Below are 52,031 nucleotides of genomic sequence, written 5' to 3' on the forward strand. Positions count from 1 at the left end.
TGCCACCCGCGCCCGCACCGCCGCTGCCACCCGCGCCCGCGCCGCCGCTGCCAGGGCCAGGTCCCGCGCCGCCCGGGCCGGTGCTGCCGGGGCCCGTGCTGCCGATGCCGAGGCTGCCCGCGGAGCCGCCCGCGCCGAGCTCGTTGCCGTCGCTGCACGCGACGAACGCGAAAGGAAGGGTCAGGAGAGAGAGAAGAAGGGGAGTGCTGCGCGACATGGGCCCAGAGTAGAGCCCGGCCGCCTCGGCGTCACCCGCCGTTCGTCGCGTGCGCCTCGGGCGCGTCGTTCGTGGCCCACGGCGCCTTCGCGAGGCTATCGAGCGTCCAGGGCTCTTCAAACCCCTTCCGGAGCACCTTCGCGAGCTGGCCGAGCTGCGCGCCGTCGATGAAGCGGTGATCCACGGTCGCGGTGATGGTGACGAGCGGCCGCGGGACGACCTTGCCCGCGACGACCGCAGGCTGCTCGCGCACCGCGCCGACGAGGATGAGCACCGGCACGCGCGCGAACGGGGTCGGCGGGGCATACCCCTCGTCGACGCCGAACGCGCCGACGTTCGTGATGACGCACGAGCCGAACGGGAACGGTTCGAGGCCGAACGCCGCGACCCCGAGCGAGCCGGTCAAGAACCCCGTCGTCCAGAGCATGGGCTTGAGCAGCCACGAGGGCAGGGCCCGCACGATGCCCTTGCTCTTCTCGAAATCGGCGTCCTTTCCGCCGCGGAGCTTGCCCGCGCCCTCGGCGAGCGCCTTGGCGATGTCGGCGACCGATTTCTCGTCCGCGCGCGGGATCTTCGTCTTCGCGAGGTCGCGCCCGTCCTCCAGCGCGACGAGGAACGTGACGTCCACGGTCTCGTGGGGGACGTACTTGCCGAGGACGATGCGGCCGTTCAGCCCCGGCGCGCTCTTCAGGGCCATCGCCGCGGCCTTGCCGACGATGTGGCCGACCGTGACCTTCTCCCCGGTGGTCTTTCGCAGGTGCTCGATGTAGGCGAGCGCCTCGCCCGCGTCCATGACCAGCTTGCCGTAGATGTTGCCCTCGCGCGGCGAGGACCATGTGGCAATGGCGAGCTTGCGCCTCGTCGAATTCATGTCTTTCCCCCGGGGGAGTGGGTTCGCTTCCGGAACGATTACACCACGAAATCGAGCATCTGCACACGCGTCAAATGCTCGCCGAGCTTCTTCGCGTACTCCTCGATGAGCAGATCGAGCTCCACGAGCACCGAGCCCTCGCCCGCCTGCCGCACCTTGCCGCTCACGGGGATCTCGCCGTTCGGGATCACCAGCACGAAGCTCACCTCGTCGCCGGGCTTCGCGTCGGGCAACGAGACGAGCTCGAGGTACCGGTCCGACATGGCGCTCACGGGGATGAGCACGCCCGTGTCGAGGCGGACCGAGGTCGAGAGCGCGTAGGCCGGCGTGACCATGTAGTGGGCGCGGCGGTTGTGCTCGATGAGCGCGTCGAGCGTCTCGCAGACCGCGCGGCTGATCGGCGTCTCCTCGGCCTCGAGCACGCGGTCGCGCAGCTCCTTCATGGCCTTCTGCGTGCGGATGATGTTCGCCCGCATCTCGCCCTGTCGCATCGCATCGCGGTGGACCTTCTGCGCCACGATCTTGAGGAGGTTGTGATAGAACGGGAACGCGACGTCGCCGTGGCTCTCGAAGAACTGCATGAGCGCGACGACGCCGATGCGGTAGAGCTCGGACGCCTCGGTCGCGACCGCGCGGGTGTTGCGGTAGAGCCCGGTCAACGCCCCGAGCTCGCCGATGGGCGCGATGGGCGCGAGCCGGAAGCGGACCTCGCCGGCCTGCTCGAGGGCGATCTCGCCCGAGGCGAGCAGCCACAGGTGTTTCGGCTCGGTGCCGGCCTCGAAGAGCACGTCGCCGGGCGCGAGCGTGACGCGCTCGAGGCCCTCGATGAGCTCGGCGAGGTGGGCCTCGGTGATGCCCTCGAAGAGGGGAATCGCGTGGAGATCGGCGGGTCGAATCGTCATGGCAGGTCCTTGTCGCCGCGGGCCCAAACGGGGCGGTTTTCCGCGGCGCGGGGGGCGGATCCTCGCATGAATGTGCCGTCCGCGCGAGAGGCGTCAGCGCTTGTCGCGCGGACCGAGCCCTGCACAGAAGCGCAGCGCGTCCTTGAAGCTCTGGAGCGTGCGGATTTGCGCGAGGTTCACGTCGATCCCGATCAGCGTCTTGGCGACCGAGGGACGGATCCCGGTGATGATCCCCTCACAGCCGAGGAGGCGCACGGCAGAGGCCACGCGCACGAGGTGCTGCGCCGTCGCCGTGTCCACCGTCTCCACGCCCGTGAGGTCGAGCAGCGCGAAGCGCGCCTGCTTGTCGACGACGGCTTCGAGCAACGCCCCGAGCATCTGCTCGGCCCGCGCCGCGTCGAGCGTGCCCACGACGGGCACCGCGAGCACGTCCTGCCAGACCTCGAGGATCGGCGTGCCGAGCTCGACGATCGCCCGCTTTTGTGACGCGATGAGCTCGAGCTGCGCCCGGAGCTGCGCCTCGAACCGGAGCTGCTCGGTCGCGTCCTCGGTCGACGCGCACGCGCCGATCACCTCGCCGAACGGATCCCGCATCGGCGCGTACCGCATGCGGAGCTGGGTGTCGCGGAGGGAGCGCTCGACGACGTACTCCTCTCCGGCCAGCGCGCGCCGCATGTCGCCGACGAGGTCCGGGCGGTCGCGGTAGAACTCGAACAGGTTCTTGCCCACGAGGTCCGCCGCCGTGCGGCCCATCTGCCTCCCGAGCGCCCCTTCGAAGAGGGTACATGTTCCCGTCTTGTCGAAGGCCCATACGCAGATCGGGAGGCGGTCGACGCACTCCGCGATGGCCTTGGATTTCTTGGAGAGCTGAAGATCCTCGCCGTCGTTCACTGCGAGCGACTGGAGCCCCTTCACGGTGCCGTTCGCGTCGACGAGCGGCGTGTAGACGTTCCGCCAGTGCGCCTTCTCGGTGACGTCCTCTTGCAGCAACGTCTCGCCGGCGAGCGTGCGCTCGACGATCGTGTGCACCTTCGAGTCCGGCGGGTAGAGCTGAAACACGCTCTTCCCCACGGCCGCCCCAGGGACGAGGCCGAGCAGCGCGAGCCCCTTGCCGTCCGACACGAGGACCTTGCCCTCCGTGTCGCACGACCAGACGATCGCGTCCATCGCGCGGAAACAGTCGAGCAGGATGCGCGCCTTGCGCTCCTCCTGCTCGTCGCGGGTCACCTCCGCCGAGGCCCACAACGTCCGCTCGTCGGCGCGCCAGAACGAGAGCCGCGCGCGCTCGCCTTCCCGCGCGAGGCGCACGTCGAGCGAGCGCGTCGCCTCCGAACCGAACGCCGCGCGTCGCGCCTCCACGAGCGCGGCGCGATCCTGCTCGTGCACGCGAGCGTCGAGCACGCCGATGCCCACGCGAGCGTCCCAGGCGGCGTTCGTCGCGAGCGTCTCGCCGGAGAGCGACACGAGCGCGAGAGGTGTCGGGCAGCCGCGAAGGAGCGTCTCTGCACTGGGGAAATCCATGCGCATCAAGCGTCCACCCTCCGGGACGCATGACGCGGCACCTCGAGCCGGTGCGATGCGCATGGCCCCCTCCATAGGCCATGGTGCCTGCCCTGCTCGTCCGCTCGCAATGAAGAATCGAGCGGTTTTCGTGCCCTCCTTACTTCCCCGCGAAGCGCGGCGGTCGCTTCTCCATGAACGACGCCATGGCCTCGCCGAGATCCTCGGACGCGAGGAACGCCGCGTTCCACGCCGCGACGTAGGCGAGCCCGTCGGCGACCGACTTGCCCTCGCCGTGATCGAGCACCGCTTTGACGCCGCGCACCGTGAGCGGCGGATTCGACGCGATCTCCAGCGCGAGCTTGCGCGCCCCCGCGTGGAGCGCCGCCGCGTCGTCGAAGAGCTCGTTCACGAGGCCGATCGAGAGCGCGCGCTCGGCCGAGAGATCCTTGCCCGTGAATGCGAGCTCCCGCACGAGCCCCTGGCCGAGCAGCCGCGGCAGCCGCTGCAAGCTCCCGAGATCCGCAACGATCGCGATCTTCGTCTCGCGCACGGAGAAGTACGCGTCGCGCGTCGAGAGGCGGATGTCGCACGCCGCCGCGAGGTCGAGCCCGCCGCCGATGCAAGGCCCCTGGATGGCCGCGATCACGGGCACGGGGCAGGCCGCGACGGCGTCGAAGCCGCGCTGGTAGCGCCGGATGAGCCCGAGGAGCTCCAGCCGCTCGGCGGCGCCTCCGCCCGCGAGGTGCGGGCCGAGATCGGCCATCGCCGCGCGCAGATCGAGCCCGAACGAGAACGCCTTCGCCGTCGACTGCAAGACGACGGCGCGCAGGCCCTTCTCGGCCGCGAGGCGCTCGAACAGCGCCTCGAGCTCGACGAAGAGCGCGGGCGGCATCGTGGGCCGGAGGAGCGTGACGGTCGCGATCGTTTCGGAAATCTCAAGAGAGACGAACTCACTCATGCGGGCGAGGCTAGCAGAGACCGCTCGGGCGTCGGTCGAGAGCCGGCCGCGACCCGGTGTGCGCCTCCCACTTCACCGCGCTGCCCCGGACGTCGTATGCTCGGCGCGATGGCCCACGACGTCTTCGGGATCGCCGGCACGACGCAGGGCCCCTTCACCATCGAAGAGGCGGTGGCCGAAGGGGGGTTCGGCGTCGTCTACCGCGCGCTCCACGGAGCGTTCCGCGCCCCCGTCGCGCTGAAGTGCCTGAAGATACCCACGATCCCGGAGGACTTGCGCGCCGGGTTCCTCGAACGATTCCGCGAGGAAGCGGAGATGCTCTTCCGGCTCTCGGCCACGATCCCGGAGGTCGTGAGGCCCCTGCATTACGACGTCATCACGCTCGACAGCGGCCTCATCGTCCCGTTCATCGCGCTCGAGTGGCTCGAAGGGCGCACGCTCTGGTCGCTCATCGAGCAGCGCGCCGCGGACGGCCTGCCGCCGCTCGGCTGCGTGGACGTCGCGCGGCTGCTCACGCCCGTCGCCCGCGCCCTCGACATCGCCCACAACTTCCCCGGGCCGCAGGGGCCGATCTGCGTCGTCCACCGCGACATCAAGCCCGCGAACATCTTCCTCGCCGAGGTCCACGGCTCCGAGTACGTGAAGATCCTCGACTTCGGCATCGCCCGCGCCCGCGACGCGGCCTCCGTGATGGCCGGGGAAATGACGCGGGCGGACGAAGCCACGCCGCTCGCCTTCACGCCGCGGTACGGCGCGCCGGAGCAGTGGGCGCCGAAGCGGTTCGGCACGACCGGCCCGTGGACCGACGTCTGGGGCCTCGCGCTCGCGTTCCTCGAGACCATGGCCGGCCGCGTGGTGATCGACGGCGATGCGGTGGCGATCATGGGGACCGTGCTCGACGAGAAGCGCAGGCCCACGCCGCGGAACGAGGGCATCGTGGTGCCCGACGCGCTCGAAGCCGTCTTCCGCCGCGCGCTCGCCGTGGATCCGCGCGAGCGCCCCGGGAGCGCCGGCGCGTTCTGGGACGAGGTGGAGCAAGCGCTCGGCATCGGGCCGCGCCTCTCCGCGCCCACGGGGCATCGATCCGGGAGCATGCGCGCGCCGCTCCTCGAGGGGCAAGAGACGCGCCGCAGCTCGGGCTCGATGCGCGCCGTCTCCGTGCCGCCCGCGAGCATCGACGTCGCCTCCACGGTGCTCGCCGACGAGGGCGCAGGACGCATCTCGCGGTTGTCGGACCCGCCCGCGGTGCTGTCCGCCGGCGCCCGGGATGCCGCCGCGATCGACGTCGACTGGGGTGCGAGCGGCCCGAACGCGCCTCAGCGCCGATCGAGCACGTCGATGCCGGCCGTGCGCGTCGATGCGCCGGTGTCGCAGCCGAGCCCGCGGGTCCCCTCGGTCCCCAGGCCGCGCGTGTCGTCGGTCCCGCGCGAGCCGCTTCCGAGCGTGCCCCACGAGCCCGCGCCCGACGTCCGCAGCATGCTCGGGGGCCCGGTCGTGCTGGCCGGCGCGGGCGTGCTCATCCGCGTGCTCGACCAGATCGCCGGATGGCTCTGGCTCGGGGGCGAGCGCGTCGGGTTCGGGCCGCTCCGTCTGTCCTACCTCGCCGCCATCCTCATCGGCGCCGGCGCGCTCCTCGCCCTCGCGCGCCTGCTGCGACATTTGACCCGGTAGGTGTCCTGGAGGCGGAGGTCGCTGTCCTGGAGGCGGAGGTCGCTGTCCTGGAGGTGGACGTCGTCGTCCTAAACGCTCCGGGCGATCGGCGCGAGCGTCCCTTTCACCATCCGCACGTAATCGGCCGGCGCGAGCAGGATCTGCAGCCCCCGCACGCCTGCCGAAACGGACACCACGTCGTGAAGCTCGATCGTCTCGTCGACGACCACGAAAAACTCTTTTTTGCCGCCGATCGCGGTCACGCCGCCGCGCACGTACCCCGTGAGCGGCTGCACCTCCTTCAGCGGCACCGTATCCACCTTCCGATCGCCCGTGGCCCGCGCGAGCGCCTTCAGATCGAGCTCCTCGTTGCCCGCGAGCACGGCCATGAGCACGCCCGTCCGATCCCCCCGGCAAACCAGGGTTTTCCAGACCTGCTCGACGGGCAAACCGATCTTCTCGGCCACCGTCCCGGCCCGCAGATCGTCGGGATCGACCTCGTAGTCCCGGAGCTCGTAGGAAATGCCGTGCGTATCGAGCAACCTCACCGCATTGGTCTTCATCGTGCGCTTTCAACGCTCGGGGGCTAACCGCCCGCGGCCTCGTCCCCCGACAGGTCCCGGAACATATCGGTCGAGAAATACCGCTCCATCCGGTCGCAGAGCACGGTCGCGATGTCGTGCCCCGGCCCGAGCCTCCGCGCCAGCATCCGCGCGCCGGCCAGATTGAGCCCGCTCGACGGGCCCACCGGGAACCCCTGCGCCACGAGATCCCGCGCCGCCCGAATGGCCTCCGCGTCCGGCACGGGCAGCGAGACCACGCCCCCCACGGCCTCCTCGTCGAGGATGTGCGACAGCCCGTCCACGACCCCCGGAATCCCGCCGCAGATCTCCGGCTGCCCCTCGAAACACACGCCCCGCTCCGGCCGAGGCCTCCCGATCACCGCCTTTTGCCCCGCCTCGACGAGCGCCCGCGCGATCCCCATGAGCGTCCCGCCCGTCCCGACGCCGGCGACGAACCCGTGGATCGTGGTGCCGACCTGGGCGATGAGCTCGGGCCCGGTGGTCCGCTGGTGGGCGAGGGCATTCTGGGGATTCTCGAATTGTCGCGGCCAGAAGATCCGCGGGTCCCCTTCGGCCATGCGCCGGGTCTCGTCGATCGAGCCGGGCACGCCGAGGTGCCGGGGCGTGAGCACCACCTCGCCGCCATAACGACGGATGATGAGCAAGCGCTCGCCGCTCACGCCCTCGGGCATGACGGCGCGGAATCGCACGCCGATCATGGCGCAGGCCATGGCGAAGGCGATCGAGGTCGAGCCGCTCGACGCCTCGACGACGACGCTGTCGCTCCCGAGCGCGCCCCGCTCGACGGCGTGGCCGAGGATGAAGCTCGCGATGCGGTCCTTCGTGGATCCGCTCGGGAGCATGTACTCGAGCTTGATCCAGAGGGTACACCCCGTCTCCTCGTCCCGGAGCGGGACCGTGGGCGTGCCCGCCGCGAGCCGCGCGAGCCAGCATTTCATCGAACGTCGGACCATGGGGGGGAAGGCTAGCCGAGGTCGCCGCGGTTGTCCTTTCCGAACCGGAACTCGGCAGCGGCGCCGCTGCCGTTCAACGCGGCTCCGTCAGCTTGCTGTGCACGAGCACGTTCCGCCCCGACGCCTCGAACAGGATCGCGAGCCGCGTCGTCTTCGCGCCGAGCGCTTCCGTGAGCTTCGCCCGCTCCTTTTCGTCCTTGCTGGCGGCGAGCCGCTCGCGCAGCGCCGCGATGTCCCGCAAGAGCTCCACCTCCTCCGGCGCGCTCCCTGCGATGCGCTGGATCCGCGCGGCCATGCGGTCTTCCTCGGGCAGGCCGGCGAGGTCGTCCGCGGGCATCGGCTTGCCCTTGCCCGGCAGGTCCTCGAACGCCCCTCGCGCCTCCGCCTCCCGGATCCGCGCCTCCACGAGCACATGAAAATCCCTCGAACGCACGCCTCGCCTCCTTGCTCGGCTTGCCCGTCGATCACGACGTGGGGAGCGTCCGCGGGCCGGTCAAGGCACGACGTTACGGCTCATGGGGTGGGCGTGCACATTCCCGCGGCCGTTCCGGACGCGCCTGCCGGACGAACCCAAGCGGTCCGCTCCAAAGCGGCTGGTCAGCGTCTCCGATCCATGTATGCTCCGCCGCGATGCGCTACCGCGCTGGGGACGCTCCTCGTCCATTCTCGGGCAGGCGACTCGGGCCACCGGGCCTGGTCCGGCTCGTTTGCTCGTTCGCGGCCTTCGCCGCGGGCCTCACCGCGACGGCGGCGGCCTCGGCCGAGGAGCCCCCTGCGTTTGCGCTTACGCCCGAGCCCTCGTCCCCGAGCCGCGGCAACCTGCGCCAGGCGAAGAATTTCGTCGGCTTCGGGCCGCTCTTCGGCATCACGGGCCACACCGACGACTCCATCTCCGGCGCCCTCGGCTTCGAGCTCTCGTACGTGCGATACCCCGTCGAGGCGTTCCGCTTCGGCCTCGGCGCCTTCGCGCAGGCGCAGTCCGTCGGGTTCACGCATGGCCGCTGGGCGTTTGGCCCGCAGATCAACTTCATGATGTTCGGCGCCGAGATCGGCGCATACATCGAGGAAGGCTACGGCAATCGCGCCACCACCATCGGCCTCCACGCCTCGCCTTTCGTCTCCATTGGCTTCTTCTCCGCGGCCCTCCGGATCGGCGTCCCCGTCAGCGCCTTCGCCGAGGGGACCCCGTACGGCCTGGATATCGGGCTCATCTGCGCCATCAAGGCGCCCATCCCCCTCGACGGCCAGCTCTTCGGGCTCGCATTCCATTGATGATCGACGAACGCACGGACGAACAGGACGAACAGGACGACCACGAGCCCAACGCCCCCGAGCAGGCTCCATTTTCCGAGGCCGATCTCCGCGTCGCCCTCGACGTGCTCGAAGCCGTGGTCCGGGACCGGGCCGTCCTCGCGCACGTGCCGCGCGAGGCGCGCGTGCGGCTGCTCGAAGCGGCCGGCCGGGTCTCGCGGCCCGATCGCGCCGAGCAACGCCGCCTCGCGAAGGCGCTCCGCAGAAAGGATCGCCTCGCCGTGAGGGCCGAGGACGCGGCGCTGCTCGACGCGACCGGCATTCGCGCCGCCCGCCGCGCCCCCGTCTTCCAGACCCCGCCGCCGAGCTTCGGTGTTTTGCCTGGCCCCGCGGAGACCCCGCCGCCCGCCGAGCTCACGGGCGCGCGCAAGTGTTACGTCTGCAAAGCCGAGTTCCGCAAGGTCCATTTCTTCTACGATCAGCTCTGCCCGCCCTGCGCCGAGCTCAATCATCAGAAGCGCACGCAGACGGCCGACCTCCGGGGCCGCGTCGCGCTCGTGACGGGCGCGCGCGTCAAGATCGGATACCAGGCCGCGATCCTCCTCCTCCGCGCCGGCGCGCGTGTCGTCGTGACCACGCGGTTCCCCCACGACGCCGCCCTCCGCTACGCCCGCGAGAGCGATTACGAGGCCTGGGCCGATCGGCTCGAAATTCACGGCCTCGATCTGCGGCTCACCCCGAGCGTCGAGCGGTTCGCGCGGTTCCTCGAAGGCCACCTCCCGCGCCTCGATTTCATCATCCACAACGCCTGCCAGACCGTGCGCAGGCCGCCGGGCTTCTACGAGCACCTCCTCGACGTCGAGCTCTCGTCGCCCGATCGATTGCCCCCCGAGGCGGCCCGCCTCGTCGCGAGCCACGAGGCCGAGCGCGCCGCGCAACGAGCGTTTGCCCAGGCAAACGAGGTCAGCCTCGCCCCGCGCACGGGCTCGCTCGCTCTGTTCGAGGATCCCGCCGCGCTCTCCCAGGTCCCGCTCACGGCCGAGGACCACGCCTTGCGGGGCCGCGTGGATCTCTTCCCCCGCGGCGCGCTCGACGCGGACCTCCAGCAGAAAGACCTCCGCGACAAGAACAGCTGGCGCTTCGCGCTCGCCGAGGTGCCCACGATCGAGCTCATCGAGGTGCACCTCGTCAATGCCATCGCCCCGTTCGTGCTGAGCAGCAAGCTCAAGGGCCTCATGACGCGGCATCCCACGCGCGACAAGCACATCGTCAACGTCTCGGCGATGGAGGGGCAATTCTACCGCGAGCACAAGACGGACAAACACCCCCACACGAACATGGCCAAGGCGGCGCTCAACATGCTCACGCGCACCTCGGCGCAGGATTACGTGAAGGACGGCATCCACATCAACAGCGTGGACACGGGCTGGGTGACGGACGAGGATCCCGCGGAGATCGCGGCCCGCAAGCAATCCATTCACGGCTTCCACCCGCCGCTCGACATCGTCGACGGCGCGGCCCGCATCGTGGACCCGATCTTCGAGGGGTTCGCCACCGGCGTCCACGCCTACGGGCAGTTTTTCAAGGATTACAAGCCGACGCCCTGGTGACGAGCGCGCTCGACACGGGGGCTACGGCGGGACGAGCGACGACCTCACGCAGGCATCGGTTCGTCGAGACGAGGGCGCGGCGAAGAGGGCACGTCCCATGCTAGTCCCATGCTAGAGGAATGGGCGTTCGAGGGGGCTGTCGACGGAACGTCGCGGCTGGGCTTCTTCCCGCGTGCCCCTTCCCGGGCGCCCGCTCCGGGCGGCGAGCTCTTCCCATGCCGACGAAGGACGTACCCCCGTTCGCCATCCTCGAGACGCTTCACGAGGGGAGAGGGACCCTGTTGCTCCGCGGGGTCCGGACGGCGGATCGCCTCCCGGTCATCCTGAAGGTGCTGGACCCGAGGCGCAGCCACCCGCGCGGTCTCGAGCGTTTGAAGCGCGAATACGAGCTCCTCAGGCAACTCGACGCGCAGGCCATCGTCAAGCCGATCGCCCTCGACACGCACGAGGGATGGCCGGCGCTCGTGATGGAGGATTTCGGCGGCGCGTCGCTCGACCACTTCCTCGGCGCGCCCATGCCCACCGAGCGATTCCTCGACCTCGCGGTTCGTATCGCGGCGGCCGTGGCGGAGCTCCACGAGCGTGACGTCATCCACAAAGACCTGAAACCGCAGAATATCCTCGTCGATGCTGCCACCGGCCAGGTGAAGCTCTGCGATTTCGGGCTCGCGGCGATCCTTTCCCGCGGACACCGGGCCGTGGAGAGCCCGAGCCTCATCGAGGGCTCCTTGCCTTATCTCTCGCCGGAGCAGACGGGGCGGATGAACCGTGCGATCGACAGCCGCGCCGACCTCTACGCTCTCGGCGTGACCTTTTACGAGATGCTCACCGGGCGGCTGCCCTTCGAGGCGCATGATCCGCTCGAATGGGTGCATTGCCACGTCGCCCGTGCCCCGCCGTCGCCCTCCGCGTTCGTCTCGGAGCTCCCCGAGATCCTCTCCGCGATCGTCCTCAAGCTGCTGGCCAAGATGGCCGAGGATCGCTACCAGACCGCCCGCGGCCTGCTGAACGACCTCGCGCAGTGCCGGGGCCAGTGGCGGGCCGAGGGCCGGCTGGAACCGTTCCTCCTGGCCGAGCACGACATCCCGGATCGCTTCCAGATCCCCCAGAAGCTCTATGGTCGCGAGGGCGAGATCGCGGCGCTGCTCTCCGCGCCCGAGCGCGTGCTCGATACGGGATCCCCCGAGCTCGTCCTGGTCTCGGGCTATTCCGGCATCGGCAAGTCGGCGCTCGTGAACGAGCTGCAGAAGCCGGTCGCGCGCGAGCGAGGCTTCTTCATCGCAGGGAAGTTCGATCAATACAAGCGCGGTATCCCCTACTCCACGATCGTCCAGGCCTTCCGGGACCTCGTGCTCGAAATCCTCACGGAGAGCGAGGAGCGGATCGCCGCCTTTAGGCAGCGGCTGCTCTGCGCGCTCGGGATCAACGGACAGCTCATCGTGGACGTGATCCCGCAGGTCGAGCTCGCCATCGGCCCGCAACCGCCGGTCGCCGAGCTGCCCCCGGCCGAGGCGCAGAACCGGTTCCGCATCGTGTTCCGGCATTTCATCGGGGTGTTCGCCACGAAGGAGCACCCCCTCGCGCTCTTTCTCGACGATCTCCAGTGGGCCGATTCGGCGAGCCTCGGACTCCTTCAGGATCTGCTGACGCACGGAAAGACGCACCACCTCCTCGTGATCGGTGCATGTCGAGACAACGAGGTGAGCCCCTCGCACCCGCTCATGCTGATGCTCGACAAGGTGCGGAAGGAGGGCGTGCGCGTCTCGGATATCGTGCTCGGCCCGCTTTCCCGCGAGCACCTCGCCATGTTCGTCAGCGATGCGCTGCACTGCCCTCGCGAGGGCGCCCGGCCGCTCGCGGACCTCGTTCACGAGAAGACGGCTGGCAATCCCTTCTTCGCGATCCAGTTCCTCACGGAGCTTCACGAAGAGCGCCTGATCGAGTTCGATGGGCGCGCGGGGATCTGGCAGTGGGACGTGGCCAAGATCCGCGAAAAGAACTTCACCGACAACGTGATCGACCTGATGATCGGGAAGCTCGTGCGGCTCCCTGCAGGCACCCAGGAAGCGCTGAAACACCTCGCTTGTCTGGGAAATACAGCGGAGACCGCCATCCTGACGATGGTTCGCTGCGGATCGCTGGAGGATACGCACGCGAGCCTCTGGGAGGCCGTTCGCGCCGGGCTCGTCCTCCGCCTGGACGACGGATACAAGTTTCTCCACGACCGTGTCCAGGAGGCGGCCTATTCGCTCATTCCCGAGGAGCAGCGGGCCGAGGTGCACCTGCGGATCGGCCGGCTCCTATTGGCGAAGTTGCCAGAAGAGGTGATCGCGGAGCGGGTCTTCGACGTCGCGAACCAGCTCAACCATGGCGTCGCGCTCATCACCGATCCACGCGAAAAGGAGACGCTCTGCCGGCTCGACTTCCAGGCGGGAAGAAGGGCGAAGGCCTCGATTGCGTACGCGTCGGCGCAGAGCTATCTGGCCCAAGCGACGGCGCTCTTGGCCGCGGACGCCTGGCGCACGCAGTACGAAGAAACGTTCGCCCTCTACATGGAGCGGTCCGAATGCGAATACCTCGTCGGCAACTTCCAGCAGGCCGACGAGCTATTCGACGTCATATTCCAGAACGCCCGCTCCAATCCCGACCGAGCCAGGGTCTACCGGCTGCGCATCAGGCTGTACCAGGTCTCGGGGCGATATGCCGACGGGGTGACGGTCGCACGGGAAGCCCTGCGGCTCTACTGCGTGACATTGCCCGAGTCGGACGAGGAGATCCAGGCCGCCGTCGAAGCCGAGAACCGGAGCATTTCGGCCAGCCTGCGCGGCCTCCGGATCGCCGACCTCCTCGACGCGCCGGTGGTGAGCGACCCCGATGGGAGGGCGATCATCGGCCTGCTCGTCGATTCGATCCCCTGCGCGTACAACGCGCGACCGGAGATGTTCGCGCTGGACGTCGTCAAAGCGCTGAGCTTCTCCCTGCGGTACGGGAACGCCGAGGAAACCTGCTTCGCCTACTGCGCCTACGGCATCATGTTGGCGTCGGTCTTCGGCGACATTCCGTCCGCCTACGAGTTCTCCGAGATGTCGCTGCGGCTGAACGAGAAGTTCAACGACGCCAAGCTCAAGGGCACGCTGCTATTCATGCATGGCGGCCACATCCACTCCTGGCGGAGGCCCATCGCGACCAGCGTTCCGATCATGGAGCAGGCATTCCTCGCCTGCTTGGAGGTCGGCGATCTCGTTTTTGCCGGCCTCGTGACCGTTCTGACGGTATGGCAGGTTCTGGAGACCGGCAGCCCGCTCGACGAAGTCCTCGGCGTGGCGCAGAAATACCTCGCGTTCGCCCGAGAGAGCCACAACGATGCGGTATTTCATACGATCCAGCTCGAACGGCAGTTCGTGACGAGCCTGCAAGGATCGACGCTGGAGCCGGCAAACCTCGACGAGCGAGCTTGCGACGAAGCTGAAAGTCTGGCCGTGATCACGGGGGCGACGTTCGGCTGCGGGATTGCCTTCTACCATGTCATGAAGCACGTCGCCGCTTTTACCGACGGACGGTATCGCGAGGCGCTCGATTCTGCGGCCCGAGCGGCGACGATGCTGGGGGCGGTCATGGCGCAGCCCATCGAGGCCACGCATCACTTCTACCATGCGCTCACTTTGACCGCGCTCTACCCGCAGGCGCCTGCCGCGCAGCAGCGGGAGTTCGCGCGCACCCTCGAACGGGGGCTGCAGAAGCTCAAGCTCTGGGCGGACAACTGCCCCGAGAACTATCTGAACCGCTACGCTCTCGTGTCGGCGGAGGTTGCTCGTATCGAGGGCCGAGACCTCGACGCCGAGCGCCTCTATGAAGAGGCCACCCGCTCGGCGCGCGAGAACGGCTTCGTTCACATCGAAGCGCTCGCCTACGAGCTCGCGTCTCGGTTCTACCGGGCGCGTGGGTTCGCCCTGTTCGCCGATACGTGCCTCCGCGAGGCGCGCGCCTGCTACGCCCGCTGGGGCGCTGATGGCAAGGTGAGACAGATTGATCAGCAGCATCCCCGCCTCCTCGAGCCGAGGTCGCTCGCGCATACCGCCACCTTCGCGGTCCGGTCCGAGCAGTTCGACCTGCTCTCGGTGACCAAGGCCTCGCAGACCATTTCGGGCGAGATCATCTTCGACAAGCTCTTGCGCACGCTGCTCACGGTCGTGCTCGAGCAGGGCGGAGCGCAACGAGGCTGCCTGATCCTCTGCCGGGATGGTTGCTCCTCGATCGAGGCGGAGGCGTCCCTCGAGGGAAGAGGCGTGGCGACGAAGCTCCTGGAATCGCAGCCGCTCTCGTCGTCGCTCGTGCCCGTCTCGATCGTCAACTACGCCATGCGGACGAAGGAGCGCGTGATCCTCGAGGACGCGGCCGAGGCGGCGAAATACGCCTCGGATCCCTACGTCGCCCGCGTGAAGCCGAGGTCACTCTTGTGCTTGCCCATCCTCCGGCAAACCGAGGTGGTCGGTCTCCTCTATTTGGAGAACAACCTCCTCGCCGGCGCGTTCACGCCCGATCGGCTCGTGGCGCTTTCGCTCCTCGCCACGCAGGCGGCGATATCCCTGGAGAAGGCGCAGCTCCTCGGCAAGGAGCAGGCAGCACGCGCGGCGGCCGAGGCGGCGCGGGCAGCGGCCGAGGTGGCGCGCGCGGCAGCCGAGGCAGCGGAGCGCCGGGCCACGTTCATCGCCGAGGCGGGGGCGCTCCTTTCGGAGTCGCTCGATTACAAGGAGACGCTGGCGCGCCTCGCGCGGCTATCCGTGCGATCCATTTCCGACTGGTGCGTGGTCGACATCGTGGAGAGTGGCGAGATCCGGCGCATCTGCGGCGCCCACAAGGACCCCGCGAAGGAGCCGTTGCTCGAGGAGCTCCAGCGGCGGTATCCTCCTCGCACGAATTCACCCCACCCGGCCTCCAAGGTCTTGCAGACGGGCCAGCCGCTCCTGATTCCCGATCTCGCCGAGGAGGTCATTGGGAGGTTCGTCGTCGACGATGAGCACAGGAAGCTCAGCCGCGCACTCGGCGCCCATAGCTCCATCATCGTGCCGCTCGCGGCGCACGGACAAACCCTCGGCGTCCTGAGCGTCGTCTCCTCCGCGCCGGAACGCCGCTACGGGCGCGCCGACCTCGCGCTGGTCGAAGATGTCGCGCGCCGCGCCGCGGTCGCGATCGACAATGCGCGCCTCTACCGCAAGACGCAGGAGGCGGTGCGCGTGCGGGACGAATTCCTCACGGTGGCCTCGCACGAGCTCAATACGCCGTTGACGTCGCTCCGGCTCACGCTGCAATCGATGGACCGGGCCATTCGGTCCGGTCGATCGGGCGATACGCAGGTGATGAGCAAGCTGGTCGAGCGGGCCCTGCGTCAGGGGACGCGCCTCGGTCGGCTGAACAAGGCCCTCGTGGACGTCTCGCAGCTCCACGGGGGCCGGCTCCCGCTCGAGCGCGAGGACGTCGACCTCGCGACCCTCATACGCAATGCGATCGACCAGCTCAAGCCGGAGCTCGCGCAAGCGCGGTGCTCGGTCCACATCCAATACGACCACCACGTCGTCGGTCGCTGGGATCCCGACCGCGTCGAGCAGATCCTGACGAACCTCCTCTCGAATGCGATCAAATTCGGAGCCGGCAAGCCCATCGAGATCTACTACGGCGAGGAGCAAGGAATCGCGCGGATCGTGGTCAAAGACCATGGAATCGGCATCGACCCGGCGCGGCAGGAGCGCATCTTCGAGCGCTTCGAGCGCGCCGCCTCCGAGAATTACGGCGGCCTCGGGCTCGGGCTGTACATCAGCCGCCGGATCGCGGAAGCGCACGGAGGCACGCTCCGTGTCCAGAGCGAGCCGGGGGTCGGCTCATCGTTCACCCTCGAGCTTCCTTGTGCCGGCCACCTCTCGACAGCCTGCTAAAACCCGCCCGACCTCGCTGACAGAAAGGCGTTCGAGCTGGTGAGCGAGCTCATACGCCGTGGCCCGCCCTCTCGTTGGGGTGCGACACCAGCGGCCGCGCAAGGGTCTGTCCCTCGCAAAGAGGCGCTCCGGAGGGGCGCGTTGCATGCTATGGGGGTTTCAGGGGGCTGTCGATGGCCCTCATGGCTGGGCATCGTCTCCGTGCGCCCCTTGCCTGGCGCCCGCTCCGGTCGGCGAACTTCCCCATGAAGGACGCGTCCCCGTTTGCGATCACCGGCACACTTCACGAGGGCAGAGGCACGGTTTTGCTCCGCGGGGTCCGGACGGCCGATGACCTCCCCGTGATCCTGAAGGTGCTCGACCCGAGGCGCAGCCGCCCGCGCGATCTCGAGCGCTTGAAGCGTGAATACGAGATTGGCAGGCAACTCGACCTACCGGCCATCGTCAGGCCGCTCGCCCTCGAGACGCACGAGGGAATGCCGGCGCTCGTGCTGGAGGATTTCGGCGGTCAGTCGCTCGACCACTTCCTCGGCGCGCCCTTGCCCATCGAGCGGTTCCTCGACCTCGCGGTTCGTATCGCGGCGGCCGTCGGGGCGCTCCACCGGCGTGGCATCATCCATAAAGATCTGAAACCCCAGAACATCCTCGTCAACGTGTCCACCGGCCAGGTCAAGCTCGCCGATTTCGGGCTCGCGGTATGCCCATCCCGCGAGCGCCAGGCGTCCCTTCGCCCGAGCCTCATCGAGGGCTCCCTGCCGTACCTCGCGCCGGAGCAAACGGGGCGGATGAACCGTGCGATCGACAGCCGCGCCGACCTCTATGCCCTGGGCGTGACATTCTACGAAATGCTCACCGGGCGCCTGCCCTTCGAGGCCCTGGATCCGCTCGAATGGGTGCATTGCCATGTCGCCCGTATCCCGCAGCCTCCCGGAACGTGGGTCCCGGAGCTGCCCGAGGCCCTCTCCGCGCTCGTCATGAAGCTCCTGGCCAAGATGGCGGACGATCGCTACCAGACTGCCCGGGGCCTCGCGCACGACCTCGAGCGGTGCCTTTTCGAATGGCGTGCCAAAGGCAGGCTCGAGCCGTTTGCCCTGGCCGAACACGACGTCTCCGGTCGCTTCGAGATCCCCCAGAAACTCTATGGCCGCGGGGAGGAGATCGCTGCGCTGTTGCGGGGGTTCGAGCGCGTGGTCGGCACGGGATCCCCCGAGCTCGTCCTGGTTTCGGGTTACTCCGGCATCGGAAAGTCGGCGCTGGTCCAGGAGCTCTACAAGCCCATCGTCCGCGAGCGGGGCTTCTTCGTTTCGGGGAAGTTCGACCAGTACAAGCGCGACATCCCCTATTCCACGATCGTCCAGGTCGTCCGGGAGCTCGTGCTCGACATCCTCGCCGAAAGCGAGGAACGGATCGCTCCTTTCCGTGAGCGCCTCATGGGCGCCCTCGGGATCAACGCACAGCTCATCGTGGACGTGATCCCGCAGGTCGAGCTCGTCATCGGCAGGCAACCGCCGGTCGCCGAGCTGCCGCCGATCGAGGCGCAGAACCGGTTCCGTATCGTGTTCCGGCATTTCATCGGGGTGTTTGCCCGGAAGGAGCACCCCCTCGTGCTCTTCCTCGACGATCTCCAGTGGGCCGATCCGGCGAGCCTCCTGCTCCTCGAGGATTTGATGACCCACCCCGAGATAGGCCATCTCCTCGTGATCGGCGCATACCGTGACAACGAGGTGACCCCCTTGCACCCGCTCGTGCAGACGCTCGGCAACGTGCGGAATGCGGGAGCGCGCGTCTCGGACATCGTGCTCGGCCCGCTCTCCTGGGAGCACCTCGCTGCGCTCGTCAGCGATATGCTTCACTGCCGCCCCGAGGAAGCCGCGCCGCTTTCGGACCTCGTCCACGAGAAGACCGCGGGCAACCCCTTTTTCACGATCCAGTTCCTCACTGCGCTGCATGAAGAGCGCCTGATCGAATTCGACGAACGCGCGAGCGCGTGGCGATGGGACGTCGCGAAGATCCGAGCCAAGGGCTTCACCGACAACGTGGTCGACCTGATGGTCGGCAAGCTCGCGCGGCTCCCTGCGCGCACGCAGGAAGCGCTGAAAACGCTCGCGTGTCTCGGCAATACAGCCGAGGTCGCCGTCCTCGCGGCGGTGAGCGGCCGCTCGGAGCAGGCATCACACGAGGATCTCTGGGAGGCCGTCCGTGTCGGGCTCGTCCTCTGGATGGACGGGGCATACAGCTTTCTCCACGACCGCGTCCAGGAGGCCGCTTATTCGCTCATTCCGGAAGCAGAGCGGGCGGTCGTGCACCTCGAAATTGGCCGGCTGCTCTTGTCGTCCACGCCCCCCGAGGAGCTCGAGGAGAGAATCTTCGACATCGTGAACCACCTCGATCGCGGCGCCGCGCTGATCACGTCGCGGGAGGAACGCGAGCGCGTGGCCGAGCTCAATCTCCTCGCCGGCAAGCGCGCCAAGGCAAAGGCGGCCTACGCATCGGCGAAGAATTGTCTCGCCGTCGGATCGGAGCTCCTGCCGGAGCATAGCTGGGAGCGGCGTTACGAGCTCACCTTCGCGCTCGAGCTCGACCGGGCCGAGTGCGAGTTCCTGCTCGGCGAGCTTTCGGCCGCGGAAGAGCGCCTCTCTTTGCTCTCGCTCCGCGCGAAAAACCTCGTCGATGCAGCCGCGGTCGCGTGCGTGCGCATGGATCTCTACACGACCCTGGATCGAAGCGACAGCAGCGTCGACGTGGGCCTCGAATACCTCCGGCGTGTCGGTGTCGAGTGGTCGCCGCACCCGACGAAGAACGACGTGCGGCAGGAATACGAGCGGCTCTGGCAGCAGCTCGGGGGCCGCGCGATCGAGGACCTCGTCGACCTGCCCTCGATGCACGATCCGGCCTTTCGCGCGACCCTCGACGTTCTCACGAGGGCCATTCCGCCGGCTTTGTTCACCGACGAGAATCTGCTCTGCCTCGTCATCTGCCGGATGGTGAATCTCAGCCTGGAGCATGGCAACAGCGACGTATCGAGCCTTGCCTATGCCCACCTCGGCATGGTCCTCGGGCCGCACTTCGGCGATTATCAAGCCGGGTTCCGCTTCGGAAAGCTCGGCTCGGACCTGGTGGAGAAACAAGAGCTGAACCGTTTCAAGGCCCGCGTCTACGTGTGCGTAGGCTCCGTGGTCATTCCCTGGACGAGGCACCTGCGGAGCGGACGCGCGCTCCTGCGCCGCGTCTTCCACGCGGCGCTCGAGACCGGTGACCTCACTTATGCGGCGTATAGCTTCTTCGACCTGATCACGCACCTCCTCGCGTCCGGAGATCCGCTCGGCGACGTGCAGCGAGAAGCCGAGAACGGGCTCGAATTCGCGCGGAAGATGCGGTTCGGCCTCATCGCCGACATCCTCACCGGACAGCTCAGGCTCATCCGCACGCTCATGGGCCTCACCCCCCATTTCTCTTCCTTCAACGACGACGAGTTCGACGAGGGCCGGTTCGAGCAGCACCTGGAGGCGGATCCGCGCCTCTCGACCGCCACGTGCTGGTACTGGATCCGCAAGCTCCAAGCGCGCTACTACGCGAACGATTTCGTCTCCGCCGTCGGCGCCGCGTCGAAGGCCGAGCCGCTTCTCTGGACGTCGCCGTCACACTTCGAGATGGCCGAGTATCATTTTTATGGCGCGCTCGCGCGGGCAGCGCATTATGGCACGGCGTCTGCCGACGAGCGGCCCGAGCACATGAGGGCCCTCGTCGCCCACCACGAGAAACTCGCGGGCTGGGCGGAGAACTGCCCCGAGAACTTCGAAAACCGGGCGGCGCTGGTGGCCGCCGAGATCGCCCGCATCGAAGGCCGAGACCTCGACGCCGAGCGCCTCTACGAAGAGGCCATCCGCTCGGCCCACGACAACGGCTTCGTCCACAATGAAGGGCTCGCCCACGAACTCACGTCGCGGTTTTACAGGGCACGACGATTCGACAAGATCGCCGACATGTACCTCCGCGACGCCCGCGCCTGTTATGCCTGCTGGGGCGTCGACGGCAAGGTCGAGCAGCTCGACCAGCAGCATCCTCGCCTGCTCCCGTCGAGATCTCTTCCGCCCGCTGCCACCTTCGCGCTTCGGCCAGAGCAGCTCGACCTGCTCTCGGTGACCAAGGCCTCGCAAACCATTTCGGGCGAGATCGTCCTCGACAAACTTTTGCGCACGCTGCTCACGGTGGTGCTCGAGCAGGGCGGAGCGCAACGAGGCTGTCTGATCGTCTGCCGGGAGGGTGGCTCTTCGATCGAGGCGGAGGCGTCGCTCGAGGGAAGAGGCGTGGCGACGAAGCTCCTGGAATCGCAGCCGCTCTCGTCGTCGCTCGTGCCCGTCTCGATCGTCAATTACGCCCTGCGGACGAAGGAGCGCGTGATCCTGGAGGACGCGTCCGAGGCGGCGAAATACGCGTCCGAGCCCTACATCGCCCGCGTGAGGCCGAGGTCGCTCCTGTGTTTGCCCATCGTCCAGCAGACCGAGGTGGTCGGCCTGCTCTATCTGGAGAACAACCTCCTTGCCGGCGCGTTCACGCCCGATCGGCTCGTGGCGCTTTCGCTCCTTGCCACGCAGGCCGCGATTTCCCTGGAGAAAGCGAAGCTCCTCGGGATGGAGCAGGCGGCGCGGGCGGCGGCCGAGGCAGCGGAGCGTCGGGCCACGTTCATCGCCGAGGCCGGGGCGGTCCTGTCGGAGTCGCTCGATTATCAGGAGACGCTCGCGCGCCTCGCGTGGCTGTGCGTGCAATCCATTTCCGACTGGTGCGTGATCGACATCGTGGAAGGCGGAGAGATCCGACGCATTGCCGGCGCCCACAAGGACCCCGCGAAGGCGCCGCTGGTCGAGGAGCTCCAGCGGCGGTATCCTCCTCGCTGGAATTCACCCCACGCGGCCTCCAGGGTCTTGCGGACGGGCCAGCCGGTCCTGATTCCCGAGCTCTCCGAGGAGGTCATTGGAAAACTCGTCGTCGACGACGAGCACCTGAGGCTCAGCCACGAGCTCGGTGCGCAGAGCTCCATGATCGTGCCGCTCGTGGCGCACGGACAAACCCTCGGCGTCCTGAGCGTCGTCTCCTCCGCGCCGGAGCGCCGTTATGGGCGCGCCGACCTCGTGTTGGTCGAAGAGGTCGCGCGCCGCGCCGCGGTCGCAATCGACAACGCGCGCCTCTATCGCAAGACGCAGGAGGCCGTGCGCGTGCGGGACGAATTCCTCACGGTGGCATCGCACGAGCTCAATACGCCGGTGACGTCGCTCCGGCTCACGCTGCAATCCATCGACCGGGCCATCCGGTCCGGCTGGCCGGCCGACACGCAGGCGATGGGCAAGATGGTCGAGCGGGCCCTGCGTCAAGGGACGCGCCTTGCCCGGCTGAACAAGGCCCTCGTGGACGTCTCGCAGCTCCACGCGGGCCGGCTCCCGCTCGAGCGCGAGGAGGTCGACCTCGCGACCCTCATCCGCAATGCGATCGACCAGCTCAAGCCGGAGCTCTCGCAAGCGCGGTGCACGGTCGACATCCAGGACGGCCAGCACGTCGTCGGTCATTGGGATCCCGACCGCATCGAGCAGATCGTGACGAACCTCCTCTCGAATGCGGCCAAGTTCGGGGCCGGCAAGCCCATCGAGATTTTTTACGGCGAGAACGAAGGGATCGCGCGGATCGTTGTCAATGATCACGGCATCGGTATCGACCCGGCGCGGCAGGAGCGCATCTTCGATCGCTTCGAGCGCGCCGCCTCCGAGAATTACGGCGGCCTCGGGCTTGGCTTGTACATCAGCCGCCGGATCGCGGAAGCGCACGGAGGCACGCTCCGTGTCCAGAGCGAGCCGGGGGCCGGCTCGTCGTTCACGCTCGAGCTTCCTCGTGTCGGCTGCGTCTCGACAGCCTGCTAAACCCGCGACGCACGAATCGCGTGGCGGAGCGCTGCCTGCAGCGAGCCGAACGTCTTGACGGCGAGCGGCACGTCGAGCTCGACCAGCGTGCGCGCCATTCCGGGCCCGAGGCCCGAGACCAGGCATTCGCTGCCGATGAGGCCGGTCGCGCGGATCATGTCGCCGAGGTGCGACGCAATCGAGGCGTCCATCGTCGACGCCCCCGTCAAATCGAGGATCGCGAAGCGCGCGCTGCTTCGCACGATCGCTTCGAGCAGGCTCTCCGTCATCCGCGTCGCGCGTGCGGCGTCGATTCCGCCGACGACGGGCATCGCGAGAACGCCTGCCCACAGATCGAGGACCGGCGCCGAGAGCTCCTCGATGGTGGCGGCCTGCGCGCGCTCGCGCTCGCGCATCTCCTCCTCTTCTTTCACGCGTTCGGTCACGTCGGTCACGAGCGACGCGACGCCCACGATCTGGCCTTCCTCGTCGACGAGCGACGTATTCGCCCATTCGCACGTGATGCGCCGACCGTCCTTGGTGATGTTCTCATTGCGGGCGCGCACCGGCCCCTTGGCCTGCTTGATTTGCTCCCAGATGTCGGCCACGTAGGGCCGGACCTCCGGGGGCACCATGAGATCCTGGCCGTGACGGCCCGCGGCCTCCTCGCGGAGCCAGCCGAAGATCGACTCCGCTGCCGGGTTCCAGTCCACGACGCGGAAATCGGTGTCCCACTCGATCATGCCGATCGGCGCCTGCTGGAAATGCAGCGCGAGCCGCTGCTGCGAGCGATAGAGCGCCTCGCGGATGCGTTTTTGACCCGTGACGTCGATGCCGACCCCGTAGAAATACTTGAACGCGCCGTCGTCGTCGTAGACGGGCCTTCCATGCCACTCGACGAGCAGCTCGCGGCCGCTTCGGGTGATCACCCGGTTTTCATTGTAGGTCGTGCCGCGCGACGACACGAGCTCCCCGAACACCCGCCGGAGCATCTCGTGATCCCGCACCGGGACGAACATCGTCGCGTAATCCTGGCCGATGACCTCTTCGCGCGTATACCCGAGAGCGCCGAGCATCGTCCCATTCATGTACATCGTGCGGCCGCTCGCATCGATACCGACAATGAACGTCGGCGAGGTATCCAGGATCTCGTGCGCAAGCAAGGGTTCCACGGCGTCCGGCATGGTGGTTCGTGCGCCGCTCGCGTTCTCCGAATCCAGGCGGCAAGGGTACGTTACCCGAGCGCCTTCGGCACCGCAAGACTCCACGGACGCCATTCGTATCGCAGAACACGCGTAATTTAATTGACGCTCCGGGCGCGTATGCGTTTCGATTCCGATCGGCGCTCGGATTTCGTTTTCCGCTCGGCGGCGGCCCGGGCTTGTTTGAAAGCCCCGGCCGCTTGCTCGCTTCACGCTACGGAATGTCTTCGAGCCCCCCCGGCATCGGGTAGGGCCACGTACTCGCGCTCGCGCCGCCGTCGACCTCCAGGATCTTCCCCGTGATCCACGACGACGCCGGCGAGGCCAGGAAAAGAACGGAGGCCGCGATATCCTCCGGCGTGGCGAGGCGGCCCATGGGCGTCTTCGCCGTCATCTTGTCCAGCATGTCGCCGGCCCCGACGAACGCTTCGAGCGCGTCCGTCATCGTCGCGCCCACGGCCAGCGCGTTGACGCGCACCCGCGGCGCCCATTCGTGGGCGAGCAGGCGCGTCATGTGGTTCAGCGCGGCCTTCGCGGCCCCGTAGGCGACGAAGCCCGTGTCCACGCAGTGGCTCATCGCAGACGAGATATTGACGATGGCGCCTCGCGTCCGCGCGAGGTGCGGCGCGGCGCTCCGGGAGAGGTGCAGCGCCGAGACGACGTTGAATTGGTACGACTCCATCATTTCTTCGTCCGACAGCGCGACCGCGATCCTCGGCGGATAGCCGCCCGCATTGTTGACGAGCACGTCGAGCCGGCCGAATTCCTCGAGCGTGCGCGCGAGCAGCCGGTCGAGCTCCGCGCCCGCGGTCACGTCCGTTGGCACCACGAGCGCGCGCCGCCCGCGCGCGCGCACCTCCTTCGCGGCCTCCTCCAGCACGTCCGCGCGCCGCGCGGCGAGCACGACGTCGGCCCCTGCCTCCGCCAGCGCAATCGCCGATCCACGACCGATCCCGCGGCTCGCGCCCGTGACGATCGCGACCTTGTCGTTCATCCGGAAAACATCGAGGATCATGGTCTCGTCTACCCCTTGGCCTTCCTCGGCAGGCGCGGCAAGAGCGCCGGCACGCGGTTCATGTGATCGGCATAGCCGGGCCTGCGCGCGACGGATCGTTTGTCCATCAGCGGAATGCTGATGAACACGAAGAGGCAGGTGATCCACGCGGGCCCGACGAGCGGATACCGGAGACCCGGATCCGAGGCGAGGGCGAACAGGAAAAGCCCCCACCAGAACGTGATCTCGCCGAGGTAATTCGGGTGGCGGCAATACGCCCACACGCCTGTATCGAGGATCTTCCCCGGCACGTCGTTCCGGAGCCGGAATGCGCGGAGCTCCGCGTCGGCGCGGCTCTCCAATGCGATCGCGCCCGCCGTGACCACGAACGCCGCCCCATCGAGCCACGAGAGCGGCCGCGTGCCCGTGGCGAGGGCCGGGAAGAGCGACAAACAGCCGAGAAACACGCAGACCGTCGGCATGAAATGGAGGCCGAGGAAGCTCACGAGCCAGTAGGCCCGCCCCATCGACCGGCGCAGATCGACGTACCGAAAATCCTCGTGGCCGAGCCCGTGCCAGCCGCGCGCCCAGTTCCACGTGAGCCGCGCGCCCCACGCGAGCACGAGCGCCGTGACCAGGATCCGCCGCGCCACGGGCGCGCCCGCGGCCTCCGGGGACATCGCAATCGCCGGCGCGATCACCATCGGCGCGACGCTCCAGTACGCATCGTACATGCTCGAATTGTTACAAAGCACGCTCCCCGCGAAGACCACCACCGTCGCCGCCGCGTCTGCCGCGGCGAACGCGACGATCGACGAATGATCCTGCGCGAGCGCGCGAAACACGAGCCACCCGACGACGGTGCCCGCGACATACGCGAGCGTCACGATCCCGAAATCCCGGGCACGATTCCCGGCTTTGTTCATGTCGTCTCCTCCGACAAACCCGACCAGCTCCGGTCGTCTTTCGGCCCACGCGCCGGGACCACGTCCACGACGAACCCCGTGAGGTGCGCCATGCCCGAGACCCGCTCGAGCCGCTCCGGCCCATCGGCCGCGAGCAGGTTGACGTTCACGCCCCGCGTCTTTGCCGCGACGGAGAGGCCCGCCGCGTGCTGATGACCCCAGCCGTGCGGCAATGCCACGGTCCCCGGCATGAGGTCGGCGAGCAGGCGCACGGGTACGCGCACCGTGGCCACGTCCGTCGAAACATCCGCGAAATCGCCGTCCGAAAGGCCGATTCGCTTCGCGTCCTCGGGGTGCACGTACAGGTGGTTCGTCCCTCCGTCCGGCTCGGCGAAATCTTCGAGGTTGTGGGTCCACGAATTGTGCGTCGTGACCCGCCGCCGCGTGACGAGCTTCAGCTTGCCCGCGCGGGCGATCTCCGCCTCGTAATCGAATTCGAGCTTCTTCGCGGCGGAGAGCAGCACCTCCGGCGCGAGATTCACCTTGCCGTCCTTCGTGATCACGCGCTTGCCGAGGAAATCGTCTCCGCGGTGCGGCGGGCGAAGGCGCCCGTGTATTTGCTCGGCGAGGCGCCCGAAGGTCCCGTTCCCGGTCGCGAGCAGCATCGCGGAGAGCAAGAGCTCCTGCGGAATCGAGCGGGGTTCGTCCGGATGGAACCATCCCTGCGCCGCCGTGAAGAACTCGAGGGCGCGCTGGGCGATGGTCGAGCCGAAGATGGGTTTGCCCGCGGCGCGGCAAAGATCGAGGTACATCGTGGCCTCGTCGCGCTGATCGCCGTCCTGCTTCACGACGGGCCGCGTCGCCTGGAGGTAAGGCCGGCGCTGCAGGCCCAGGAGGAGCGGGAAAATGAAGGGCAAATCGGCCCGCTCGAGCGGCGATGTCGCGGGCAGGACCCAGTGCGCGAGCGAGCCGGTCTCGTTCACGAAGAGATCGATCGTGACGAGCAGATCGAGCTTCTCGAATGCGCGCCGCAGCCTCCCCGCGCCCGGCATCGTGATGAGCGGGTTTCCCCCGGTCACGAAGAGCGCGCGGATCTTGCCGGGCCCGTCCGTGAGGATCTCGTCGGCAAGCAGCCCGCCCGGGAATGCGTCGTTCACGGAGCGGAAATCGCCGATGCGGGAGCGATCCTCCCGGAGGAGCGTGCCCGTGCGCCGGCCGAACGCGGCGAAATCGAAGATTCCCCGGCCGACGAGCGTCCCGCCCTCGCGATCGAGGTTCCCCGAAGCGGCGTTGATGCACTCGGCGAGCCAGAATGCGAGCGAGCCATTGCGGCCCATGTTGACGCCCGTCGAGACGTAGATCGCCGCGCGCCCCGCATCCCGATACGCGCGGACCATCGAGCGGAGCACGTCCGGCGCGATCCCCGTGACGCGCGCCGTGCGCTCGGGTGTCCATCCTTCCGCGACGGCGAGGACCTCGTCGAGCCCTTTCATGAAGCGCGCCGCGCGCTCGCGATCGATCCCGCCCACGGCTGCGAGCTCGCGCAAGAACGAGAGGAAAAACCACACGTCCGTGTCGGGCCGGATGAAGACATGCTCGCCCGCGACCTTGGCGCTCTCGGTGCGGCGCGGATCGACGACGAAGAGCTTTCCGCCGCGCGCCTCGATGTCCTTCAGCGCCCGCGCCGGGTTCGGGACCTGGAGGAAGCTCCATTTCGACACGACGGGGTTCGCCCCCACGACGATGAGGCATTTCGTCCGATCGAGATCGGGAAACGAGAGCGTGAACGGGAATCCGTACATCTCTCGTGAAACCGCGAATTTGTTGCTGCAATCTTGCGTCGCCGAGGCGTACATGCTGCGCGAGCCGAGCCCCTGCATGAAGCCCTGCGCGAAGACGGGGTGCAGCACGGAGAAACCCGCGGCCGTGCCGACGTACATGGCGATCGCGTCGGGGCCGTGTTCGTCGTGGATCCTGCGCACACGCGCGCCGATGTCGCCGAGGGCCGCGTCCCAGGACGCGGGCTCGAAGCGCTCGCCGCGGCGCGCGAGCGGGCTCCGCACGCGGTCGGGCGAGGCGTACATGCGGTGCTGCTTGAGGCCCTTGGGGCAAGCAAAGCCCTCGGTGGCGACGTGCCGCGCGTCGGGCCGGAGCGCGATGACGCGCCCGCCCTCGACGTCGGCCTCGAGGCCGCAGAGGGCCTCGCAGATGCGGCAAAAGGTGTGGTGTGTTTGGGTCATGAGGACACGCCGATCGAGCCGGCGCGGCCTCATATACCGATATCGCTGGGAAGTGACCAGGGGTCAGCAGGCTTCAGATCTCGAAATCGGCCGGATACTCTTCGTCCCCCGGCTGGCTGCCCGCGGCGATGACGCGAGTCTCCGGGGGTTTCACGGCGACGCGCGAGCGCTTGGGGATTCCCCGCGTGAGGAAGACCGAGCCGCCGACGACGCTGCCGTGTCCCACCACGGTCTGGCCGCCGAGCACCGTCGCGTTCGCGTAGAGCGTGACCGAGTCCTCGACCGTCGGGTGGCGCTTCGTGTTGCGAATGACGCGGCCTCGCTCGTCCTTCGGGTGCGAGATCGCGCCGAGCGTCACGCCCTGGTAGACTTTTACGTGACCGCCGATGTGGCTCGTCTCGCCGATGACGACGCCCGTCGCGTGATCGATGAAGAAGCTCTCGCCGACGGTCGCGCCCGGGTGGATGTCCGCGCCGCTCTGCGAATGGGCCCACTCGCTCATGATGCGCGGCATGAGCGGCACGCCGAGCACATAGAGCTCGTGCGCCACACGATGCACCGTGATCGCGAGCAGGCCCGGGTAGGAGAGGATCACCTCGTCGAGGCTGCCCGCCGCGGGATCTCCGTCGTACGCCGCTTGCACGTCGAGCAGCAGCGTGTCGCGGATCTCCGGCAGGCGGCTGAGCAGCCGGCACGCGATGTGCCGGCCGTACTCGGCACAGCCCCCGACCTCTTTCTCCTCCGTGCCGTCGCGCTCCGATTCGCCGGCCCAGCAGAGGCATTTCTCGATTTGCGTCGCGATCTTTTCGCGCAGCGTCGAGACGAGCGTGACGACGTGGTACCGAAGGTTGCCCTCCGTGAGGTCCTGACGCCCGTAATAGCCGGGGTAGAAGACCTGGAAGAGCAGCTCGATGATCTCGAAGATCTCCTCGCGGGAGGGCAGGAACTTCTTGCCGATGTAGTGGCCGCGCCGATCGCGCTCGTAGCTCGCGATCAGCCCGTCCACCACTGCGTCCAACGTTCGGGGCTTCGGATCGCCTTCGGCGTCCTTCGCCCCGAGCCCCAGGCTGTTTTCCAAATCGCCCATCATTCAACGCTCGGGGGCTCCGCCCGGCGAGCCGAGCTACGCCCCCGAACCCCCTCTTTCACGTGGCCGTCGCCTTCTCCACGGCCTCGAACATGCCCTCGAAGAGCGCGGTCGAGAGGTACCGTTCACCCGCGTCCGGCAGCACGGTCACGATCGTCTTGCCCTCGAACGCGGGATCGTTCGCGAGCCGGAGCGCCGCGACCATCGCCGCGCCGCACGAGATGCCCGCCAGGATGCCCTCCTCGCGCGCGAGCTGCCGCGCCATCGCGATCGACTCGTCGTTCGTCACGGTCTCCACGCGATCCACGAGCGAGAGATCGAGGTTTCGCGGGACGAACCCCGCGCCGAGCCCCTGGATCTTGTGCGGCGCGGGCTTCACCTCCTGGCCTGCGAGCGTCTGCGAGATGACGGGCGAGTGCACGGGCTCGACGGCGACCGTCAGGATCTTCTTGCCCTTCGTTTGCTTGATGTACCGCGACACGCCGGTGAGCGTGCCGCCGGTGCCGACGCCGCTGATGAAGACGTCGACCGCGCCGTCGGTGTCCTCCCAGATCTCGGGGCCCGTGGTCTTCTCGTGGATGGCGGGGTTCGCCGGGTTCTCGAACTGCTTCATCAGCACGTACTTGTCGGGCTGGGTCGCGGCGAGCTCCTCGGCGCGGGCGATCGCGCCCTTCATTCCGAGCGGGCCGGGCGTCAAGATGATCTGCGCGCCGAGCGCGACCAGCACCTTGCGCCGCTCCATGCTCATCGTCTCGGGCATCGTCAGCACGCAGGTGTAGCCCCGCGCCGCCGCGGCGAACGCGAGCGCGATGCCGGTGTTGCCGCTCGTGGCCTCGACGATCGACATGCCCGGCCGGAGGGCGCCGCGCTCCTCGGCGTCCCACACCATCGCCGCGCCGATGCGGCATTTGACCGAGTATGCGGGGTTTCGACCCTCGATCTTGGCCAGCACGGTCGCGCGCGCGCCTGCCGTGAGGCGGTTGATCTTGACGAGGGGCGTGTGCCCGATGCTGCGTGAGTTGTCTTCGTAGATACGCGCCATGGGGCGCGGACTCTACCACGCTCGCCGCGATCATGGTGCTCCCTCGGCACGAAGCCGTGAAAGGCGCTCGCGCGCCCCCCTCGCTTGACGCGCGGCTGTCCCCGCCATAACCCAGAAAACCCATGCACAAGATCGGCTTGCTCGTCTCGGTCGCCGCGCTCCTGCTTCCGGCGTGCGGAAAATCCTCGGATCCGGCGCCCGCGCCGTCAGGAGCGGCCGTGCCCGCGGCGGCCTCGGCGGCCGCGCACGCGCCCACGGCGAGCGCCGCCGCAGCGCCCGCCGAGACGAGCGCGTATTCGATCGTGCTCGAAGCACCGGGCGAGATCATGATCACGGCGATGAAGGGCGGCGCGTTCCTCGCCGTATCGAGTCTCTACCTCCCCCTCGGCGAGGGGCCGCTCGTGCAGGATCCCGCGTTTATGAAGGGCCTCAAAAAGGGCGAGCCGTCGTTCGGCCTCGACGGCGCCGAATGGCCGAAGTCCGCCTGGATCCTGGCTGTCGACGAGGAAGGCAAAGGCAAGCTCTACAAATGGTTCGACTCGCTCGGCGGCCGCTGGGAGCCGCAGCCGATCCTCCGAGAGGGCGAGATCGTGCAAAGCCAAAATGTGATCGGCGAAAACGTCGTCGCCGCCATCCAAATGCCCTCGAACGATATCCGGATGGCCCTCCTCGGCGGCAAGGGCGGCGTCCTCCCGGCGCCCGCGGCCGCGAAAAAAGCTGCGCCGGCCGGCGAAGGCGCCGAGGAGGCGCCGAGCGATACGCCGCCCGAGAACGACAAGAGCTGCAAGGTGAAGATGAGCCCCGATGGGCCTTATCTCCTCGCCGGCACGCCCACGGGCGAGGCCTTCGCGGCGGGCTACGAGTGCCAGGACGGCGGCGGCAAAGGCGCGCCGATGGTCGAGCGCTGGGAAGCGAAGAAGGTGCGCGGCACGGTGGAGCCGCTTCCCGCGCCGGCCACGGGCTCGCTCGCGTTGATCGGCGTCGTGGCCGTGTCGGCGACGGACGCCTGGGTCTACGGGAACACGGACGGGACGTCCTACCTCGCGCACTGGGACGGCAAGGCGTGGGCACTCGAAAAGGCACCCTCCGGCAAGAAAATCAACCACCTCACCACGATCGAGGGCGGCGCGCTCCTCGGAAGCTTCGAAGATGGTTTGTACACCAAGAAGTCCGGGGGCGCGTGGGAGGCCGTGGCCCTGCCGAAGAAGCCGGAGGGCTTCGAGCCCGAGACCGCGTACGCGCGCACCGCGACCGACGTGTGGGTCGCCGGCAAGGCGGGCGGCAAAAGGTACCTGCTCCGCTCGGCGAAGGTGGACAAACCCGTGGTCATGCCCTCCGAAAAGGAGGTCCAGGCCACGCTCACCTCGAACTTCCGCTACGCCGCGACGCCGCTCTGCGCAAAACCCTACGCCCACCTCTTCTCGATCGGGCCGAGCGCCACGCCGATTCCGAAGGAGTTCCCCGCGATCAAGAAATCCTTCGAGGGCAAGAAATTCGACGGGGCGAAGCTCGTCGTGGAGGACGACGGCCGGAGCCTCTTCGTGGGCGCGAAGGCGGCGAACATCGAGCAAGCCGAGGCGATCGTGAAGGCGTTTGCCGAGGCAAACCCCAAGACGACGCCCCGCGTGTTCTGCCACGAGCCGCAGGTAAAGAAGGACGTCGACTGGCCCTGAGAGGGCGGGGAGGGAATCGCGTCCGCTACTGGCAGAACTCCTGCGTACACACGCCCCCGATCGGCGCGCAGATCCCGCAGCTCTCGTTGCAGCAGTATTCGCCGGGGCCGCAAATGTTGTCCCTGCAGCGCACGCGCCCCGGCCCCCCGCCCGGGCCGCCGACCCTCAGGCAGCCGCAGCCGCATTCGTCGGAGAAGGGCCTGGACCCTGGCTCGCAGGGGAACCGCATGGCTGCGCACGCGGCCGGGTCTCGCGAGAGGTAGCGTCGCCGCGGGTTCGCGCAGCGAGCCGCCGTCGGTCCTCCCCGAACACACACGCCAATGCAGTCCGCGCCGCCTCGGGCCGGATCACAATCGTCCCCTGGCAGATCGATGCACCGCAGACCGGCGGGACACCGGAATCCCGCGAATCCGCCGCAACGCGGGAGCCGCGCGAAGTCCTGGATGGAAAGATCGTCCTCCGCGGCTCCGAGGTCCTCTTCTTCCGCGGCCGTGAGGGGCAGGTCTGCATCGAGATCGTCGTCCGTCGGTTCGCCGCCCACGCAAGCGCTCCCCACGATCGCGGCGCCGAAGGCAAGCCCGAGCAGCGCGAATCCTTTGGTCCACATATGATTGCTCCCTTTCAGGCTCGGGGGGAGCTCGTGGAGACGAGCGAATCCCCCCCATTTCCTCTGTCGAGCACGGCGCGTACCGTTCCCTTTGCGTGCATTCGGCGCCCGCGTGATCAGGAACGGCACAGCGCAGGCGCGGCACGCTTGGCAAATCGGGCGAGGTGGGAGAGCGATTCGAGGGCGCTTCCATTGACACGGCATTTCGCCACCCAAGAAAACGATCGAGGTGAGCCATGAGAAAGCGCATGGGTGGGACGATGCTGGCCTGCATGATCGGAATGATGTGCAGCTTCGCCGGGGCCTCGGCGCGCGCCGAGGAGCGGGGCGCGCCGAGGAGCGAAGCGCGCGAGGGGACCTCGGAGGCCCGAGGCACACTCGTCGCCGAGCCGACGATGTGCGCGCGGTGCATGCGCGGGTGCCTCCGCGGCGAATATCGATGGTGGCCGTTCAATTGCGAGACGCTCTGCGCGGTCCTTCTGTGCAGGCCCGAGCACAGGGTCGGCGTCGACGACGAGGTGACGACGCGCTCGGTTCAGCCCTGATTCGGGCCTTTCTCCGGGGCGAGCGTCGAGCCTCGGAATTCCGCGTTGCCCTGGAAGCACGTGACCGATGCCGCCCCGTTCGGGGCTCGCGGATGGTAGCGCGACACGTCGACGGGCGCCTCGCGGACCGTGGTCCCTTCGGGCGTCGCGACGTACGCCGTGAGCGCGTGGGCCACGTCGTCGGCGAGCAAGCGGGTCGAGAGGACCTGGAAATTGGCGCTCCACGAGCCGTCCGCGGCGAGGTGGCACCATCCCTCGGCGATCGAGAGCGGGGCAATGACGTCACACACCGCGTCCGGCGGCGCTCGCATCTCGCACGCTCGGTCCGTGGGGGCGATCTCGATGCAGGGTTTGCCGTCGAGGAAAAGCTCGATACGTCGGGGGCTCTCGCCGCCGGGAATCGAGCCGGGTGCGTCGAAGCGGACGCCGAGGCTCGTGAAGCAGTGGGCGCCCGGCACCTCGGCGTCGCGCGCCGGCTGGGCCTGGGAGGCGAACGAGACGAGCAGAACGGCGGCGGCGGCGCATCGCGTTGCGTGTCCGTACATGTCCCATCGGTATACCAATTTCCATGCCGGTTCCGTCCAAAGGACCCCGCGCGCTCCTTCCGTTTGACAGGCAAGCGTCCCGGCGCTTTCATCCCGCCGCTGGAACACGAAGATGCCCGATACCGCCTCGCAGCTTCTCCCGTACGACCAGATCAAGCAGCAACTCGACACGGGCGCCGTCGCGTGCCTCGCGTCCGCGAGCCCCGAGCTCGTGAACGCGCACCTGCCGGTGATCTCCTACAAGAAGTCCACGATCACGGTCGAGCTCTCGTTCCAGAGCCTCCCCAAGGAGGCGTTTTTCCCGATCGTCGACGTGCTTGCGCAGTATTTCCGGTACTTCTCGGAGTTCCGCCGCAGCTATTTCGGGGTCGCGGTCGTCGCCGACCATCACAGCCCCTTCGATCGCCGGATGTCCGAGCGGCGGAAACCGGGTGAGGGGCCCGAGCTCCCGCCGCCGATGAAGGTGACGTTCCGGTTCGATCCGAAGGGGCACGGCGCGATTCATTTCGAGAAAGAGGCGCTCCTCCTGCAAGAGGAGGTCAATTGCATCCTCGACGTCCTGCGCAAGTATGCCTTCCATACGAGCGACGCGGCGAACGCGAGCTCGCCCAAGCAGAAGCTCGCCGAGCTCGGCGCCGTGGTCTTCGAGGCGAGCCCCGCGTTCTCGGAGGACCGCATCGCCGGCTACGAGCGCACGAAGCGCGAGGTGCGCGAGACCATCGTCCTGCCGCTCCTCCACCCCGAGATCTTCATGGCCGTCGGCGAAATGGCCCGCACGCGGCCGGGGGCGAGCGTCCCGCGCGCCGTCCTGTTCGAGGGACCGCCGGGCACGGGCAAGACCACGATGGCGCGCGTCATCGCGAGCCAGAGCGGGATCCCGCTCGTCTACGTGCCCGTCGAGTCGATCATGAGCAAATGGTTCGGCGAGTCGGAAAAGAGGCTCGACGCGATCTTCGACCGGGCCGGCGCTCTTTCGCGGAGCATCGTCTTCCTCGACGAGATCGACGCCTTCGCCGGCTCGCGTGATCGGGCGATGCACGAGGGGACGCGGCGCATCCTCTCGGTGCTGCTCCGCCAGATGCAGGGGCTCGTCGATACGAGCAACGTGGTGGTGATTGGCGCGACGAACCGCAAGGACGACCTGGATCCGGCGCTCCTCAGCCGGTTCAACCTCTTCGTCCATTTCCCGCTCCCCGACGCGGAGGAGCGCGCGGCCATCCTCGCGTATTATGCGAAGCACCTCGAAGCGGAGGAGCTTCGTTCGCTCGCGGAAAAGGCCGAGGGGCGGTCGGGGCGTGAGCTCGAGGATGCGTGCGGCGTGGCCGAGCGGATGTGGGCCTCGCAGATCATCGCGACGAACGCGAGCGTGACGCCGCCTCCGGTGGAGACGTACGCCACGGCGTTCCGGTTGAAATTCCGAGGATCGGGGGGAGGCGGGGCTACTTGACCTTCGGGCAGGCCGCGAGATCGGCTTCCTTGAATTTTTTGCCGTTCTCGATGTCCTTCTTCGTCACGTCCACGTTGCCCTGCGTGGCGTCCTTGACGGGCACCCACGCCGCGTCCTTCCCGGCGAAATCGGTGAACATCGCGACGGCGCTTTGCTCGAGCTCGAGCTGCTTCTGGAGCGCGGCGAGGTAGGCGTCGTCGGCCTGCGTGAGCGCCGCGCAGCCGTTCTTGAGTTGCTCGACCGTCACGCTGGCCGTGTCTTTCTTGTACTTGTTCACGAGCGCGTCGTACGCCTCGGCGGCCTGCGTGCGCGCGCCCATGGCGATGACGCCGGCGGCGAGGCGCTGGTTGCGCGCGAGCTCGTACTGGGCGAACGCGATCGGGGGCGGGGCGCCCTGGAACAGGCCGTCCTTCGCGGAGCTCAGGAACATGAACGTGTAGGGCACCGTGAGCTCGGTCGACGTCGTCTTCAGCGGGAGCGCGGCGACCTTCGGCTGCAGGCACGTGGCGACCTGCGTGCCGTTCGGGTCCGTCGGCGGCTTGATCGTGACGGCCGGCGCGCCCGCCTGCGTGAGCTTGACCTGGGCCGTGAGGACCACCGGATCCGCGCTCTTCCACGGCGCATAACAATCGCAGAAGCTGCCCTGCGCGAGCCGGATCGTGCCGGCCACGTCGGAGCCCTCGCCGACGCCCATCTTGACCGAGGGCATCACGCTGGCGATGTGCTTGTATTGCACCTCGGCCGTCACGTTGCTCGCGGCGCCGGCTTTCTTTTCCCAGTCGGGGGCGGTCGCGGTGAACTTGTCGACGGCGGCCTTGATGCATTGCTCGCCGGCGGGCGTGATGTTCTGGCCCGTGATGGCGTGCGCGAGCTTGCCGCCCGAGAGGGTGGTCTTGAGGGCGAGGTCCGTCTCGTCCGCGGGGCCGCGGTTCTTCGGGTCGACGAGGCATTCCATGACGAACGGCCGGGCCGCGACGAGCAGGCCGGTGAGCACTTCGCTGTTGATCTTCTCCGGCAGGGCGGGCGCTTGCTGGAAACAAACGCCGAGATCGACGGGGTTGATGTTCACGATGCGCTGCTGCGTGGAGACGGGGCCCGTCGGGCCGGCGCCCTGGCCGGTCTGCGATGCGCCACCACACCCGAGCCCGAGGCCGAGGGCGAGGAGCGGTAGAGCTTTGCGGAGATGGATCATGGCTTCTTCCAGGTGGTTTTACCGGCGTCCTGCCGGCGGGCGCGGAGCTTAGCGGAAGGGCTCGGCGGGGCACAAGCGCGGCGGGCACGGTTTTTCCGGCCGCCGTAGGGCAGGGACGGATCCCTTTTCTGGAACCCTCGCGGCTCCTCGAACGTCAGAGGTCATCGGCCCGGCGAGCGCCGGGTGGATCGGACGGAGGTTCGGGCATGGACGTTTCGGGCAGCGAGGGCAGGGGGCAGGGCGAGGGGCCGGCGGGCGAGACGCGGCGATCGGGTGGGGTCGCGCGGATCGTGCTCCTCCTCGGGGCGGCGCTCTCGGTCGTGGCGGGGCTCGAGTGCACGCCTTCGCAGCGCGCGAGCGCGAAGCCGGAGGCGCCGCTCATCACCGCCGAGCATCGCCCGCGGTTTCCTCGGAGCCCCCACGCGAACCCGCGCTGGTCCTGGCCCGCGATGGCGCAATTCCAGTCCATGTACGATCAAGCCGAGCGCCAGGCCAAACCCATTCGCCTCGCCCACGGCCTCCTCGTCAAGGACGTGGACGGGCAGCACGCGGAGGTCGACGACGTGGTGCTCTCCATCGAGCGCGAGGCCGAGGGCGATCTCTACGAACTCCAGGTCGAATTCGCGGCGACCGACGAGGCGTACGATCAAGCTCGTTTCTGGAACCGATCCGGCTGGAAGCTCGTGACGGGCTCGATGGAGCGGGCCGCGGCGGGCGTGCCGCTCGTGTTCGAGAGAGGTTCGTCGCGGATTCGAATCGAGCCGACGTACGTCTCGTCCGAGGGCCGCATTCCGATGGAGGCGCTCGACGCCTGGTCGTACGTGGCCACGCTGCTCGCGTCGGATCCGCCGGTGTACGACACCACGCGTGCCACGTTCGAGGAGGACGCGGAGGAAAAGATCGCGGCGGCGCGGGCCGCGGGCGACAAGGAGAAGGCGCTCTCGTATTATCGAATCTGGCGCCCGATGGGCCGCTGCTCGATGGATTCTCGGCCCGCGCAGGTCGCGCGCGAGTACGCCGAGCTCTGTTACGAGATGGGCAAGCTCGGCTGTTTCCTCCAGCTCCAGCTCCGCATCATGGGCGACCAGTTCGACCGGGTCGCATATTCGAGTTATGGCGAGGCCTCGCACGCGACCGAGGCGGAGCGGCTCACGGAGACGGGGCTCGACGTGGACACGTTCCTGCTCGGGCTCGCGCTGCGGTTCAGCGGCGTTTCGCGCCAGGGTGAGCTCGGTGGATACCGGCTCGTGCGCTCGATCAAGGAGTCGGGGCGCGCGGCGCCGATCGCGGCGAGGCTTTCGGCGTGGGCGAAGGACGGCACGTTCGACGACCATAGCAGGCTCACGGCGACGCAGATCCTCGCGCTGCTCGAAGAGGACGCGGCGCTCGCGGACGAGGAGTCGCTCTCGGAAATCGCGCGGTTGTGGCTCGCGCGGCATCGAGCGAAGAAGTAGTCTTTCCGGTCATGATCGCGATACGTCCGACCTTCGCTCTGCCGTTCGTCCTGCTCGTCGCCGCCTGTTCCATGGACGGACCGAATTCGTCGCCGACCGACGGAAGCGCGAGCGGAAGCGGAGGCGACAGCGGGAGCGGGACCGGAGGCGGAGGCGGCGGAGGCGGCGGCGGCGGCAGCGTGCCCGAACCGTCCGGTCCGATCCGATATCCGCACGGCCTGCGGCATTCGCCCCTCTCGAAGACCGTCGTCGAGCGATGGAAAGGCATTCTCGCCACGAGCCCCGGGCGGACGAGCATCTTCGCCAAGGTCGGCGATTCGAATACCGTCAATACCGGGTTCGCGACGTGTTTCGGCAGCAATGACATCCAGTGGGGCCCGAGCGCCGCCCTCGAGCCTGCGCGCGCGTTTTTCGGGAAAGACCTCGCCGACGGCGCGAAGACCTCGTTCGAACGGATCACCCTGGCCGCGAAGGTCGGTTGGTCCTCGGGGGCCGTCCTCGCCGGCGATCCTTCGCCGCTCGCCCAGGAGATCGCCGCCATCACGCCGGCCTTCGCCGTCGTCCTGCTCGGCACGAACGATACCTATCCGCAGGGCATCGAGCCCTTCGCGCAAAATCTCCTTCGCGTCGTCGACGAGCTCGCCGCGGCCGGCGTCGTCCCATGGCTCACGACCTTGCCCCAGCGCGACGATAACGACGAGGCCCGCGCGCTCGTCCCCGAAATGAATGCCGTCGTCCGCGCCGTGGCCCAGGCCCGGCAAGCGCCGCTCATGGATCTCTTCGGCACGCTCGCCGAGCTGCCCGATCACGGCCTCGTCGGCGACGGCATTCATCTGCAATCGTTCGCGCAGGGCGGCGTGCACGCCTGCTGGTTCGACGCCGCGGGCCTCGGCGAGGGGATGAATCGGCGAAACTTGCTCACGATCGAGGCGCTCGACCGCGCCCGGCGTTTCCTGCTCGAAGGCGAGGCGCCCGAGCCGCGGCCCAAGGATCTCGCGGGGGAGGGGACGTGGGAGAGCCCCTTCGAGATCGACGCGCTCCCCTTCGTCGACGATCGCGACACCGCCGCGAGCAAGATCTCCGTCGCGAACCAGTATTCGTGCAGCCCCGTCGACGAGGGCGGATCCGAGGTCGTCTACCGGCTCACGCTGACCGAGCCGACGAACCTGCGCATTCGTGTGTTCGACGCCGCGGGCGTCGATATCGACGTGCACTTCATGGAGGATCCGGGCGGCGCCGCGCTTTGCGTCTCGCGCGCCGACAAAGTGCTCGACGTGAACGCGGGCCCGGGGACGTACTGGATCTCCGCGGATACCTACGTGAGCGCGTCCGGGCCTTTGCCCGGGCCCTACCTCTTCACCGTGGTCGCGATCGACTGAACGGGCGAATCCCCGGCCCCATCAGCCAGGCTCGTGATACGCTCCGCGCCGATGGCCCTCGTCGCCCACAGGCCCGTTCCCATCACCACCGTCGGACCGTCGAAGGGGGGAACGACCGTTTTTCGTCACGCTGGAAAGCTCCACGTCACGTGCGTGCTCAAGGCCACGTTCAACTTCGTTTCCGGCGCGCCGATGCAGCCCATCGCCCCGGAAGAGCTGTTCCGCGCCGAGATGCACCACCGCGACAACCCGACCCGCAGCATTCGCGCCACGAGCGACGTCGTGCCGCACCTGCCGCGCGTCGATATCGTGCTTTCCGGGCACGCCTGCGCGCCCGCGGGGACCACCGTGACCCGGCAGGTCGTGCGCCTCGCCGTCTTCCATGGCCACGCGCTGCTCGACAAGACGCTTCACGTCTACGGCGATCGCAAGGGCGCCGAGATCACGCCCTTCGACAAGATTCCCCTCGTGTACGAGCGCGCGCTCGGCGGCATCGGTTTCCGGCCGAACCCGCACGGGACGGGGAAAGCGCCCGGATCCTCGCCGCCGAACGTGGTGTACCCGACGGACGGGAGCATCGTCGCGGGTTTTGGGCCGATCTCGCGCGCGCTCGCGCAACGCAAGTCGCTCCTCGGCTCGCTCTCGCCCATGGCGCTCGAGCAGCCCGTGCCGGAGATCCCGGCCGATTTCGATTGGTCCTATTTCCAGGCCGCGCCGCACGACCAGCAGATCGAATCGCTCGTGGGCAACGAATGGATCGTGCTCGAGGGGCTGCACCCGGAGCATCCGCGGATTTCGTCGCGCCTGCCCACGGCGCGGGGCCTCGTGACGCTCTTCGGCCTGTCGCCGGGCGCGCCCGAGGCCGCGCGTACCATTGCGATGCGGCCCGACATCCTGCGCATCGACGCGGACACGCTGCGGTGTTCGCTCGTTTGTCGCGTCGTCGTGCCCCTCGATGACGAGCGGGCCCTCGGCACGTTGCGCATCGCGGGCGGCATCGAGACCGAGGGGCGCCCGCTCGCGCACCTCTTGACCCCGCCGCCGATGCCGGAAAAGAAAGGGCAACCCCTGGTCACGACGGTCGACGATCTGGCCACGACCACGGCCCGGAGCGATACGTGGTCGCGCGGCGGGAGCGAATCGACGATGGTGCTCGAAGACATCGTGCCGAGCTCGGAGCCGATGCCATTCGCGCAAAGGTCCCCGCAACACCCGTTCGAAGGGACGTTCGCCCTCGACGGGGACGCGGCGGTCGCCGCGCAGCAGAAGCCCGCGATTCCGTTCGCAGGCGGGCCCAAGTCCGCGTCGCCCGCGGCTGCGGGGGCTCCCATTCCGGGCGCGCCCTGGTCGAGGGGCCCCGCCGAAGTCGCACCCATGCCGATCGTCGAAGAGGTGACGCGGGCCCTCTCGTTCGCGGCGGATCTGGCGAATCTCGATTTGTCGGAGGCAGCCGCCGAGCCGCCGCCCCCGCCGCCGAGCGCGCCCGTGCCGAGCGCGCCTACGCCGAACCCCGAGCCCGTCGCGCCGAAAGCGCCTCCGACCGCTGCCGCTCCCCCGGCGCCGCCGCGCCCCGCGCGGACCGATCCGTGGGCGGAATCGCCGAAGGAGCCGCAGGTCGAGATCCCGAAGCCCCCGCCGCCGCGAATCCCGCCGCGGCCGGCGGTCAACAAGTCGCTGTACGGCGGGTTCGGGCCGCCCAAGAAAAAGAGTTAGTCAGGACAGACGGGCGCGGGCCGCGTGGCACGCGGCCGTGACCCACGCGAGGCCGAATTCGCCGTCGAGGACGAGATCGGGCTCGACGCCGACGCCGTCGATCGCGATTCCGCCCGGCCCCGTGGAATGCGCGGCCGTGCGATAGGCGAACGAATCCTCCTCTCCCGGAACGAGGCGCTGCGCGCTGCCTTTTCCGTGGGTCCGCTGGCCGAGGACGAGGGCGCGGCCGTGCGCCTTCAGCGCCGCGGCGAGGATCTCCGCGGCCGAGCCCGTCGCGCCGTCGACGAGCACGACGAGCGGCATCGTGTACGCCGCTGGCAATTCGGCGCGGCGAACGACCTCGTCCCCTTCGGCGTCCTCGATCCGGACGATCTCCGCGCCCGCGTCGAGGAACGTCGCCGCCCACGCGACGAGCGCGTCGACGTCGCCGCCCGGGCAGCCCGCGAGATCGAGGACGAGCGCCCGCGCGCCTTCGGCTTCGAGCTTCCGCGCCGCCACGTGAAAGCGGCTCGTGATGTCCGTCGTGACGACCGCGACTCGCACGTATCCGATTCCGTCGTCGAGCATCACGGCCGCGAGCGGCGCCGTGCCTGCGCGGCCGAGGATGGCGTCACCGAGAGCCGCGGCGCGCGTGGCCGAGACGCTGTCCGGCGAGGCCGCGGCCGGGGATTGTGCGTATCCGTAAAACACGTTCACGGCGCTCGGGACCACGACGGCGCCGAGGGCGTTGTTCCCGGTGTTGCCCATCGTCGGGCAGGTCAGGTTGATCGCGGGCATCTTGTCGACGAACACGATCGGATTGCCCATGACGTACTTGCCCGGGCCCTTCACGGTCCAGTGCGCCGTGCCGGGTTCGTCGCCGGAGGTCATGGCGATGATCGATCCGAGGTTCAGCGCGTGGACGCCCGAGACCTTCACGATCGGCGAGAACACCGAGGCCTGCGCGTTCATCGCGATGTTCGGATACGGAATGGGGACGGGGCCGACCGGCGTCGGCGTGAGGCAGACGTCCGGAAACCCGAAATTCATTCCGGCTCCGCGGTTCGATGCAGGGAGCATGGCAGAGCGCCTCCTAGCCCAGGTGGACTTCCTTGCCGTTGATCGAGACTTTTTCCTCGGTGAGGATCGTCGCGCTCTTCGCCTGCGAGTGCATCGAACCCTCGACGACCGTGTGCGTTTGTCCAGCTTGCACACTGATGAGCTCCGTGACGCGCTGGCGCAGCGTGGTGAACGCGTGGACGACCTCCGAGGCGATCGTGCGGATCTTCTTCGAGGTCACGGAGAGCTCGGGCGAGGCGATCTCGACCCCGCGATCCGCTGCGATCCGGAGCGTCCCCCCGGCGCGCAGCTCGGCGTCGGCGGGGAAATGCAGGACCGCGGGACCCCGCGCGTGCACAACGCCGATGATCCAGTGGCCCTCGGCGTTCCCGATGACGAGAACCTCGTCGCCGGGGACGGGCTCGTACGCATGGGCGAGGGCGAGGCGCGCGTGGACCTTGCCGCCTTTCGGCAGGTCGACCTCGATTTCGGCGGGGCGGACGGACGCGACCGTCGCCGGGCCGAGGTAGAGGCCCTTGTCCGCGGTTTCCTCGAAACGCAATCGCGCTACGTTCGACATGGGGTCTCCTTCAAGCTCCTTCGCGCGGCGGGGGCCTGTAGGCCTCCGCTTCGAGCCGGTCGACATCGGTGCGGCGGACGCCGAGGAGGTTCGCGCCCACGAAGAGCGCGCCCGAATCCCGGACGTTGTGCAGGTTGGCGTGGGAGAGGTTCGTCGTGGAGAAATCGGCCTCGCGCACGTCGGCATGGGAGAAGTCCGCGTGGGAGAGCTTCGCCCCGCCGAAGATCGCGCCTTTCGCCTTCGAGCGCACCCAGAGTGTCTCGCGCAGGTCCGCGCCGCCGAAATGGGCGAAGCCCGCCTCCGCCCCGGTGAACGTCGCATGCCGGAGCCGCCCGCCGGTGAAGCGCGCCCCCGACACCGCCGCGTCCCCGAAGAACGCGCCTTTCGCCTGGAGCCCGGTGAGATCGGCCGTTTCGAGCCGCGTGCGCGCAAAGCAGGCCTGCGTGGCCGTGGCATTCGTGAGCTTCGCGCCGGACAGATCCGCGTCCGTGAAATCGGCATGCGTAAAATCGCAGCCGGCGAGGTTCATGCCGCGGAGGTTCGATTTGAAGAACGAGCAGCGGTGCATGGAGAGGCCCGCGAGGCGCAGGTTCCGGAGATCCATGCCGCCGAAATCGACGGTCTTGAACGTGGCTCGCTCGATCTTCGCGCCTTCGAGGCTCGCGCCGCGGACGCTCGCGCCCCACAGGAACGCGTGCGAGAGGATCGTCCCGGCGAGGACGGCCCGATCGAGCTGGGTCATCAGGAGCCGCGCGCCTTCGAGGCTCGCGCCGGAGAGGTCGGCCTCGGTGAGCGTGGTCATTTCGAGGTCCTGCCCCGCGAGATTCACGAGCACGAGCTTGGCGCGCTGGAGGATCGTGCGCTTCAAATTGGCGCCGGCGAGGTCCGCGCCCGTGAGATCGCAGCCCGAGAGATCCGCCATTTCGAGGTTCGCCCCCGAGAGGCGCGCGTCGCGCAGGCAGACGCCGCGCAGCGACGTGAAGAAGAGATTTCTTCCTGCGAGGTCGGCGCGATCGGCCTCGCCCTCCTCGGCCGGGAGCACAGCGCCGTCGTCGCGATTCCGATCGAGCTTGCTCAGGATCGCCCGGTCGAGCTGGCATTTGCCGAGGACCTTGGGCAGCGTCGCGCCGCGCAGATCGGCCTCGTGGAAGAGGACCACGTCGAGCGTCGCGCCGTCGAGGTTTGCCCGGACGAGCCGTGCGCGCGAGAGGACGCTCTGCTCCATGCGGATTCCGCGGAGGTTCGCGCCCGTGAGGTTCGCCCCGATCAGCACCGTCTGGTGGAAGACGGCGTTTTCCGCATCCACGCCCGAGAGATCCGCGCCTTCGAGCATGGCCTCCGAAAAATCCGCGCTCCAGAGCCGCGCCCGCGCGAGGTTTGCCCGCGGCAGGACGGCGCGGCGCAGATTGGCCGTCGCGAGGCTCGTGCCCGCGAAGCTCACGCGGAGGCATTTCGTGCCCTCGAGGTTCGCTCCTTCGAGGTTCGCCCCTTCGAGCGAGGTGTCGAAAATTTCGGCCTCCGCGAGGTTTGCATTGCGGAGGGAGGCGCCGTCGAGCCGCACGCCGCGGAGCTTGGCTTTCGCGAGTTTCGCGGCGCCGAGGTCCTGGCCACGGAGATCCACACCGTCGAGGGTCACGCCCTCGAAGCTTTCTCCCGATCGGAGGCGTGCGGCGAGTTCGGCCGGGCTCACGCGCCACGCTCCAGGGTGGAGCGCTTCAGGTTCGCCCCGTTGAAATCGGCGTCCTTGCCTTGCGCGGCGGTGAAATTCGTCTCGTAGAGGTTTGCCTTCACGAACTTCGTCCGGCTCACGAGCGCCCTCGAAAAATCGGCTTCGAAGAAGTTGGCTTGCGTCGCGTCCACGCCATCGAGCTTCGCCTTGTAGAACCGGGCCCCCGGGAGGTTCGCCCGGACGAACGAGGCCGCGGTCGCGGAGACGCGGGTGAAATGGGAGCCCGGGAGATCGGCGTGGGAGAGGTCGGCGTCTTCGAGGTTCGCGCCTTCGAGGAGGACCTTTTCGCCGGAGGTATCCGCGAGCGAGGCGAGGACGAGGTGCGCGTCGTGGAAGCTCGCGCCCCCGATGCGCGCGCCCACGAGCCGTGCCTTTCGGCCGCGGACACGAGCGAGGAGCGCGGAGACGAGCGAGGCGCGCTCGAACGAGGCGCCGTCGATCGTGGCCTCGGTGAAATCGGCGCGCTCGAAGTCGGCGCGCTCGGCGCGGGCTCCCGTGAGGTTCGTCCGAGTGAACACCGCATAGGGGCCGCTCGCCTGCGCGAGCGTGGCGCCTTCGAGGTCGCCGTCCTCGAAAAAAGCCGTTTCCAGGGATGCGTGGCTGAAATCTGCATTCTTGGCGCGGACGCGGGCGAGGTTCGCGCGCCGGAGATCCGCAGAGACGAGTCGCGCGCCTTCGAGGTTCGTCTTGAAGAGCACGGCGTCGCGCAGATTCGCGCCGGAGAGATCGGCGCCGGAGAGGTCGGCGCGCGTGAGGATCGCGCCTTCGAGGTTCGCGCCGCGCAAGTCGAGGCCCCGCAGATCCTGCCCGGTGAGGTCCTGCTCGGAGAGATCACGCCCCGGCCCGGGTTCGTCCGTCGAAATGGGGCCCGTGGGCGGGCGGTACGCAGGATCGAGCTTTTGCCAGCGGGGATCGTGGGGGACGGCTTCGAGCTCGGCGAGCTTGGCGGAGAGCTCCTCCCGTTTGTCCGCAGGAACGTCCTTGTCCGCGAGGTTCTTTTTGACGCGCTCGACCTCTTCGAGCACGCTGCGCATGGTCCTGCGCAGGCCGAGCGGCGGGAGGACGCCCGGCTTCTTGATGACCATCGAAGGCGGCGCGTCGTCGACCGCTTGCGCGGCCTTCGCGAGGTCGGCGTCGATGTCCTTGTGCCCCTTTGCCTTCTCGCGCGCCTGGGCGATGCTCTTGCTGACCTCTGCGACCATGGGCGCGCCGAACGCGCCGAGCTTCTGATCGATCTTCGCCGAAATGGGATCGAGATCCGAGCGCAGGGGAGGCGGCTCGCCGCGCTTTTCAGCCTGCGCGCGGGCGATGACGTCGGCAAATTCGGGGGGCATGGCCGCGGCGAGGTTCACCGGATCCTTCTCGAAGGCGAGGAGGATGTCCCGGTAATGGGCCTCGGGAAGGGGCCTCGTGCCGAGCTGCTCCTGGGCGATGAGCATCGTGCGGACGTCTTCGAGATCGTGCTCGCGGACCTCGATGACGCCACGGAACGTCAATTCGAGGACGTTGCGATCCAGGTCGGCGAGCAAGGTGTCGAGCGAAATCGGCACCTCGCGGAACCGGCCGGCGTCGTCGTGCACGAAGGCGCGAACGCGCGTGCCGGGCAGGCGCGTGCGCAGCGTGGGCTCGGTCGGCGAGAGGTTCTGGAAGAGGAGCTCCTCGTCGCCGCGCAGATACCCGGGGAGCTGCTGATCCGGAGGCGCGGCGTGGAAGTGCGTCCAGTCGAGATCCTCGGCGTAAAACGGCGCGCGTTTGTCCTGCCAGGCCTTTCCGTACTCCTTGCCGAGTTTGCCCGCGCGGGCAGGCCAGTACGGGCTCACGGGGCCAAACCCCGCTGGAATCGGGCGATCGCCGCGGCTCCGGACCGGCACGTCCGGGTATTCCACGTTGGGCAGTTCGTCGCCGAGGCCCTTGCCGGCGGGGTTGTCCAGAAAACCTGCGCCGCCGAACGCGTTCGCCCAGGTGAGGGGCATTTTCGTGAAGCCGATCGGAGCCGAGGGGACGGCGCCGGGCAGTTTGTCGGACCAGGCCCGCCGCCCGACGACACGCAAGGTCTTCGACCAGGCGCCGACCGCGAACCGGACGAGGCACTCCGTGAGGGGAATGCCGCCGGCGGCGTGGCAATGGCCCTTGACGAAGACCTCGGCGTTCAGCTTGAAATCGGCGAAGTCGCTGGGAAAGAGGCTCTCGCCCGTGCGCTCCTCGTCGCTGTCCGCGAACGTCTCGCCGGAGAGGAAGCGCTGATCGATCGGCTGCTCGACGACCTTCAGCGCGCCGCCGGGCCCGAGCGCATACGTGGCGCGGACGACGACGGTCATCTCGGGCTGTGGCGGGCGCCGCGAGGTGAGCTTCGTGCCGACGAGGAAGGGGGTGAGGTTTTTCGTGAGCATGACGTCGCCGGAAGCTCAGAGCCCGAGCTGCACCTGGATGCCGGCAATGCCTACTTGCAAGGCCGTGAGCTTGCTGTCGAGCGAGACCGTCGAGTCGTTGAGGGTCGCGTGCATGGTCTGGAGCGAGGCATTGAGCTCCTTCAACGCGATCTCCTTCTTGTCCGGGATGCGGATCTCTTCGTGGTGCTTGCCGATCGTCCACTCGTGGCTCCACCCGATCGTGAGGCCGACGCGCGCGCCCAGCGTGAACTCGCCCGTGAGCCCGACGATGCTGATGTTGCCCTTCGCGCCGATGATCTCCGTGTCGAGCTGCGCCGCGGCGATCGTGAGGCTCCCCATCGTACCCGCCATCGTCGTCTCGAACTGCGCGCCGACGATCGTCAGCTCGTTCGAGTTGAGGACGTCGGTCTTGGTGTTCGAGCTGAGCACGTACGTCTCCTCGAACGTCGCGGGCACGCGGCGGGTGAAGCTGCCCGTCTTGGAGGTGATCGTGCCGTCGCAATACGTGGTTTCGCTGATGTCGCCCGTGACGTCCGTCGTCGAGCTCGTCGTGTCCGCGTACGTCTCCTCGGTGATCGAGGGGACCCGCTTGGCCGAGCTGCCCGTGTAGCTCTCGATCTTCGAGGCCCAGGTCTTCTCCAGGATCTCGGGGTTGCCGTAGGGTTTTTCCAGATCCTCGTTCCACTCTTGTGGGTTCTCGGAGCCCACGATGGAATGCTTGTAGTTGCCGTACCAGTGCTCGTAGAAGTCGCCGGCGTAATCGCTGGTCTGGCAGAAGTTGTTCGTGGTGTTCTCGAGGTGCCAGGTGCCACGTTGCCCGAACAGGCCGGCATGGAACTCCACGCGCACGCTGGCGCCGGGCATCGAGGCCGGGCCGAGATCCTGGAGATGGCCGCCGGAGAGGTCCCAGCCGCCCGCGCCCCCGGGGTCGTCCTGGCGACTCATCACGACCATCTTGTAGTTGCCGCGGATGACCTCGACCTTGTCGCCATAGGTGGTCGAGATGCGATTGCCGTCCGTATGATCCCACCAGCCGCCGCGCGTGAGCAGCGCCGCGCTATGGGCCAGGCGCTCTTCCTTGAGGCGTGATTGGTTGTCGCGGTCGTCCTCGCCCCACGGCGGGTCACCGATGCGCTGATCGTCGAGGAAAACGCCTCGGTTGTCCTCCTTGTCCTTGCCCGTCTTCTCGTCCTTGACGATATCGCCGTTCGCGTCCCTGAGCGGGAGGACGCCGACGCCGGTGTTGTCCTCCAGGTTGGGGTATTTCGTTCTGACCTCGGACCCGAAAGGCAGCGTGGCCGGGCCGCCCTGGCCCGACGAGACCACGAGCGCCACTTTGGCAAGCTCCTGCGCGCGTTTCGCCGCCGGGTCGTTCTCCGGGTGCTCGTGGAAGGCGCCGAGCCGCAGGAACGAGCTCATCGTCTGGCCCAGGCGATCGCCCTTGGGAATCAGCGGCGAGGATTCGTCGTCCGGATCCTCGTGCACCATCTTGGCCTTCTGCCCGACCGGATCGATCGCGAAATCGGGCACCGAAATCAGAAGGTACTTGCCCTCCGCCGAGACATCGTCCGCCATGTGCTCGCGCCTCCTACGGAAGAGACGCTAACAGAGCGCTCATCCGGCTGTAAAGCTATGAAGTCGAATGACTAGCCCGACATGCGCTCGCACGCGCGCCGGAGCTCTTCGAGTTTCTCGGATGACAGATGCAGCGTGATGCGATCTTTACGATCACCGTCGCGGTAGCCGAGCGTGAGGATCGCGATCTTCCCGGTCCCCGCGTCGCCGCGGCTCGAAGCGAGGACGGCGTCGACCCGCCATTCGATCGATTCGACGACGGCGCCGTGATCCGTGAGCGTATCCCGTAAGGCGCCCGCCCCGATGGCCGTGCGTACCGCGTCGTACTTCGAGAGCAAAATCGGCGCGATGACCGCGGCCTCCGGCGAGAGCGAGCCACCCGCGAGGCCCACGATGTCTTCCTCGAATCGCGAGCGCTCGAGGCCCCGCGCGCACGCCTCGCGCACGAGGAAACGCGAGGCCTTGAGCGCGCGGGCAAGATCGTCGCGCGGGACGTCGAACGCGCGCGCGAAGGTATCGAGCGCAGACTCGGCCGAGGCCGGCACAGGATCGGGCAGCGCCGGGCCGAGCGCGTCCCAGAATCGCGCGCGAGCTCGCTCGGGCAGCCGCGCGAGGGTCTTGAGGTCGGCCGCGATCGCCTCGGGCGCGGCTTTGCCGCCGAGGCAAAACAAGGGGAGGGTCATGCGCTGCCGTTGCTCTTGATCAACGCGTCCTTCATCTCGATCAGAATCCCCGTCGCCGTCTTGATGCGGTGTGCCGGCGCGCTGTTCGACGCAACAGGCGAGGGTGTGATCGCGTTGGGAACGGTATGCAAGATGATGGGCCGGTCCGGGTCGCCGTCGACGAAGCCGACGAGGACCTCGGTCCCGGGCTTCAAGGGGTGATGGTGCCCATAATTCTGACCGGAGTGCGGCTGGGCCATACGAATACGGCGTGAGACGAATTGTCGGTCGCCCGTTTGCGACGTGTCGAACATCATGCGGACGAGGTAACGGCCCTCCTCGTCGATGCGCGCGAAGAGGCTTTCGGTGCCCTCCATCTCGTGCGCGATGACGCCGTTGACGACGCCGTTGATGTGGGGCTTCGGCGTGACGCGCGCGGGCCGGAAGGGAATGGTGTTCTCGATGGCGCGGAACGAGTTCGTATAAGGAATCTCTTCCTTGCCGCCGAAGAGGGCGACGGGATGACGCGCCGCGTGCTCGATTTCGGTGACGAGGAAGGTGACGTCGCCGAGCTTGGGGTGCCCTTCGAGCGTGAAGCTCCCGCCCGCGCGGACCCAGCCGAGATCACTCTCCAGGCTGAAGACGCGGTGCGTCGCCTCGGTCTCCTCGGCGCGGATCTTGGCGAGCCGCGCGGCTTCCACGGGCGTCTTGCAATGGGCGCCGTACTCGACGAGGCCGCCGCCGAGCCCGGACGGCGCGTCGGCGCTGCCCGTGGGATCGACGAGCGGTATACGATAGTTGTAATCGTGCACCACGTGGGCCCGGGGCACGAGGCGGGTGGTCGCCTCGATGTGGTAGATGTCACGGCGCTCGCCGCGCGACCGGAACGCCGCGTGTTCGTGGCCCGGCGCCACGGGAAAACCCTGGTTGTCGTCCGTGAAGACGATCTTGTCGCGGTCGCCCTCGTGCTCGAAGAAAAACGTGATGCCCTCGTGCTCGGCGAGGCGCGAGACGAACGCGAGGTCGGTCTCCTTGTACTGCACGACGAACTCGCGCTTCGGGTACGTCGCGGTGAGTCGCATCTCCACGTCGTCCCCGCCGAGCCCCACGAGCTCGAGTTTCTTCTGGATGATCTCGGGGACCGAGAGCTCCATGAAGATCTCCTGCGTCCGCACGAGCGAGAGGCGATGGGCGCGCGGGACGAGGAGCAGGTAGTACGAACAGGTGTTTGCCTCGGTGTCGATGCGGTCGCGGATCTCGGCGATCATGCCGTGGATGCGCCGTACTTCCTGGCCCTGTACGTCGAATACGAGCGTCGCCGTCGCGCCCTCGACGAGGGCGAGGTCGAGCCCCGGGGGCTTCGTGCTGGCGACGCCGATCGAGAGCGCGAACGGCTTTCCAAGCGATTCGCGTCCCGAGAGCTCGAAAACCTGCAAATCATCGCAGGGGAAATCGTCAGACTCGATCCGGAGGTGCACGAGGTCGTCGGGCATGGGGAGAGGACAACAAATGGCGACGTGACCGTCAAGACAAGATGGGTGGGGCTTTCAGAATGCCTCTCCCCGAAGGCGTGGCAGTCGTGTTAGCTTCTCGTGCCGCCCCGATCCCGGGGCCTTTCGCGCGGGACGACGTCATGAGCGCCTCAAGAACCAGCAATCTCTCGGTCGAGCTCGCCTCGGGCGATGGCTTCGATGTCCGCGAGTTCTCTGTGAGCGAGAAGATCTCGCAGCTCTTCGAGGTGCGCCTCGTCGCCCTCAGCGACAACCCCAACGTCGATTTCGAGGCCATCGTCGGCCAGCCGGCGCGCTTCGTGATGCACGGCGGGCACGGCGAAGGCGCGCAGCCGCGGGTCTGGACCGGCATCTGCAACGAGCTCGAGCAGCTCGGCGCGGAAGAGACGGGCCTGTCGTCGTACAACGTCTCGATCGTGCCCACGCTCTGGCTCGCGACGCAGCGCCGGAACCACCGCATGTTCCAGCAGCTCTCGGAGCCCGACATCGTCGTGAAGATGCTCTCCGAGTGGGGCATCGAGCCCGTCCTCAAGATCGACAAGGGCGCCTACAAGAAGCGCAAGTACCGCGTGCAGTACGCGGAGACCGACTACCAGTTCATCAGCCGCATGCTGGAGGACGCGGGGATCAGCTTCTACTTCGAGCCGTCCGAGGAAGGGACGAAGCTCGTGCTCTCGGACGCGCCGCAGTCGAACGCAGCCCGCAAGCCCATCGCGTTCCGGGACAACCCCACGACGGCCGATCGCGAGCACGTGACCGTGGTGCGCATGGCCCGCAAGGTGCGCCCCGGGAAGTACACGATGCGCGACGTCGATTACCGCAGGCCGCCCTCGTACAACCTCGCGGCCACGGCCTCCGGCGCGGAGATCCCGCTCGAAGACAAGCTCGAGCGGTTCCACTACACGCCGGGCGCGTTCCTGTTCGGCGCAGAGAAGGGCGACGACACGCCCGCCGCCGACGACAAGGGCAAGGCGCGCACGGACGAGGCCGAGGGCGCGAAGCTCGCCCAGAAGCGGCTCGAAGCGAAGCGCGGCAGCGGCACGGCGATCTCGTTCCAGACGAACGTGCTCGATCTGGCGCCAGGCGTGGTGACGAGCTTCCTCGATCACCCGCGCGCAGATCTCGCGTCGGACAAGCAACTGCTCATCGTCGAGTCGCACATGGCGGGTACGTCGACGGGCGAATGGTCGCACCATTGCGAGGCGAAGAGCACGAAGATCCCGCACCGCCCGAAGGCCGTGATGCAGCGGCCGAAGGTGAACGGCGTGGAGAGCGCGACGGTCGTCGGCCCGGCGGGCGAAGAGATCCACTGCGACGAGTTCGGCCGCGTGCGCGTGCACTTCCACTGGGATCGCGAGTCGAAGATGGACGACAACAGCTCATGCTGGATCCCGGTGAGCCAGCCCTGGGGCGGCGCCGGCTACGGCGGCATGAACCTGCCGCGCATCGGGCAAGAGGTGCTCGTCGACTTCATGGGCGGCGATCCGGATCGTCCGGTGATCGTGGGTCGCGTGTTCACGAACCTGCAGAAGGTGCCGTGGAAACTGCCCGACAACAAGACGCAGAGCGGTCTGCGTTCGAACTCGACGGGCGGGAGCGGCGGCTACAACGAGATGATGTTCGAGGACGCGCTCGGCAAGGAGCTCGTCCGGTTCCAGGCCGAACGCGACTACAACAAGCTGGTCAAGCGCGACGAGAACACGACCGTCGGCAACGATCGGACGAAGGTCATCCAGCGCGACGAGAACGTCACGATCGGCAACGATCGGACGAAGACGGTGAAAGCGAACGAGACCATCTCCATCGGCAAGAACCTGATGAAGACGGTTCAAGCGAGCGAGCGCGAGGTGACGGGCATGAACCGCAGCGTCGTGGTCGGCGTGAACCGCTCGACGCAAGTCGGCGGGATCGACTCGACGATGGTCGGCGGGACGCACTCGGTGCAAATCGCACCCCCCGGCGAGGGCGGTGGTGGGCCGACGACGGCGCATGTGATGGAGCACGACAAGATCACGCTGGGCACGCCAGGCGGCGCGAGCATCACGCTCGAAGGCGACAAGGTGACGATCACGGCGACGACGATCGAAGTCGCAGGCTCAGGCGTCGTGAGCGTGACGTCGTCGGGCGGCGACGTGATCATCAAGGGCGGCCCGATGGTCAAGATCAACACCTGAGGAACGCGTGGGACGTGGGGGGCTTTGCCC

36 protein-coding genes are annotated in these 52,031 nt (G+C 68.2%); 12 read left to right on the forward strand and 24 right to left on the reverse strand.

What is annotated here, in order from left to right; translation table 11 throughout:
* The 5 genes from QHF83_RS40780 to QHF83_RS40800 form a co-directional block, all read right to left on the reverse strand.
* Window positions 1–217, reverse strand: a 217-nt coding sequence (locus tag QHF83_RS40780; protein WP_282423495.1) for a hypothetical protein, incomplete at its 3' end; no start/stop codon positions are given.
* A gap of 31 nt (window positions 218–248) precedes the next feature.
* Window positions 249–1,088: a 2-oxo acid dehydrogenase subunit E2 gene (locus QHF83_RS40785; protein ID WP_282423496.1), complete on the reverse strand. Its 840-nt coding sequence runs from the start codon at window positions 1,086–1,088 to the stop codon at window positions 249–251.
* A gap of 38 nt (window positions 1,089–1,126) precedes the next feature.
* Window positions 1,127–1,990, reverse strand: coding sequence for a cyclic nucleotide-binding domain-containing protein (locus QHF83_RS40790; protein ID WP_282423497.1), 864 nt, complete (start codon window positions 1,988–1,990; stop codon window positions 1,127–1,129).
* A gap of 93 nt (window positions 1,991–2,083) precedes the next feature.
* Window positions 2,084–3,511, reverse strand: a complete 1,428-nt coding sequence (locus QHF83_RS40795) for a PAS domain-containing protein (protein WP_282423498.1) — start codon at window positions 3,509–3,511, stop codon at window positions 2,084–2,086.
* A gap of 139 nt (window positions 3,512–3,650) precedes the next feature.
* Window positions 3,651–4,451: a crotonase/enoyl-CoA hydratase family protein gene (locus tag QHF83_RS40800; protein ID WP_282423499.1), complete on the reverse strand. Its 801-nt coding sequence runs from the start codon at window positions 4,449–4,451 to the stop codon at window positions 3,651–3,653.
* 108 nt (window positions 4,452–4,559) lie between these two features.
* On the opposite strand from QHF83_RS40800, the gene QHF83_RS40805 reads away from it, so the two are divergent.
* Window positions 4,560–6,122 carry a serine/threonine-protein kinase gene (locus QHF83_RS40805; RefSeq protein WP_282423500.1) on the forward strand — a complete coding sequence of 521 codons (1,563 nt, stop codon included), beginning with the start codon at window positions 4,560–4,562 and terminating at the stop codon, window positions 6,120–6,122.
* Between the two features lie 68 nt (window positions 6,123–6,190).
* Here the strand turns inward: QHF83_RS40805 and ybaK are convergent, their stop codons facing one another.
* The 3 genes from ybaK to QHF83_RS40820 form a co-directional block, all read right to left on the reverse strand.
* Window positions 6,191–6,664: a Cys-tRNA(Pro) deacylase gene (gene ybaK, locus QHF83_RS40810; protein WP_282423501.1), complete on the reverse strand. Its 474-nt coding sequence runs from the start codon at window positions 6,662–6,664 to the stop codon at window positions 6,191–6,193.
* 23 nt (window positions 6,665–6,687) lie between these two features.
* Entirely contained in the window at window positions 6,688–7,638 is a 951-nt protein-coding gene (locus tag QHF83_RS40815) for a cysteine synthase family protein (protein WP_282423502.1), read from the reverse strand.
* Between the two features lie 73 nt (window positions 7,639–7,711).
* Window positions 7,712–8,071 carry a DUF1992 domain-containing protein gene (locus QHF83_RS40820; RefSeq protein WP_282423503.1) on the reverse strand — a complete coding sequence of 120 codons (360 nt, stop codon included), beginning with the start codon at window positions 8,069–8,071 and terminating at the stop codon, window positions 7,712–7,714.
* A 197-nt stretch (window positions 8,072–8,268) separates the two neighbouring features.
* Between QHF83_RS40820 and QHF83_RS40825 the strand changes: the two genes are divergently transcribed.
* The 4 genes from QHF83_RS40825 to QHF83_RS40840 all read left to right on the forward strand — a co-directional run bounded on the left by QHF83_RS40825 (window position 8,269) and on the right by QHF83_RS40840 (window position 22,338).
* Window positions 8,269–8,910: a hypothetical protein gene (locus QHF83_RS40825; RefSeq protein WP_282423504.1), complete on the forward strand. Its 642-nt coding sequence runs from the start codon at window positions 8,269–8,271 to the stop codon at window positions 8,908–8,910.
* The gene (locus tag QHF83_RS40830) at window positions 8,910–10,499 is read left to right on the forward strand and encodes an SDR family oxidoreductase (protein ID WP_282423505.1); all 1,590 of its coding nucleotides are present in this window, start codon (window positions 8,910–8,912) and stop codon (window positions 10,497–10,499) included. The genes QHF83_RS40825 and QHF83_RS40830 overlap by 1 nt, the downstream gene beginning before the upstream one ends.
* Window positions 10,500–10,714: 215 nt before the next feature.
* Complete coding sequence (locus tag QHF83_RS40835) at window positions 10,715–16,429, forward strand: ATP-binding sensor histidine kinase (protein WP_282423506.1); 5,715 nt, start codon at window positions 10,715–10,717, stop codon at window positions 16,427–16,429.
* 245 nt (window positions 16,430–16,674) lie between these two features.
* Window positions 16,675–22,338, forward strand: a complete 5,664-nt coding sequence (locus tag QHF83_RS40840; protein WP_282423507.1) for an AAA family ATPase — start codon at window positions 16,675–16,677, stop codon at window positions 22,336–22,338.
* Here the strand turns inward: QHF83_RS40840 and QHF83_RS40845 are convergent.
* From QHF83_RS40845 to cysK, 6 genes are all read right to left on the reverse strand, one after another.
* Window positions 22,335–23,489 carry a PAS domain S-box protein gene (locus QHF83_RS40845; RefSeq protein ID WP_282423508.1) on the reverse strand — a complete coding sequence of 385 codons (1,155 nt, stop codon included), beginning with the start codon at window positions 23,487–23,489 and terminating at the stop codon, window positions 22,335–22,337. The two genes, QHF83_RS40840 and QHF83_RS40845, sit on opposite strands and share 4 nt — an antisense overlap.
* Before the next feature lie 244 nt (window positions 23,490–23,733).
* Window positions 23,734–24,534: a glucose 1-dehydrogenase gene (locus tag QHF83_RS40850; protein ID WP_282423509.1), complete on the reverse strand. Its 801-nt coding sequence runs from the start codon at window positions 24,532–24,534 to the stop codon at window positions 23,734–23,736.
* An 8-nt stretch (window positions 24,535–24,542) separates the two neighbouring features.
* Window positions 24,543–25,439 carry a DUF1295 domain-containing protein gene (locus QHF83_RS40855; protein ID WP_282423510.1) on the reverse strand — a complete coding sequence of 299 codons (897 nt, stop codon included), beginning with the start codon at window positions 25,437–25,439 and terminating at the stop codon, window positions 24,543–24,545.
* Window positions 25,436–27,658 carry a molybdopterin-dependent oxidoreductase gene (locus QHF83_RS40860; protein WP_282423511.1) on the reverse strand — a complete coding sequence of 741 codons (2,223 nt, stop codon included), beginning with the start codon at window positions 27,656–27,658 and terminating at the stop codon, window positions 25,436–25,438. Before QHF83_RS40860 ends, QHF83_RS40855 begins: the two co-directional genes overlap by 4 nt.
* A gap of 73 nt (window positions 27,659–27,731) precedes the next feature.
* The gene (locus QHF83_RS40865) at window positions 27,732–28,736 is read right to left on the reverse strand and encodes a serine acetyltransferase (protein ID WP_282423512.1); all 1,005 of its coding nucleotides are present in this window, start codon (window positions 28,734–28,736) and stop codon (window positions 27,732–27,734) included.
* Between the two features lie 67 nt (window positions 28,737–28,803).
* Window positions 28,804–29,787 (reverse strand): cysteine synthase A, encoded by a 984-nt coding sequence (cysK, locus tag QHF83_RS40870; protein ID WP_282423513.1) that lies wholly within the window; start codon window positions 29,785–29,787, stop codon window positions 28,804–28,806.
* A gap of 122 nt (window positions 29,788–29,909) precedes the next feature.
* On the opposite strand from cysK, the gene QHF83_RS40875 reads away from it, so the two are divergent.
* Window positions 29,910–31,460, forward strand: coding sequence for a hypothetical protein (locus QHF83_RS40875; protein WP_282423514.1), 1,551 nt, complete (start codon window positions 29,910–29,912; stop codon window positions 31,458–31,460).
* Between the two features lie 25 nt (window positions 31,461–31,485).
* Here QHF83_RS40875 and QHF83_RS40880 read toward each other — a convergent pair whose 3' ends face one another.
* The gene (locus QHF83_RS40880; RefSeq protein ID WP_282423515.1) at window positions 31,486–32,067 is read right to left on the reverse strand and encodes a hypothetical protein; all 582 of its coding nucleotides are present in this window, start codon (window positions 32,065–32,067) and stop codon (window positions 31,486–31,488) included.
* Between the two features lie 236 nt (window positions 32,068–32,303).
* Here QHF83_RS40880 and QHF83_RS40885 point away from each other — a divergent pair, with 236 nt between their 5' ends.
* On the forward strand, window positions 32,304–32,612 hold the full coding sequence (locus tag QHF83_RS40885) for a hypothetical protein (RefSeq protein ID WP_282423516.1): 309 nt from the start codon (window positions 32,304–32,306) through the stop codon (window positions 32,610–32,612).
* Here the strand turns inward: QHF83_RS40885 and QHF83_RS40890 are convergent.
* Window positions 32,603–33,157, reverse strand: a complete 555-nt coding sequence (locus tag QHF83_RS40890; protein ID WP_282423517.1) for a hypothetical protein — start codon at window positions 33,155–33,157, stop codon at window positions 32,603–32,605. The two genes, QHF83_RS40885 and QHF83_RS40890, sit on opposite strands and share 10 nt — an antisense overlap.
* 112 nt (window positions 33,158–33,269) lie before the next feature.
* Between QHF83_RS40890 and QHF83_RS40895 the strand changes: the two genes are divergently transcribed.
* Complete coding sequence (locus tag QHF83_RS40895; RefSeq protein WP_282423518.1) at window positions 33,270–34,604, forward strand: ATP-binding protein; 1,335 nt, start codon at window positions 33,270–33,272, stop codon at window positions 34,602–34,604.
* Here the strand turns inward: QHF83_RS40895 and QHF83_RS40900 are convergent.
* Window positions 34,597–35,796 (reverse strand): hypothetical protein, encoded by a 1,200-nt coding sequence (locus QHF83_RS40900; RefSeq protein ID WP_282423519.1) that lies wholly within the window; start codon window positions 35,794–35,796, stop codon window positions 34,597–34,599. The two genes, QHF83_RS40895 and QHF83_RS40900, sit on opposite strands and share 8 nt — an antisense overlap.
* A gap of 206 nt (window positions 35,797–36,002) precedes the next feature.
* Here QHF83_RS40900 and QHF83_RS40905 point away from each other — a divergent pair, with 206 nt between their 5' ends.
* Genes QHF83_RS40905 through QHF83_RS40915 form a run of 3 tightly spaced genes read left to right on the forward strand, consistent with a single transcriptional unit; the run spans window position 36,003 to window position 40,342 of the window.
* On the forward strand, window positions 36,003–37,250 hold the full coding sequence (locus tag QHF83_RS40905; protein ID WP_282423520.1) for a hypothetical protein: 1,248 nt from the start codon (window positions 36,003–36,005) through the stop codon (window positions 37,248–37,250).
* 11 nt (window positions 37,251–37,261) lie between these two features.
* Window positions 37,262–38,629, forward strand: a complete 1,368-nt coding sequence (locus QHF83_RS40910) for an SGNH/GDSL hydrolase family protein (RefSeq protein WP_282423521.1) — start codon at window positions 37,262–37,264, stop codon at window positions 38,627–38,629.
* A 51-nt stretch (window positions 38,630–38,680) separates the two neighbouring features.
* A complete protein-coding gene (locus QHF83_RS40915; protein WP_282423522.1) occupies window positions 38,681–40,342 on the forward strand; it encodes a DUF2169 domain-containing protein in 1,662 nt (553 codons plus the stop codon).
* Here the strand turns inward: QHF83_RS40915 and QHF83_RS40920 are convergent, their stop codons facing one another.
* The 7 genes from QHF83_RS40920 to tssI (QHF83_RS40950) all read right to left on the reverse strand — a co-directional run bounded on the left by QHF83_RS40920 (window position 40,343) and on the right by tssI (QHF83_RS40950) (window position 49,809).
* On the reverse strand, window positions 40,343–41,401 hold the full coding sequence (locus QHF83_RS40920) for a S41 family peptidase (protein WP_282423523.1): 1,059 nt from the start codon (window positions 41,399–41,401) through the stop codon (window positions 40,343–40,345). It lies immediately after the preceding gene.
* A 13-nt stretch (window positions 41,402–41,414) separates the two neighbouring features.
* Window positions 41,415–41,960, reverse strand: coding sequence for a DUF3540 domain-containing protein (locus QHF83_RS40925; protein WP_282423524.1), 546 nt, complete (start codon window positions 41,958–41,960; stop codon window positions 41,415–41,417).
* Window positions 41,961–41,970: 10 nt separating this feature from the next.
* Window positions 41,971–43,596 carry a pentapeptide repeat-containing protein gene (locus tag QHF83_RS40930; RefSeq protein WP_282423525.1) on the reverse strand — a complete coding sequence of 542 codons (1,626 nt, stop codon included), beginning with the start codon at window positions 43,594–43,596 and terminating at the stop codon, window positions 41,971–41,973.
* A gap of 50 nt (window positions 43,597–43,646) precedes the next feature.
* Window positions 43,647–46,079, reverse strand: coding sequence for a DUF2169 domain-containing protein (locus QHF83_RS40935; RefSeq protein WP_282423526.1), 2,433 nt, complete (start codon window positions 46,077–46,079; stop codon window positions 43,647–43,649).
* Window positions 46,080–46,094: 15 nt separating this feature from the next.
* Window positions 46,095–47,654 (reverse strand): hypothetical protein, encoded by a 1,560-nt coding sequence (locus tag QHF83_RS40940; RefSeq protein WP_282423527.1) that lies wholly within the window; start codon window positions 47,652–47,654, stop codon window positions 46,095–46,097.
* 71 nt (window positions 47,655–47,725) lie between these two features.
* A complete protein-coding gene (locus tag QHF83_RS40945; RefSeq protein WP_282423528.1) occupies window positions 47,726–48,337 on the reverse strand; it encodes a COMM domain-containing protein in 612 nt (203 codons plus the stop codon).
* Complete coding sequence (gene tssI, locus QHF83_RS40950; RefSeq protein WP_282423529.1) at window positions 48,334–49,809, reverse strand: type VI secretion system tip protein TssI/VgrG; 1,476 nt, start codon at window positions 49,807–49,809, stop codon at window positions 48,334–48,336. Before tssI (QHF83_RS40950) ends, QHF83_RS40945 begins: the two co-directional genes overlap by 4 nt.
* 140 nt (window positions 49,810–49,949) lie before the next feature.
* On the opposite strand from tssI (QHF83_RS40950), the gene tssI (QHF83_RS40955) reads away from it, so the two are divergent.
* On the forward strand, window positions 49,950–52,001 hold the full coding sequence (tssI, locus tag QHF83_RS40955) for a type VI secretion system tip protein TssI/VgrG (protein WP_282423530.1): 2,052 nt from the start codon (window positions 49,950–49,952) through the stop codon (window positions 51,999–52,001).
* The last annotated feature ends 30 nt before the right edge of the window (window positions 52,002–52,031 follow it).

Origin of the sequence: Polyangium sp. 15x6, assembly GCF_029960785.1 — a bacterium.
Lineage (GTDB): Bacteria > Myxococcota_A > Polyangia > Polyangiales > Polyangiaceae > Polyangium.

What these genes read in the sequence shown, in the direction of transcription:
- QHF83_RS40795 (WP_282423498.1), bottom strand. Translation starts at nt 3,511, where the DNA reads ATGGATTTCCCCAGTGCAGAGACGCTCCTTCGCGGCTGCCCGACACCT.
- QHF83_RS40875 (WP_282423514.1), top strand. Translation starts at nt 29,910, where the DNA reads ATGCACAAGATCGGCTTGCTCGTCTCGGTCGCCGCGCTCCTGCTTCCG.
- QHF83_RS40920 (WP_282423523.1), bottom strand. Translation starts at nt 41,401, where the DNA reads ATGCTCCCTGCATCGAACCGCGGAGCCGGAATGAATTTCGGGTTTCCG.
- QHF83_RS40860 (WP_282423511.1), bottom strand. Translation starts at nt 27,658, where the DNA reads ATGACCCAAACACACCACACCTTTTGCCGCATCTGCGAGGCCCTCTGC.
- QHF83_RS40825 (WP_282423504.1), top strand. Translation starts at nt 8,269, where the DNA reads ATGCGCTACCGCGCTGGGGACGCTCCTCGTCCATTCTCGGGCAGGCGA.
- QHF83_RS40945 (WP_282423528.1), bottom strand. Translation starts at nt 48,337, where the DNA reads ATGACCCTCCCCTTGTTTTGCCTCGGCGGCAAAGCCGCGCCCGAGGCG.
- QHF83_RS40895 (WP_282423518.1), top strand. Translation starts at nt 33,270, where the DNA reads ATGCCCGATACCGCCTCGCAGCTTCTCCCGTACGACCAGATCAAGCAG.
- QHF83_RS40915 (WP_282423522.1), top strand. Translation starts at nt 38,681, where the DNA reads ATGGCCCTCGTCGCCCACAGGCCCGTTCCCATCACCACCGTCGGACCG.
- QHF83_RS40785 (WP_282423496.1), bottom strand. Translation starts at nt 1,088, where the DNA reads ATGAATTCGACGAGGCGCAAGCTCGCCATTGCCACATGGTCCTCGCCG.
- QHF83_RS40910 (WP_282423521.1), top strand. Translation starts at nt 37,262, where the DNA reads ATGATCGCGATACGTCCGACCTTCGCTCTGCCGTTCGTCCTGCTCGTC.
- QHF83_RS40880 (WP_282423515.1), bottom strand. Translation starts at nt 32,067, where the DNA reads ATGTGGACCAAAGGATTCGCGCTGCTCGGGCTTGCCTTCGGCGCCGCG.
- QHF83_RS40800 (WP_282423499.1), bottom strand. Translation starts at nt 4,451, where the DNA reads ATGAGTGAGTTCGTCTCTCTTGAGATTTCCGAAACGATCGCGACCGTC.
- QHF83_RS40850 (WP_282423509.1), bottom strand. Translation starts at nt 24,534, where the DNA reads ATGATCCTCGATGTTTTCCGGATGAACGACAAGGTCGCGATCGTCACG.
- QHF83_RS40805 (WP_282423500.1), top strand. Translation starts at nt 4,560, where the DNA reads ATGGCCCACGACGTCTTCGGGATCGCCGGCACGACGCAGGGCCCCTTC.
- tssI (WP_282423530.1), top strand. Translation starts at nt 49,950, where the DNA reads ATGAGCGCCTCAAGAACCAGCAATCTCTCGGTCGAGCTCGCCTCGGGC.
- QHF83_RS40815 (WP_282423502.1), bottom strand. Translation starts at nt 7,638, where the DNA reads ATGGTCCGACGTTCGATGAAATGCTGGCTCGCGCGGCTCGCGGCGGGC.
- QHF83_RS40890 (WP_282423517.1), bottom strand. Translation starts at nt 33,157, where the DNA reads ATGTACGGACACGCAACGCGATGCGCCGCCGCCGCCGTTCTGCTCGTC.
- QHF83_RS40835 (WP_282423506.1), top strand. Translation starts at nt 10,715, where the DNA reads ATGCCGACGAAGGACGTACCCCCGTTCGCCATCCTCGAGACGCTTCAC.
- QHF83_RS40830 (WP_282423505.1), top strand. Translation starts at nt 8,910, where the DNA reads ATGATCGACGAACGCACGGACGAACAGGACGAACAGGACGACCACGAG.
- cysK (WP_282423513.1), bottom strand. Translation starts at nt 29,787, where the DNA reads ATGGCGCGTATCTACGAAGACAACTCACGCAGCATCGGGCACACGCCC.
- QHF83_RS40885 (WP_282423516.1), top strand. Translation starts at nt 32,304, where the DNA reads ATGAGAAAGCGCATGGGTGGGACGATGCTGGCCTGCATGATCGGAATG.
- QHF83_RS40855 (WP_282423510.1), bottom strand. Translation starts at nt 25,439, where the DNA reads ATGAACAAAGCCGGGAATCGTGCCCGGGATTTCGGGATCGTGACGCTC.
- ybaK (WP_282423501.1), bottom strand. Translation starts at nt 6,664, where the DNA reads ATGAAGACCAATGCGGTGAGGTTGCTCGATACGCACGGCATTTCCTAC.
- QHF83_RS40935 (WP_282423526.1), bottom strand. Translation starts at nt 46,079, where the DNA reads ATGCTCACGAAAAACCTCACCCCCTTCCTCGTCGGCACGAAGCTCACC.
- tssI (WP_282423529.1), bottom strand. Translation starts at nt 49,809, where the DNA reads ATGCCCGACGACCTCGTGCACCTCCGGATCGAGTCTGACGATTTCCCC.
- QHF83_RS40925 (WP_282423524.1), bottom strand. Translation starts at nt 41,960, where the DNA reads ATGTCGAACGTAGCGCGATTGCGTTTCGAGGAAACCGCGGACAAGGGC.
- QHF83_RS40940 (WP_282423527.1), bottom strand. Translation starts at nt 47,654, where the DNA reads ATGGCGGACGATGTCTCGGCGGAGGGCAAGTACCTTCTGATTTCGGTG.
- QHF83_RS40900 (WP_282423519.1), bottom strand. Translation starts at nt 35,796, where the DNA reads ATGATCCATCTCCGCAAAGCTCTACCGCTCCTCGCCCTCGGCCTCGGG.
- QHF83_RS40790 (WP_282423497.1), bottom strand. Translation starts at nt 1,990, where the DNA reads ATGACGATTCGACCCGCCGATCTCCACGCGATTCCCCTCTTCGAGGGC.
- QHF83_RS40905 (WP_282423520.1), top strand. Translation starts at nt 36,003, where the DNA reads ATGGACGTTTCGGGCAGCGAGGGCAGGGGGCAGGGCGAGGGGCCGGCG.
- QHF83_RS40840 (WP_282423507.1), top strand. Translation starts at nt 16,675, where the DNA reads ATGAAGGACGCGTCCCCGTTTGCGATCACCGGCACACTTCACGAGGGC.